The organism is Scytonema millei VB511283, from assembly GCF_000817735.3.
Taxonomy (GTDB): domain Bacteria; phylum Cyanobacteriota; class Cyanobacteriia; order Cyanobacteriales; family Chroococcidiopsidaceae; genus Chroococcidiopsis; species Chroococcidiopsis millei_B.
The window spans coordinates 1-57,671 of record NZ_JTJC03000011.1 but is presented as its reverse complement, the minus strand read 5'-3'; the positions used below and the strand labels follow the sequence as shown (position 1 = coordinate 57,671).

Below are 57,671 nucleotides of genomic sequence, written 5' to 3'. Positions count from 1 at the left end.
TCTCACTTGCCCGATTTGTCAACGTACCGAACAGCTCAAGCCAATCAAAGGTAATCGCGGGCTTTTTACCTGTCCTTATTGTCAAGAAAAACTAGTTGTTAGTTGGAGCGGTCATTACGTTCGCGACCCCCATTGCTTAAAGCAGGTTATGGTAGCACACGCGCTACGTCGTCAAAGCCGACCTTGGGCAAGAATCATCCGCGACCTTGGTTCGCTCAAACGTCCTGTAGCAGTCTTAACTGCGGGTAGTATTTTTTTGTTAGGGATTAGTATCTTCAGTCTAGATAGTCTCAACAAACAACAATCTCCCTGGGACAGATTGGTGGAAGATGTGAAGGAAATGGCGAATTGAGTCAGTTATCAGTTATCAGTGACTAGCGGCTGGTGACTAGTGACTAGATGAAGAATTTTACTACTAGCTGTAATCACACACAAGGTTAGTTCAAGATTATGCTGGTCAAATGCTTTTGGGTAGAGGATCGAGTTCGGCTAACGTCATGTGTCAATACAACTAGCCACCAGCCACTAGCCACTCCCTACTCCCTACTCCCTACTCCCTTGTAACTAGCATCCAGCCAGAGGCTTGACCGAGGGGTTCGATCGCTGGTAGCTTTAAACGTTCTAGGGTAGGGCGATCTAGGAGTAAATATAGATGTGGTTGCTGCCAACGTTGTTGCAGTTGGCTAAAGCTGCTACTAATGACGCGGCGATCGCTGTAAAAATCTAAGGAAGGACGGTTATAGGCAAAGGAAGTATAGATTTCTCGGTTTGGTGGTGTGCGAGCTTGAATGAGAGCAGCTACGGGTTTGACTTGATAGGCTTCTGCTAGTTCCCAAACCCAGTGGTGAGAGGTGACGAAGAGTAGCAGGGCAACATACATTCCCCAAAGGAGTACGGCTAAAAATTGTCTTTCTCCCCTCACAGCTAACCAAGCACTTAAAGTCATCGTGCCTGCTACTGCTGCTAAAATCCACTGTAATTCCCAGTCTGGATCGTTATTCCAAGGACTATAGTAGAAACTGGCTGCCCACGTCACCACCGCTAGTAAAGTTAAAAATGCGATCGCGTAGCGGGGATATTTAGCTGGATAGGTTTGCTGCCAAAACTGAGTTAACTGGACTCCTACAGCCAAAGCGATCGCGGGGTAAATTGGTAAAACATACCAGGGTAGTTTAGTTCCCATCAAGGAGATTGCTAGCAAATAACCTCCACCCCAAACCAAGATCAGTTTTGCCCAACTCCAATTACGATGATTCCAGGTATGAAGCAGACCGCTGGGTAAAAAGATTAACCAAGGGAAGCAGTATTTGAGAATTTCAAGCAAATAAAACCAGGGGGGATGTTGGTGGTTTTCTACTGCTTGCCAAATCCGGCTGAGGGACTGATCGACGACAGCGCGATCGGTAAACTGATGCCCGTATTGCCACCACTGAGCAGCATACCATGCAGCTACAGGCAAGCTCCCGATCGCGATTCCACTCCACAAATACCAACTACCTAACAAGCGGGGCGTATCCCAAAAGAGAAATAAGAGGGCGATCGCTCCGAGTAATAGCCCTACCATACCCTTAGTCAGTCCAATCAATCCTAAACCGATGCCTACGCCCAAGCAGTAGCGCAGATTGCGACGCGATCGCAACAAACACCAAACTGTAAATAGAAAAAAGCTGACGATCGCACCGTCTAACATTGCCAGCCTGCCGTGACGTAGTACGGGTAGCATGACTAGGTAAACTAAAGCAGAGAAAATCGCTGGCGTGCGATAGTGAAAGATTTCTCGTCCAATACTGTATAAAATTGGTACGCCAAGCGCAGTTAGTAATGCCCCTGGTAAACGAGATGTCTGCTCATTCACCCCACCAATTGTATAGGTGAGAGCGATCAGCCAATGCATGAGAGGTGGCTTATTTAAATAAGGTTCGCCGCCTATAGTTTTTGGGTGAAGCCAGTTTGCAGGCGATCGCCATATTTCTCTTGCGACTTGCGCCACCGTACCTTCATCCCAGTCTCGCAGCGGTAAGTCACCCAAGTTTGCAGTATATAGAAGTAGTGCTGCCAAGAGCAGCCCCCAAATCCATAACCAATCGGCTCGGCTATGCAGCTGAGATTTCCAATTCTTAGCATTATCCCCAGTCAATATCCAACGACGCATCTAAGTTTTAATACTCAAGGCTAGGTGTCAATAGAGTAGTGAATTCACGTTCCACTTTGTAGCTGTTTGGCTTGTCTCAGGTGTCAGCAGGGAACGAGTACAATTTACCACTTCTTTCTATTCTTGCCACAATGACGCGATCGCCTAAATTTTGAAAAGATCCTAGATGCTGCGCGGGCTTATCTAACAAGGCGATCGCTTACCATTCTTGATACAGTTTTTGGGCGTAAAACATAATTTCTTCGTTTGGCAGGCGGATTTTTGGTTTTTGCCTGGGATATGAATTCTCGATTGTTTCTGTATCCTGTCGAATCACTTCATCAACTGCTTTGAGTAGCGAATTCTTTAACAAGGTTTTTAAAACTAAATTCTGAATCTTGGCAAATACCAAAACAAATGTTTTAGTACAATTTTCTGTTTCAGGATATAAAGAATGAATCTGAATGAATTGACCGGAAGGAATTGAAGCAACAAATGAAGTTAAACAAGGAAAGGAATATTCAAATTGATTGACAAATGTTTTAGGAACAGTTAGTAAAACTGGATTGCTAGCAAGCTCTCCTAGCGTGTTACTATCTCTAGTAACTTTCTGAAGGAGTTTTGTACTGTAGCCATTCGCCTGGTATTCATCGACCTCAATCGCTTTGATTCTAAATATTTCTCGATGCGTTCCATTTTGATGATTGTAGTCATAATTAATTAAAAGATTGCTCAAGAAGTCGCCTTGAATACTCTTAGAACCAGCTACACCTACAAATTCAAAATCGGGTGTAATTCTTTCAATTAAATCGGGAATGGGAATTTTTGGCTCATATCCTGCATACGTCCAAATATTGTCCCCAATAATCGTTAAATCTAATTTTTCTAACAAAGCTTGAGTTACTGTTTCCTCTCGATACAACCGTCCTTGCGTGTCAAATTCTAGGGCGTGAAACGGACAAGTAATGGTATCTCGCTCTCGACAAATCCAGCCATCAGATAAAGGCGCTTGCATGTGAGGGCAAATGTTATCTAAGCCAAAGACTTCACCTTGTTGATTTTGCCACAGTACGTAATCTCGACCGTTGAGCGTAATTTTATGGGGTTTATTAACTCCTAGCATCGAGCGATGAGCAATCAACCAAGGCGCACCAGGGAGAATAGGATGCATAGATTGACCTCTTAAAGATCTAAAATATATGACGGTTTATTCGTATTTTCTCAAAATATGACGGATCGTTCGTGTTTGTCAAGCACAGGTGGTAAGTCACCTACAAAATCTATGCGTCGCTTGCCCAAACAGCAAAGAGGTAAGCAAAGGGTAGAAAAAATTTTGGATGCTGCGGCTGAGGTATTTGCTGAGGTAGGTTATGAAGCCGCTACAACCCATGCGATCGCAACACGGGCAAATACAGCCGTTGGTTCGCTTTACCAGTTTTTCCCTGATAAAGCAGCTATCTTTCGCGCTCTAGAAATTCGTCATGTCGAACGAGTAAAAGCAATGTGGGCTAAGGTAAACACGCCTAGCATCATTCAGTTACCTCTAAGACAGATGATTCATAAGCTAGTAGAAGCTGTTGTCAATTTGTTCGAGCAACCGACATCTCGCGTTGTTTTCGTGCAATTTTTCACCGCACCAGAAATATTTCAAACAATTGACGAGAGTTTTACCCAAGAGGCGATCGCATTTATGGCTAGTTTATTGAAACAGCGCCATCCTACCTTAAGCGACGAGAGATCTATCTTATTAGCCGAAGTCTGCGTTCATTGCAGCAATACGTTAATTTTGATTGCTCTACGCAGTAGCGAACCTCACAGCCAGCAGTTGATCCAACAGATTGAAGATTTACTCGTATCTTACCTAAACCCTCATGTCGGTGATGAAGTATTGCAGCGCGAGGTAATGAAAGTAATGAAATGCCCGCACTGTCAATCCGAACGACTATCTAAAAATGGGCATCGCCACGGCAAGCAACGCTATCTGTGTAAAGATTGTGGCAAGCAGTTTCCAGCATGGAAGGGAGCATTGCCATGATTCAGTTTTCACCAAAGCTCTAAATTACAAGATCCGCTCACATTTGTAGGCTGCCAAACTAGCGTCAACTTCAGCTACTCTTCGTATTGTGTCATTACTTTTCGATACAGTTGTGCAGTCAGCGCCATCTCCGCTAATATCTCGCGTTGCTCCTGCACAACGCTTTGCGCCTCTTCCGCAGCACGCTGCGCCTCTTCCGCAGCACGCCGTGACTCTTCCGCAGCACGCCGTGACTCTTCCGCAGCACGCCGTGACTCTTCCGCAGCACGCCGCGAGTCTTCCGCAGCACGCCGCGAGTCTTCCGCAGCACGCCGCGAGTCTTCCGCAGCACGCCGCGAGTCTTCAGCCTGCTGCCTTATAGCCTCGTTTGTCTGCCGTATCTCCTCCGCGAATTCTCGGCTCTCTTCAGAAGACTGACGGTCTTTCTCCGACTGGATGCGCTGTTGTTCGGCAGCATATTGGTACAATGCAGCTTGCTTCTGCTGCTCGGCACTTATCTCTCGCTTTATTTCCGATTCCTGCCGATGTTGTTCGGCGTTTTGCCGTTCCCGTTCCGCTTCCTGTCGCTGTCGATCGCTTTCTGGCATTGTTCTCTTCTCCGTCTAGTTAGTAAAGCCGCTGGGTTAAACTAACAATCGAGTTGACATTACGAACAGATGCAAACAACTAGACTATATCTATATTTTTCGTGTAAGGAATCTACCCAAAGCGATCGCCTGTGCTACTTCGATCGCATCTCATCAGCAAAAACTTTCACGGAAAGTATCTTTCAATACAGCAAATAAGTCATTATTCCCATGCTTCCCTTTGTTGTAAATCCTCAGATACAGTAACAGTACAACTCGCGTGGAGAAGATTCAACCATGCTATGTGTAGACGAACTGTTAACGCTGGAGTTGTTTCAACAGCTTTCCCAAGAGCAGATTCATTGGGTTTGCGATCGCGCTCAAGAAATGGAGCTATCTAGCGGCGAAGTCTTCGTCAAACAGGGAGATCCGCCACGCGGCTTTTATGTCATGCTATCAGGTCGGGTGAGCATTACCCGCATCAGCGAAGGGATCGAAATGCCGATCGGACAGCACCAAGCACCTGCTTTTTTTGGCGAGATCCAAGTTTTAACTGATGAACCAGTCCCCGTAACATTACGCGCTCTTTCTGATTGTCGGCTCTACGAAATCTCAGGCGATGACTTTCGTACCCTACTACATAGTTGTCGAGGCTTCGAGCGTTTAATATTTCGAGCCGTACAGAAACGATTGCGCGGTTTAGAGTCTTTTATTCAAAATCGCGAGAAAATGGCAGCTCTAGGTACGCTAGCGGCTGGCTTAGCGCACGAACTTAACAATCCAGCAGCAGCTGTAGTTCGCGCCTTGCAAGATATCACCCCAGCACTGCTCGAACTCCAACGGATGAATTTTGTTTACGGACAGCGCCAAGTAGAGGCAGAACATACAGAAAAATGGCTCAAAGTGCGTGATGATGGTTGGGATGCGGTTGTCAACCGTCGCGTGAATCCAATTGAATTTAGCGATCGCGAGGAAAAAATACTAGAATGGCTAGAGGATTATGGCGTAGAGGATGCTTGGAAACTCGCCGAACCATTAGCAGCTGGGAATGTTGAGGTAGAGACTTTAACCCAGTTGATGGAACGTTGGAAAGACGATCCGACAGAATTAAAAGATATGGGTTTGCGCTGGCTGGCGCTTTCTTTTGAGGTTATGTGTACGGTTTCGAGTGGCTTGCGGGGAGCGCAGCGAATTTCTCAGCTCGTCCAGTCGATGAAATCTTATTCTTACATGGATCGCGGCGCGCAACAAATTGTTGACGTTCACGATGGAATAGAAGATACATTGCAATTATTTGCTTACAAATTCAAGCAAGGAATTGAAATTCAGCGGAATTACGATCGATCTTTGCCTAAAATTCTCGCTTTCGGTAGCGAGTTGAATCAAGTTTGGACGAACTTAATTGATAATGCAGTTGATGCGATTGCGGGGAAAGGAGTAATTGAATTAGCTACTGCTCAAAATGGCGATTATATCCAGGTACAAATTACCGATTCTGGTGCGGGAATTTCCGTAGAAATTCAATCGCGGATTTTCGAGCCTTTCTATACAACAAAGCCTGTAGGTTCGGGTTCGGGGTTGGGTTTAGATGCAGTGCGGCGCATTGTCGAGAACCGCCACCAAGGAACAATTACATTTACCTCGCAGCCTGGGAAGACTTGTTTTACAGTTTGTCTACCGATAGCTACACACAGTTATCAGTGAACAGTTATCAGTTATCAGTGACTAATAACCTATAGTTTCCAGGCTATATCCAAGACTCATTTTAATCATCTAGAGGTTTTGTTTCCGTCCGCTTAGATATCTCATTACTCCAGCAGCCGCCTCACATGCGCTAAAGCTTCATCTCCCGAAATAGATAGAACAGTACCTTTTTGGATTTCGTCTCGCCGCTGTTTCGCTTCGTTAATCCAAGCTGCTTGAACCCTTGGATCTGCATCAAACTCTAAGCTTTCTACTAATTTTTCTGCTAAAAGCGCCCTTGATTCACCTGGTAAGGATAATGCTTCTTCTAAAAGCCTCTCGATAGACAGCATAACTATTAGCCTTAATCTTCATCATTAAAAATATAGTAACTTACATCAATAACTAATATCTTAATTTATGGCAATTCTAAATCATTCACAATATGCCGACGTTTTTCTAATGTAGTGAGCAAAGCTTATTCCTCGATCGCATAGATTGCTGGCAATTGCCGATACTTTTCGTTCATGTCAATACCGTAACCAATAATAAAGCGATCGGGAATTTCAATTCCCAAATAATCGATTTCAACTTGAACTTTACGACGTGAGGGTTTATCGAGTAAAGCGCAAAGTTTGAGCGAGGATGGATTATGAGTTTTCAATATTTCTATTGCTTTTGACGTTGACAACCCAGTATCGACAATATCTTCAACTAAAATAACATTCTTGTTGTTAATAATTCCTTCAGCTAAACCCATTACCATCTTGACTTCACCCGAACTAGTGGTAGAACAACCATAGCTAGATAATCGGATCAGTTCGACATTACAAATTGGAGTTTGCATCTGCCGGATCAAATCGGCAAGAAAGATAAACGATCCTTTCAAAACACCAATAACAATTGGAAAGCTGTTTTGATAATCTCGATCCAACTCCCGCGCTAATCGCTGTACTGCTGTTGCTATTTCTGACTGAGAAATAAGTGGAACGAGTTTTTCATCCATAGTTATTTTACTTCATCATAAACTCATCTAATTCAGCAATTCGAGTCTGCTTCTCTTCTACACTTAAAAATGTTGCTTGAAAGGAATTTTTGACTAATTTATAAATATCTTGTCTGCTCAAATTTAAAGCTGATTCTATTTCCTGTAAATTCTCAGCCACGTAGCCGCCAAAATAAGATGGATCGTCAGAATTTACTGTCACGCACAATCCCATATCTAATAATTGTTTGATGTTGTGCTTTGCCATCGAATCGAAAACACAAAGTTTGATATTAGACAGCGGACAGACAGTCAGGGGAATTTGTTTCTCAATTAAGTATTCTAATAACTTCGGGTCATCAATGCAGCGTACGCCGTGATCGATACGCGATACACCTAAAAGATTTATGGCTTCCCAAATATATTCTGGTGGTCCTTCCTCGCCTGCATGAGCAACGGTACGAAATCCTTTTTCTCGCGCTTTATCGAATACTTTTTGAAACTTTGAAGGTGGATTTCCGACTTCTGAAGAATCCAAGCCTACGGCTGGAATCGTATCTTTATAAGGTAAAGCTTGTTCCAAAGCTTCCATTGCTGATTCAGCGCTTAAATGTCGTAAAAAACAGAGAATCAAATAAGAAGAAATACCAAATTCTTGTTTTGCTTCCTGTAAAGCGCGATAAATTCCTCGATGAATCGTTTCAAACGAAATCCCTCTAGAAGTATGACCTTGAGGATCGAAAAAGATTTCAGCGTGGCGCACGTTTTGAGCAGATGCTTTTTGCATATATGCCCAAGTTAGATCGTAAAAATCTTGTTCTGTCTGCAACACGCTCATTCCCGCATAATAGAGATCCAAAAACGATTGCAGGTTTTGAAAGTTGTAGGCGGCGCGAATCTCTTCTACCGATTTATAGGGTAGTTGAATGTTGTTGCGATCGCCTAGTGCAAACATCATTTCTGGTTCGAGGGAACCTTCAATATGAATGTGTAACTCGGCTTTAGGAATCTGGCAAAAGAATTGATTCTTTGTCATTGGTCATTTGTGAGTAGTCAGTAACTTTTTACTTACGACTTACGACTTACGACTTACGACTTATTCAGATATGCCGAAACGTAATGTCATGAAGACGAATCGAATCACGAAAACTGCGGCTAAAATCCAAGTTGCAATTGTAACTTCATGGGCTTTACCTTGCAGTGCTTTGGCTATTGGGTAGGTAATAAAACCAACTGATAATCCAGTGGCAATTGAGTAGGCAAGGGGCATAAATAGAATTGTCAAAAATGCTGGAACAGCTTCAGCTACGTCACCCCAACGAATATCTGATACACCTGTCATCATTAACACGCCTGTAATGACTAAGGCTGGTGTGGTGGCGTAGGCGGGAATTGCCTCGAATACAGGAACTAAGAAGATCGCCAGAATAAATAATACGCCCACGATCGCAGCTGTGAAGCCCGTGCGCCCACCTTCCGATACGCCTGCGGCTGATTCAGCATAGGTAGTGACTGTAGACGTACCAATTAGCGCCCCGGCTGTTGTTCCCACTGCATCGGCAAATAATGCTTGATTGACTCGCGGTAGTTTTCCATCCTCTTTAATGTATCCTGCCTTCATGCCGACTCCAGACAGAGTACCAACGGTATCGAAAATATCGACAAACAAGAACACCAAAACTACAGCAATAAAGTCGAGAAAGTTGTTAGCAGTTAATCGCGATAAACCGAAAATGCCTTGTCCGATGAGATCTGTCGGTAAAGTAGGGATCTGGAAAATTCCTTTGGGCGGGGGTGTAACACCTACAATCCAACCCAGTAAGGCGGTGGCGAGTACCCCCCAGAGTAATGCCCCCTTAACGCGGCGTACTAAAAAAGCTGTAGTAATAATAATTCCGGCAACAGCTAGCAAAGTATTAGGTTCTCTGAAGCTACCCAGGGTTGTTTTTGTCACTTCGCTGGCAATAATTAGCCCAGCACCTCCAGTTTTCGGATCGCCAGATATCCCAATATAGGCAATAAATAAACCAATCCCTACTGATGTTGCTGTTTTTAGCGACATGGGAATGGCATTGACAATTTGACTGCGAACGTTGGTGAGGGTGAGGGCGATAAAAATCAATCCTTCGGCAAATACAGCCGCCAGTGCCAAACGCCAATCGATTTTTAGGGTTAAAACGACGGAATAGGCAAAAAAGGCGTTTAATCCCATGCCTGGAGCGAGGGCAAAGGGATAGTTGGCAACAAATGCCATTACGAGCGTCCCAATTGCTGCTGAGACTGCGGTAGCAAAGACTTGTTCGGCAAATAAATCTTTTGGCTGCTGTAGAAAAATTGCATCTGACAAAATTAGGGGATTGACGACGAGGATGTATGCCATCGTCATAAAGGTTGTCAATCCTGCCAGAGTCTCGATCCGAAAGTTAGTTCTATACAGGTCAAATTTAAAAAAACGAGCGATCGCTGCTTGCCAACCCGTATACTGTGGCGTAGGTGGTTGTTGTAGTTCTAATCGATCTGTATCGCTGCTCATTCTTTGGCTGTCTCCACCAAGTTATCTTTGCTTATCAATATTGAGGAAGTTCCTAGCAAGCGTCAGTCAGGCTTGTTACTCAACGACATGAAAACTGCCTTTTGCACCTAAATTTAGTGACTACTGGGTGCATACTGTATGTCGTTGTTCGATCGGTTTTTTGTGTCAAAAAACACAAACTCTTAACTTGATAAGAAAAGTTAACTGGCGCTGACTAAAACTGACTGTTGCAGCTAGAGCGCCAGAGACTCGAATGTGGCTCAAATTAACCTTCCACCTCAAATATCATTAACAAATCTCAACGTTCGTTGGGAATACTCCTTAAGAGAGATTGTCTGAAGCGATACAAATCTTTGACAACAGTATTGAATTATTTACCTAAATATGCCTCTAGAACTTGAGGATGTTGTTGCATTTCCTCTGGGCTACCATGAGCTAAGTTGCGCCCCTCTGCCATGACCCAAACGCGATCGCACAGGGACATAATCACATCCATGTTGTGTTCGATAATTAAAAAGGTCATGCCTTCGCGGTTCCAAGTCAGAATGCGATCGCAAATTTGTTCGATCAACTTGGGATTTACCCCCGCCGCAGGTTCATCTAACAAAATTAACTTGGGCTGCGTCATTAACGCCCTTGCCATTTCCAATAACTTGCGCTGTCCTCCCGATAGCGCCCCTGCATACTCGTGTGCCATATGCGCCAACCCCACCGACTCTAGTAGCGTTATCGCCTGTTCTCGTAATATTTGCTGTTCTTTAGCGATCGCCCAAGGTTGAAATTGCAACCGCCAAAAGTTCTCTCCATCTTGCTTTTGCGCCCCCAGCATCATATTTTCTAGTACTGTTAGTCGCGACAGCGTCCGCGCGACTTGAAACGTGCGTACCATCCCCTGTAGGGCAATTTGATAGGTTCTCAATTGCTGCACTGGTGCGCCGTCAAAAATTACCCAGCCGCGATCGGGACGAATAAAATTTGACAGTAAGTTAAATAGAGTTGTCTTACCCGCACCATTGGGACCAATTAATCCTGTAATACTTCCTTTCGCTACTTCTAAATCTGCATTATCCACAGCCTTAATCCCGCCAAAACTTTTGGTAAGACCGCTAGCTGATAATAGTGGCATTGGTTGGGATTGGATGTCTTTTGGTTCCATTGAGGTAATGGGTAGTTGGTAGTTGGTAGTTGGTAGTCGGTAGTTAGTAAGTAGCTGGTGGCTAGAATCTTTATCTAGTCACTAGCCACCAGTCACTAGTCACTGACAACTGATAACTGACTTATTTTCCAAGTGTCAATTCTTCTTTTTTGCCTAATATTCCTTGCGGTCGCCAAATCATCAGTATCATCAGTAGTAAGCCGATAACCATAATCCGAAACGCACTCAGGCGCACGTCATCGAGGGGTACGATTTTGGGTAAGACAAAACGGGTGGCGCTGTCGTAAGCAAAGAAAACAACTGCACCGAGGATCGTACCGAAGTTGTTACCCGCACCACCTAAGATCACCATAATCCAAGCATCGAAAGTTGTCTGCGGCTGAAAATCATTCGGGTAAACTGATGTTTGCTGCCATGCATACAAAGCACCAGATATTCCAGCGATCGCCCCGCCTAACATTAACGCTTGCAATTTATACCAAAAGACGTTTTTTCCTAAAGCGCGGGCAACTTCCTCATCTTCGCGAATTGCTTTTAATACTCTTCCCCAGGGCGATCGCGCTAACACTTCCAAACGCCACACGACAAAAGCTAACACTAACACTGAGATCAGCATCAATCCCGATTTTTCGTAGTCGGTGAAGTTGTATAGTCCAATAGCTCCAGATGCGTAGGGAACAAAAATTAACAACGTTGCGATAATACCGACAACTATTCGCAAAACTAGTGGCAGATAACGAACTATCAACGACTTTTGACTTTTGACTTTTGACTTTTGACTTTTGACTACCCATTTCCAAAGTTTCCAGTAACACGCAGCAACAACTAATGTTAATAGCCCTACCATTATCCATTTCATCACCGTGTCGGGGTTAAAATCTGTTAATGGTAGAGGATATCCCTGCAATCCAAAAGCCCCAGGTGTGGGAGTATTAGGAGTTGGCAAATCTTGATTGTTGACCACTAAGCGAATGAGTTCCGATACCCCAATCGTGACAATTGCTAAGTAGTCTTCTCGCAACCTTAGTGTTGATAAACCAATTAACCATCCTAGTAGAGCCGCTACTAACGCTCCGGCTAGCGTGGCTACTATCAGGGGAACGCCATACATACTTAATAATACAGTCGTGTATGCTCCCAAAGTCATGAAAGCAACCAAACCAAAGTTAATTAACCCCGTTAAACCCCATTGCAAGTTTAACCCCAAGCTGAACAGGGCAAAAATTGCTGTAGAAACTGTCAGAAACAAGATATAGGCAACCCAACCGATAATTGTTGGGTCGTTCATCAGGGCATTTAAATCTAACATAAGCGTTGCTAAACCAATCGCCACCCTAGAGAATGTTTGCTTTTGTGCTAAAAGATTTTAACCCAATGAGGACAGAAGACAGTAGCGATCGCATCTTTATATCAGTTATTCCTAGATAGTTTCCCTGTTAGCACAACTCTATAAAAACTCTGTTTCCGACTCGCGACTCGCGACTCCCGATTCCCGACTCCCGACAACAGTAATCAGAAATCAAACTAAAGGGATACGCGCTCAGCCAGCTATCTAGTCAACACTAAAAACTATATAAGACTGCAAAACGCAAGCAACAGCTTCCTTTAAACTAAGACTTGTTATCAGCGCAAACAGTAAGTAGAGAATTGTTATGGATGCTGCGGCACTTTGGCAACGCTATCAAGACTGGCTCTATTATCACGCCGGACTCGGATTTTATGTAGATATCAGTCGGATGCGATTTGACGATGCATTTGTAGAGGGGTTGCAGCCCAAGTTAGAAAAAGCATTTGCGGATATGGCGGCTTTAGAAGCAGGGGCGATCGCCAATCCTGACGAAAATCGGATGGTAGGACATTACTGGCTGCGCGATCCCGATCTGGCTCCAACTCCAGAAATTAAACAAGAGATTGTTGCATCTGTAGACCAAATTGAAACCTTTGCCCGAAAAATTCATAGCGGAGCAATTCATCCGCCCCAAGCACCCCGCTACACTGATATTATCTCTATTGGGATTGGCGGCTCGGCACTCGGTCCCGAATTTGTCGCTGAAGCTTTGGCTCCTGATTTTCCTCCCCTGGCGATTCACTTTATTGACAACACCGATCCGGCGGGGATCGATCGCGTGTTGACGCGGGTGAGAAATCGCCTCAACAGTACTTTGGTTATTGTCATTTCCAAATCTGGAGGCACGCCAGAACCGCGTAACGGTACGATTGAACTCAAAGCAGCTTATGCCGGACATAATTTGGACTTTACCAAATATGCGATCGCCATCACGACTCCCGATAGCAAACTCGATCGACAGGCAAAATCAGAAGGCTGGCTAGCCACTTTCCCCATGTTTGACTGGGTGGGAGGACGCACTTCAGAACTATCCGCTGTCGGCTTGCTACCAGCCGCTTTGCAGGGCATTGATATCCGCGCTATGCTGGCTGGCGCAAAAGAAATGGATGTCGCGACTCGCATTGCCGATCTCAAAACCAATCCCGCCGCCCTACTTGCCCTCGGGTGGTATTACTCTGGGAACGGACGCGGTGAAAAAGATATGGTGGTGCTGCCCTATAAAGACAGCCTCTTACTATTTTCTCGTTACTTGCAGCAATTAGTGATGGAATCTTTGGGTAAAGAAAAAGACCTCGACGGTAACATCGTCCACCAAGGAATCGCTGTTTATGGTAATAAAGGTTCGACCGACCAACATGCCTACGTGCAACAACTACGTGAAGGTGTACCTAACTTCTTTGCCACCTTTATTGAAGTCTTGGAAGACCGTTCGGGGTCCTCGCCAGAAATCGATCCAGGTGCAACTGCTGGAGATTATCTCTCTGGCTTCCTCCAAGGAACTCGCCAAGCCTTGTATGAAAAACAGCGCGATTCCATTACCATCACCATTCCCCAAGTCAACCCCCACACAGTAGGCGCATTAATTGCCCTTTACGAACGAGCTGTAGGTTTTTATGGTTCGCTAGTGAATATTAACGCCTACCACCAACCAGGCGTAGAAGCAGGGAAAAAAGCCGCCGCCGTGGTGTTAGATTTGCAAAAACAAGTCTTGCAAGTCCTGCAAGAGGCTAAAACTCCTTTACCTCTGGCACAAATTGCCGAGAAAGCCGCAGCCACAGACCAAATTGAGGCAATTTATAAAATTCTGCGCCACCTGCAAGCAAATCGGAGAGGGGTGACAATGCAAGGAGATCCCGCCCACCCTGATAGTTTGACGTTTTCTGCCAATTAAGCGGGAGTCGTAGGGGCGGGTTTAGCAAATAGATTGACAGCCTCAACCGGAAATCTTCATTCAAAACCCGCCCGTACAGGAATCGGGAGTCGGGGGTGGCTAGTGGCTAGTGGCTAGAAATGCTCCCTCTGCCCCTCTGCCCCTCTGCTCCCTTGTCCCCCTTGTCTCCTGATATTTCTTTCAATACCATACTTGGTTACATTCTGTTGCTGGCGCAACACTTTTTTACAGAAAGTTGAGTTAGATTAGGAGCGAACCACTTAGTCTAAACGGGTTTGGTATGGCTGCTCACCGGGGTATTGAGATCTATCCGCTAGCTTCAATTCAAGGGGGAATGGCTCAGTTTTATACTCCCCAGTCGAGCCACGAGACAATGTTGGTACAGATTCCGCCGCACACGATTGACGATCTCTTCGTTCACAAATCTCAGACAGACCAGATTTTAGTTGTTAGAGGGCGTTTAGCCCTCGTAACTTTAGAAAATAAGCAATATCGCTATACTCCATTGAGCGATCGCCTGCCTCAAGTTGTTAAAATTCCCCCAGGCGTGCTACACGGTGCAATAAATCTAGATTCCGAACCCTGCACGATTGTTAATGCCGTTCTGCGCCATCGTCCGACGCAACCGCGAGATTATATTCCTCGTCCCCGTCCTTTTCCCTACAATCTCGCGATCGCGGGAGCTAAACTAGCAGAGATGGAGGCTGTAATTATTCAGCAAGCCGTGGTTAGTAGGGGCGGGTTTATCCAGAATATTTGTCAGTAAAGAAGTTGTTTGGTGAACCCGCCCTTACAGATATGTTTGTATGGGGGATTTTTTGATTGATAAGTCCGGCATTTCTTTTATTCGTGCAGCACGGCTGGGCAGATGATAACCGTGCCATGATGCTACTGGCGCGTCGGTTGGTTACAGATACAATTCCAGTTTTTGCGCCGAGTCTGGGTTACGTTCAAACTTGGGTGAGAATTGAGCCTTTGATTCAGGCAGTGGAAAAGCTGGCTAGCGAACAGATTGCCAAATATTCAGACGTACCGCTGAAGATTGTCGGTCATTCGATGGGTGGTTTGATCTGGTTGGAAGTGTTGCACCGCCATCCCGGGTGGTGGTCTAGAATTCACTCGTTGGTTTTGATTGCATCGCCAGTCGGTGGTGCAGATTTGGCACGGGCGATCGATCCTTTAAATTGGGGAATTGGGATTGCTGGCGATCTGGGAAAAAATCGTAAGCCAATTGCAGCCGCGATCGCCTCTATAATTCCTACATTAGTCATTGCTGGAGATATTGATGGTGGTAGCGATGGCACGGTTCCGGTAGAATCTACCAAGTTTCAAAATGCTCGGTTTATCTGCTTGCCGGGACTTGCCCATGCCGTCTTGCGAAATTATCCTACGGTTGCCGCTGTCATTCAAGACTTTTGGATGGATGCTAATCTCGGTGAGGCGATCGTTTATGACGATATCGTACAACGGTTGCAAGCAGTACCAGGTATGACAGACGGACATCGCCGCGATTTTGCTAAAGCCCAAATTGCGATCGCGCTGCCAAATGGTGCTACTATTCGCACTTGCAAGAACTTATTTGGTATCGATTGTGTCTTTGTTGCCTCTCCTACCGGAGAATGTTTGTATGCAGGCTTTGTTGGTTGGCTGCACGCACCAGATTTACAAAAAGCTCTAGAAGATATTCAGCAAGCATATTAATTGATTAAATGCTGCAATACTCAGTTCACCCAGCTCCTAGATTCATTCGCACTCATTTAAATCGGCTTTTACCGAGTTGGTCGTTGCCCGTTTTATCTGTGGTTGTAGTTTTACAACTATGTCAATTTGCTTTCTTGGAACGGACAGTTGAGACAGAAATCTATAAGAACGAATTTCGGCAACAATTTCTAGAATTTGGCAGCCAAATCATTGCCCAACTGGGAACAATGGGATACTTAGCAGATATGTTTGACCCACGCACTGGTTTCCCTATGACTTCTCCTCCCGGTCAAGTACGGTTGAGCGATGTGAAAGTTGTTGGCGCTACCCTGGGCTATACAATCGATCGTAGCGGTCAGTGTGCCGCGATCGTTCATCCAACGTGGGGAAAAGCGGTTTATCCTTCTACGCTGGTCTCATCTGCCCAACCAGATGTCGTTGCAGCAATCGTGGCTAATATAGCAGCTAATAGCACGCACTGGAATATTCAACCCGTAGCAGGAGCGAGCGATCCAACCGTAGAGGGGCAATCTTTTCCAGATACAAAGCCAGTATAAAAGAGTCAGTATAAGAGCGTGCATCTGCGATCGAGGCTTGAGAAAACATCTATGAAAGCATCCACACAAGGTTCTGGAAGAGGAATTCTACTACCTTTAGCAACGCTACTTGCTATTCTGGCAACTTTGAGCGTTAATGCCCTATCAAATTTCTTTCCAGTTCGAGGATTAAATATTGGTGAAATTGCCAATACCATTCTTCAAGGCGTGCAAATTACTCCTGCAAATTATGCCTTTGCCATTTGGGGATTGATTTATCTCGGACTGATTGCCTATGGTATTTATCAGATGCTTCCGGCACAACGCCAAAATTCAACTCTGCATCAAGTTAATGTCTTACTAATTATTGCTTGTCTAGCTCAAATTGCTTGGGTATATCTCTTCACCCTACAGCTATTTTGGCTTTCAGTCATAGCAATGCTAGCAATTCTAATTCCCTTAATTGGAGCTTACTTGCAATTAGAAATAGGCAAAAGAGTATCGCGCAAATTTAAATGGTTGGTTCACGTACCATTTAGTATTTATTTAGGTTGGATCTCTGTAGCAACGATTGTTAATATTGCCTCTGCTCTTTATATCTCTAATTGGGATGGTTGGGGCGTAAGTCCTGTAGGATGGACTGTTATTATGCTGCTTATCGGTGCAGCGATCGCCTCTGTAGTTGCCCTTCAACGGGCAGATATTGCCTTTACGCTAGTATTTATTTGGGCGTATGTCGCGATCGCAGTTCGTCATTTGTATTTAAATAATTCTGCCATTTCAATCACTGCAGTAGTAGCAGCAATTGTCCTTGCAGTCCTACTAGGATTTAGCAGGGTGAAGAGTAAGGAGCGAGGAGCGAGGAGCGAGGGGTGAGGGAAACCACTGTACAAGTTTACTACCCTTGAGCAGATAAGGCTTTGCGGTAAACGATCTTGTCAGCGCCCTCTGTATAAAAGTCTCGTATCCGCGCTTCCTCGTCATAACCGCACTTACGGTAGAATGCTCGCGTATGCTCGAATTCTGACGTACCAGACGTTTCCACCAGTAGCATACGCCCACCACGCTCTACTAACGTTTGTTCGACATAGCGTAGCAGGGCTGTACCACGTCCTTGTCTTTGGCGATCCGGTCGAATAGCAATCAACTGTAAGTTCCACGTCCTATCGGTCATTCGCTCCGTCTCGCAATAAGCGACCCCAACCAGTCCATTATCGTCATCGACGATCCAGAAGCGATCGCGATCGCTGTTGCCACCCAAGTAATCGGACAGCATTGCGCTAAGCTCCTCAAGTTGGTTCGACTCGAACAGTCCGGTTGCGTCGGCTAAAGCAATCAGTGCGGTTGTGTCATCGGGTGCGATCGGTCGAATCATACAGAATAACTGTCAAAATGGAGTTTCTACTTGTAGAGAAATACTTTTGCCTGAGTATGGATGCTCAAAATAAAGTTCTCTCGCGTGTAAGTGTAGACGCTCTACCTGGGCGCGACAACCGTACAATCGATCGCCCAAGACAGGTATTCCTAACCCTTGGCGATCGGCAGCATGAACCCTAAGCTGATGAGTCCGTCCTGTTAAAGGGAAGAATTGAATTCGTGTAGAATCCTTCGATCTTGCTATGACTTGGAATTGGGTTAAGCTGGGCTTACCCCGTGCATCGACTTTTTGATAAGGGCGATCGCTAGGATCTCCCCAAAGTGGCAGTTGAATCGTACCTCTTTCTGGCGTTATGCATCCGCTAAGTACCGCTTCATAAACTTTACGCACTCGCCGCTGTTGAAATTGCTGGCTCAGATGACGATAAGAGGCGCGATCGCGAGTCAGGAGCAGAATACCCGATGTTTCTAGATCGAGGCGATGTGAAGCTGCGATCGCCATCCCATCAGGTAGCAAATAACGTAAGCGAGACAAAACGCTATCGTAGCGATCGCTACAACGACCGGGAACGGAGAGCAGTCCTGGCGGTTTATTGATAGCAATCAGCCACTCGTCTTCATAAAGAATAGATTTCTTAGTTTGGATGCACAGATTTTGGAGATCCCCCTTAGTCCCCCTTGAAAAGGGGGAAACAAAGCTGCTCTTAGCCCCCCTTCTTAAGGCGGGTTGGGGGGATCTGATTGCCCCCCTTCTTAAGGCGGGTTGGGGGGATCTGATTGCCCCCCTTTGTAAGGCGGGTTGGGGGGATCTAATTCCCTCCTTCGGTAAGGGAAGTTGGGGGGATCGATGCTGTAAACCCGACAACAAAAACCCCATCAACGGCTGACAACGCTCCGCACAGGCTCCATAGAACTCTCCCTGCACTTTCTCGCCCTTAGTTGAAGGCGCTCCCCACCAAAACTCTGCCATTGCCAGTGGCTTCAAATCATGGGTTGCTGCATAATGCAACAACTTTGGCGCACAACAAGCCCCAGTCCCAGTAGGTAGCGAACCCGCCATCAACTGCTGTAGTGGTAAAGACTCCCCTGCAAAATTGCTCAATTTGTAGCTAGCGTGCATCAGTGCTTGCAGCTGCCTAGATAAACTTTTCCGCTGTTGTTTCAACTCGTGCGTTCTCTTATCTGCTTGCTCGATATCCTGTTGGAGTGGTTGTAACAAAGCATCTCGTTGACGCTTAAACAGCTTGCGATCGATCCCATCCTGACGACTTTGTTCATCCAGTTGCGCTAATGCCTCCACCAAAGTATCGCCCGTAAAGGTATTTTGGTATACTTGGCGCTGAGATTGTCGCTGTTGCTTGCGATCGCGATGTAGGATTGTAAGTTGCTGCCAGTGGGTTTCAAACTCCTGCACTAACGCTGCATACTTTTGTCGCTCTGGAATTTGTTGCAAGGCAATTAGCTCTTGCTTCATAGCTGCTAACATATCCAGGGTACGCGCTTCTTCTAAAGCCAGCTCTTTTCCCTCAATCGCCCCCACCCAACCTGCAACCGTGCTACGACCATGCAAAAGCCCAGAAAATGCTTTCAGCACTCGGCGTTCCCCCGCAGCAGTCTCGACAAGCAACACGCCATACATTTTCCCCTCACGGGAATATGCCACATCTGTAGCCAGCTGTTGCATTAACCCATTGGCGATCGCTTCTACTAAAGGAGTGCGAGGTAGTCTCAATAAATTGCCCGTTTGGGGACAATAACCTTCATACCAATAACTAACAGGTGAGTCACCAGCAACGCAGCCCGAGCTAATAAAATCTGTTGGTAGATGAAGGGTCATAATATTTAATGGCTAGTTGGTAGTTGGTAGTTGGTAGTTGGTAGTTGACGGTTGACGGTTGACGGTTGACGGTTAACCGATCGCTGATAACCGATCGCTGATAACCGATCGCTGATAACCGATCGCTGATAACTGATAACTGATAACTGATAACTGACATGAAATCTCTGTCTCGACTTCCCAGGCAAGCTATTGCAGCAAAAATTTTTCATTGGGTAAACATCGTTAGCTTGTTTATCATGCTGACCAGCGGACTGCAAATCTACAATGCTAACCCCGTATTTGGTGGGCGCGCTGGCTGGCATATTCCACCAATTTTTACTCTTGGAGGATGGCTGGCTGGTGGTAGACACTGGCACTTTGCGGCAATGTGGCTGTTTTCGCTTAACTTGGTTTTTTACGGTGTTTACATCCTCGTTACTCGGCGTTGGAAGCATCGATTTGTCAGCGATAAAGACATCAAAGCATTGAAATTGAGTCAAAACCAAAAGCGTCGTGCTTATGCATGGCATCGGATCGCTTATACGGCGATCGTTCCCATTTTATTACTTGCTATATTTAGCGGTCTGGGAATGTACAAACCCGCTCAATTTTCCTGGATTGTCGATTGTTTTGGCGATTGGCAAGCGTTGCGCATCGTTCACTTTACTACAGTACCAATCGTGATTATCTTTGCCACAATTCACGCCTTACTAGGACGAAAAGTCGGTGGCGATCGCCTTTTAGAATCGATGTTTTGGTAAGTCTACCTATAATAATATGAATCAGATTCAAATCCCCCAACAGAAACTACTACGTCGTCACTTTTTAAAACTTTCTGGGCTTTCCAGCGTCAGTTTATTATTAGGTGGATGTGGCACGCCTTTATTTGAAGATATAGTCGGTAAAGTTTCCGAACCATTGAACCAAAAAGTTGAAACTTTAATTTTTAATCCTGAAAAACTCGCACCGGAATTTCCAATTAGCGAGATTGAACCAGAAGCATTAATTGTTAACTCATTTAACTTTACGCCAAAAATCGATTCAACCAAATTTCGTCTGGTTGTCGATGGTACAGTTAATAAATTCCTCAGCCTCAGCATGACAGAAATTCAGCAAATGCCCCTCGCCTCAATGGTGATTCGTCACGTCTGCGTGGAAGGATGGGCAGCGATCGTGCAGTGGGGTGGAGTTCGATTGCGAGATATTATTAATCTTGCCCAACCTAAACCCGAGGCAAAATACGTTTATTTTAAATCCGCTGATGGCTACTACGAAAGCTGGGATTTAGCTTCGTGTATGCACCCACAAACGTTGATGGCATATCAGAAAAACGGGCAACCTTTACCGATAGATAACGGTGCGCCTTTACGTCTCGCCTCGCCAATCAAACTAGGTTACAAGCAAAGTAAATGGGTCACCAATATTATCCTTAGCGATCGCCTCCTACCTGTCAAAGGCTACTGGGAAGACCAAGGCTACGAATGGTACGCCGGATTATAGAGTTGACAGTTAACTGTCAACTGTCAACTGTCAACCAACTACCAAATCTAAGAGTAAAATCTATGGGATGCAATTCAGCACCTTAATGATGAACATTCCTAACTGTACCTGGCAGCGTCCTATCGGTCTGGGCTGGGACAAGCCCTATATTGTCCGTACCGCAAGTAATTTAGATGATGGTCCCTGGCACGGTATGCCTTTAGGAGGCTTTGGTGCGGGTTGTATCGGTCGGTCTTCTAGGGGTGATTTTAACTTGTGGCAGGTGGACGGCGGCGAGCATATTTTTCAGCCGATGCCTGCTTGTCAGTTTAGCGTGTTTGAAAGCGTGTTTGAACAGAGTGCATCTCACTCTCAGGCTTACGCTTTGTGTACGGAAGCACCTGAAGATGGATTGCAGAATTGGCAGTGGTATCCATGTAGGGGCGAACAAAACGCCCACACAGGCACGTATCATGCGTTGTATCCTCGTAGCTGGTTTGTGTATGAGGGTGTGTTTCAATCTCAGTTAACCTGCGAACAGTTGTCGCCAATTTGGGCAAATAACTATCAAGAAAGCAGCTATCCAGTGGGTGTATTTGTCTGGACTGCCCATAATCCTACTAATGCCCCTATAACTCTGAGTATTATGCTGTCCTGGCAGAATATGACGGGGTGGTTTACCAATGCTAGTAAATCTTCTGAAGTAAAAATTAGAGATGATGGTAGCCCAGTGTATGAATATAAATCGCGCTGGGGAGAAAGTCAGGGAAATTTTAATCGGTTGCTGGAAGATTCCGAGTCTGTCGGATGCGTATTAGGGCGAGATAATAGCGAGGATGCAGAAGAAGGGGACGGACAGTGGTGCATTGCTACAGCAAAACAGCCTGGTGTAGAAGTCTTTCATCACACCCGTTGGAATCCCATCGGTACGGGGGAAGACATATGGACAAGTTTTGCCCAATCAGGTGCTTTACCTAACTTACAAGATGAGACACCAGCTATAGAGGGAGAACAAATTGCAGGTGCGATCGCAATTCGTTTTACACTGCAACCAGGAGAAACTCGTACGATTCCCTTTGTCTTAACTTGGGATTTTCCCGTTACAGAATTTGCTGCTGGGGTCAAATATTATCGTCGCTATACAGATTTTTTCGATCGCACGGGTAAAAATGCTTGGGCGATCGCGCGTACAGCTTTACAAGCATATCAAACTTGGCAATCTCAAATTCAAGCTTGGCAGCAACCAATTCTAGACAAAACCGATCTGCCCGATTGGTTCAAAATGGCATTGTTTAACGAACTCTACGATCTTACCAGTGGCGGGACGCTGTGGAGTGCGGCGACTCAACGCGATCCTTTCGGTCAGTTTGCCATCTTAGAATGTATTGATTATCGCTGGTACGAAAGCCTTGACGTGCGGCTTTACGGTTCGTTTGCTCTATTAATATTATTTCCAGAGTTAGAAAAGGCTGTGATGCGTGCTTTTGCACGGGCGATTCCTGCTAGCGACAACAATCGTCGTCTGATTGGATATTACCTGACCATCGGGGCAGAAATGCCCCTCGCACCGCGTAAAGTTGCTGGTGCAACACCTCACGATTTAGGCGCACCCAACGAACACGTCTGGGAAAAAACAAATTACACGGCATATCAAGATTGCAATTTGTGGAAGGATTTACCCAGCGATTTTGTTTTGCAAGTGTACCGAGATTATTTACTGACAGGGGCAGCTGATGTAGAGTTTTTAGCAGAGTGTTGGGAGGCGATCGTTCAAGCTCTCAACTACTTGAAAACTTTCGATATAGATGGCGATGGAATTCCTGAAAATTCTGGTGCGCCAGATCAAACTTTTGATGATTGGAAGTTGCAAGGAGTCAGTGCTTATTGTGGCGGATTGTGGTTGGCGGCTTTAGAAGCGGCGATCGCCATTGGTAAAATTTTACTCAATTCTGTAGAGACATTACATGTAAAGTCTCTACAAGAGACAATAAATACATATCAATCTTGGTTGATGCGATCGCGTCCAATCTACCAAGAAAAACTTTGGAACGGACAATATTATCGCTTAGATAGCGGTAGCGGTTCTGATGTCGTGATGGCAGATCAACTCTGCGGACAATTTTACGCCCGTTTATTAAAATTACCTGACATTGTGCCGCAAGAATGTACTGTGTCTGCACTCAAAACTATATACGATGCTTGCTTCTTGAAATTTCATCAGGGAAAATTTGGGGCAGCGAATGGTTTAACCCTGAATGGTTCTCCTGAAAATCCTAATGCTACCCATCCATTAGAAGTATGGACGGGAATTAATTTCGGATTGGCGGCTTTTCTCTTGCAAATGGGAATGAAAGCTGAGGCACTGCAATTAACAGAAACAGTTGTCAATCAAATCTATGAAAATGGTTTGCAGTTCCGTACTCCAGAAGCAATTACATCTGTTGGTACTTTTCGGGCTAGCTATTATTTGCGGGCAATGGCAATTTGGGCAATTTATGGCGTGTGGTTTGAGTTTTAGTTATCTCGCAATTTACCATTTTTGCTTTTGTCAATTGCTTGAATTTATTTGATGTCTTCTTAGCAAATGCTTTTTATCAGTAGTTGTTGCTGCACGTCTCTGTTGCTTTAACAGTTGAATGGAATACAAGGTAGCAATAACTTGAATTGTTCCCATTGTGATAAATAAAGCATTGAAAGACAACCAATTAACAATAACTCCCCCAAGAACTACAGCAAGACCAGTCATGACTTTTGATTGTCCGTCAGCCATGCCCCAAATTTGCCCTGCATTTCCTCGATCTTCATATTGTGCATACAAAGCATTCCAAGTAGGAGTTGCTAAAGCAGAAGCAATTCCCAACCCTATTTGAACGACAAACAAACTTAGTTGAGAAGATGCGAATAGATAGCAGAATGTGAAAATGGCATTTAAAGCATAGCCAATTATCATGAGTTTGGCTTTGCTTATATTCCGGTCTGATAGCTTTCCAACTAGGATAGTAAAAATTCCTGTAGCAACCAGATATGCAGCCCAAATTCCGCTAATATCAAGAATGTTACCTCCAATTTTTTGAGTAAATAAACCAAAAATTGGAGCAAACATTCCTTCGCCTAAGTACCAAATATTACTACTATAAAGTAGGATTTTGAGATTTTTTTGCAACATAGAAAACAACTTAATAGATTGATGATTTCTATGCAGTTATGAGCTTCTGGTGACGCTGGTAATAGCAATTCAGCATGGAGTCAAGTCTTTCTTTTCCGGCAGCAACCGCATTCACTTTATCGATAAACTTACTTGAAATAAACTGCTTCAATGGCTGTTCAACTTGATTGAAGTAGTTCATTGCATCAGCAACTTTCCTATCCCACTCTGGATACAAAAGCAAGAAATCGTCAGGCATGACTTTGGTTTTAGCAAACCCTGGTTCTGGAAAGCATTCAAAAGGTTCGTCTAAATTAAAACATGCATAGTCGTCGGTTAGTTCTTCATCAGGATAAATGTCTCTAACAGCTATTTCAAAATCATAAGCTGTAGATATACAATTAGCCCGGAAACTGTGATTCATATATCTACCAATATCCCAACACAAGATGTAGTCACCGTTTCTGTCACGAAAAGAGTATTTGAAAATGTGATTTTGCTGAAGTCGATCTAGGGACAATACACAAGCCTCGTCAATTTTTCGATCGAGTTCATCGACTACCCAAGTTATCGTTCCTTGAGGAATAAATCTTGTAGCAAATACACCGTAACCAATAATTTCATTGACAAGACGTAGCTCTGTGTCTGGATGAATCATAAAGGTTTAACGCATAGTAATGCGTAAATTTCTACCATAATTATTTTCGCAGTATACTTAATTAAAGAATTTTTTAATATTTCTACATAGTCACAATATAAATGTTAGTAGTTATACTCCTATTTAGATATAATATATAACTCAGTTCAATAGTAGTTGGGTTTAATTACAGTTATTTCAGAGCGATATTTAAAGTTAAGTATATTATTTTACGGTTATCATAAACAATTCACGAATAGCAAACAGTTTCGTTGCAGTTATAAAGCGATTATTCGGAGAGCGCTTGTTACTAAATATACAGCTAAATCTTGCCCTTCATGAAACTTCCTATAAATGATGTTACTGAGAGCGATCGCCATTTCTGAATCAACATCTCTATCCCTGTAGAAACTTATGTCAAAAATCAAGTAGGCGATCGCTCCCTCGCTCATTTAAGCAATCAGGGTAACTGCACCAGTATCTAAGTCATAACGACCACCTACGATTTTTAATTTCCCCTCTTTGATTAGTTGAGTTAGTATTGAAGAACTCTCCTGCAATAGTCCAACTTGATATCGAACGTTAGCTACAACAGCATCATTAACTGCATCATTTGATTGAGCTTTAATCCCATTTAAAGCTGGTTTAATATCCTCAACAAAAGTGCCAATTCTACCAGGAAGCAGATCGCTTTTGAGTGCTGCTTGTACTGCACCACATCTTTCGTGTCCTAAAACTATAATCAATTGGGAACCTAAAACCGATGTAGCAAATTCTAGGCTGCCTGTAGCTGTAGGGCTGACAACATTGCCAGCAAGCCGAACGACAAACAAATCTCCTAGCCCCTGATCGAAAACAATTTCTGCTGGAACTCGCGAATCAGCACAGCCCAAAATAGAAGCGAAAGGATATTGAGCTGCGGCAACCTCTTGCAAGCGCAATCGTGATTGATTAGGAGTTTGACGCTTCTCTTTCATAAACCGTTGGTTGCCCTCCAGTAATCTTTTGAGAGCATTATCTGGACTGACTGGCTGAGGCTTGTCTTCAATTTTTGCAGGCTGTGCTATAGCAGATTGTGCGCCCCACGAACTACTAACAACACTAGTAGCAGCTATGCTAGCTCCTCCTACACCCACCAATTTGAGCAAATTGCGTCGTCCCACAAACCCATTTTTTCGAGTCATCATCGTACCTCAATCAAAATTATCTGCTGGTTTCTTCCTGAAGAAACAGGAAAAATCAGCATAGTAAACCTCTATGCTTGCTGCGTTTGTAGTCGCACGACCTAATTTCGCTTTGACGTGGAAATCTGCAAAATTAAAATAAAATAACTTGCAAAAAATCTAGCAAACAACAGACCCAACGATTAGGAAATCTATCAAATTATGGGCGCAAAAAATTAATCTTTACTATAGATATATTCTATAGTAATTATAGAAAAGTACTAATAAAAAATACCAAGATTTATTTACAGCGAAGGTTATATAGGCATCTGGTTTTGTTATTGAAAAAAACTCAGTATGCGTAGGGTGCGTTACGCAATCATGCTAACGCACCAAAAACTTAGGGTGATGCGTTACACCAAAGGCTAACGCATACTACGTAGATTTTAAAAGTTAAAGCTGAGTCGTATACTGCGATCGCAGATTTTTTGATTCTCGGCACAAAAAGCTACTTGGCTGCACTCAACACGACTTTATTAAAAAGTACAATTGACTGCAATTGACATAATTTCTAATTATTTTTTACTAGTCATGCTCTCCGGCAAAACAAAATTCACGCTCTTCACCTTACTGGAATTGGCGACCCTGGAGCCAATGGCAACTAGATGCCGCTACGAGAACCAGCAAAGATGACAGTCAGATTCTTGGCGCTGCATGGCAGGGCTGGCAATACAGCTAAGTCAACGCCCCTCCAGCTCGGATTGACTGCCTTTCACCTCTCACCTCTCGCCTTCTGCCTGAAATATAAAATCTTTGAATTCATTCCCATAGCTAGGATTGATTGTTACCATTAGCGATCTAAAATGACACTGATTAGTAGCAGTTACAAGCAATTGATTCTATGTTGCGCCATCGATCGTTCTTATCCCTAATTTTGGTAATTTTGGCAACATTTCTGATCGGCTGTAGCAGTCCCAGCACTGCCACAGTACCCCCAACTTACAGCTCGGCTCAAATTCAGCAGATCCAGCAGTACATTCCCGATATTCAAAGCTTGCGCGATCGCGCCAGCCGAGAAATTCCGTCTTTAGTACAAAGAAAAGATTGGATCGATGTCGGTAATTTCGTCCACGGACCTTTAGGAGAACTGCGATTGACCATGAACTACATGACGCGCAATCTGTTGCCACAAGATCAATCTAAAGCAAAGCAGATTACGCGAAACTTCTTTAACGACCTAGTAGCGGTCGATCAAGCAGCTCAACAAGGCGATGCGAAAAAAGTCTTGCTCAACGCCAGAGAAGCCGTAGCAGACATCGACAGCTTTCTTCAGTTGCTGCCTCAAGCTAGTGAAGGTTGAAGGTTGACAGTTGATAGTTGACGGTTGACGGTTGACGGTTAACTGTCAACTACTAGCAATAAAAATGACTCAAGTAGTAATTATCGGGTGCGGTGTAGTGGGGGCAGCGATCGCCTACGAACTGAGCCAAGTTCCAGGGTTACAGGTTGCTGTCCTCGATCGCCAATTGCCAGCGCAAGCGGCAACAAAAGCGGCTTTGGGCGTTTTGATGGGTGTTATCAGCCATAAAACTAAGGGTAGAGCGTGGCAGTTGCGACAGGCAAGTATCCAACGCTACGACACCCTCATTCCAGAATTAGAGGCACTGACAGGGCATCATATCCCTTTGAATCGGCAGGGAATTTTGATGTTGTGCTTGGCAGCAGAACTCGGATCTTGGGAGAAACTCGTCGCGACGCGCGCCTCTCAAGGCTTGGCTTTAGAAATTTGGGATGAAGTAAAAGTCAAGTCCTATTGTCCGCAAATTAACTGCAATCCCTCGACCTGGGCAATTTACTCGCCCCAAGATCGGCAAGTCGATCCGGTGAGTTTAACTTTGGCTTTAGTTGAAGGGGCAAAACGCAATGGTGTCAAATTTTTCTTTGGAACACAGATAGAGGAATATAATTTCAGTTCGGCTTCCAGCGATGCTGAAAGTGGTATAGGCGATCGCCGCATCAGACAAATAACAATTTCTGGAGAGCGATCCCATTTGAATGTCGATTGGCTAGTGGTATCGGCTGGATTAGGATCTTTGCCATCTCTGCCAACAGAAACTTCACCTCAACTAAAATTTGATATCGTACCCGTACTAGGTCAAGCTATTCACCTCAAGCTCGATCGCCCTTTAGGTAGTCCAGATTTTCAACCCGTCATTACGGGTAACGACGTGCATATCGTTCCCTTAAATGGGGGTCAACCAGCAACGGAATATTGGGTAGGAGCAACGGTAGAATTTCCTGCCATTGGACGAGAAATCGAGGCAGCACCAGCCTTGTTAGAGGCAGTCATGCAACAGGCGATCGCTTTTTGTCCTGCTTTAGCGACAGCGAATATTATCAAAACCTGGTCTGGTTTACGTCCCCGTCCTGAAGGTCGTTCCGCCCCCATAATTGACTATCTATCAGGATTTAGCAATATTCTCTTAGCGACAGGGCACTATCGTAACGGTGTTTTACTCGCGCCCGCCACCGCACAAGCGATCCGCAAAATGATATTATCTTCTGGTTAAGAGTTGTCAGTTGTCAGTTATCAGGGAGCAGAGAGCAGGGAGCAGGGAGCAGTTATCAGTGACCAGTTATCAGTGACCAGTTAACAATCCACTACACCCCACACCCCACACCCCACACCCTATCTACTACTAGCCACCAGCCACCAGCCACTCCCGACTTACGACTTACGACTTACGACTTACCTATTACCAATAAAGTGTCGTGTCCATCGCAGAACATCAAATTAATGTTGGTTCCCTAGAATGGTTTTACCGCGAGGTTGCCCCCATTGGAATGAGCGATCTGCTGCCAGTGGTGCTGTTACATGGTCTACCTTCCCATAGCTACGGTTGGCGACACGTTATGCCTGCTTTGGGGAGTCAGGGAACTAGGGCGATCGCCCCCGATTTGATTGGTTTTGGTTCGTCAGCGAAACCTCAAGCGCGGGATTTTAATTATACTCCCGATGCTTTTGTCAAGGCATTAGATGACTTTATTCAAGCTTTGGAGATCGATCGCTTTTGTTTGGTCGTGCAAGGATTTTTGGGTTCGGTAGGGTTGCAGTATGCTTTACACCATAGCGATCGCGTTGAAAATATTGCCATTCTCAATACTCCTTTGACTACGGCTGCTAAACTACCGTGGCAGATGCAACAGTGGGGACTACCTTTGGCGGGAGATATGGCGACGCAAGATCCTTTGTTGGTGGATCGTACTCTAGAAGGTGGTAGCCGTTATCAGATTTCAGAAGCAGATTTAGACGTATTTCGCAAGCCTTTTTTGAAAAGTTCAAAAGCGGGGCGATCGCTGATGACGACGGTACGTAATCTGAAAATGTCGCCGTCCATGACAGAAATTGCTGATGGTTTTCAAGACTGGAAGAAGCCACTTTTAATTGTCTGGGGTGTAAACGATCCTTGGCTTCCTGTGGAAATCGCCCAGAAATTCGCCAGCAACCTACCCCAAGCCGAGATTGTCAAACTTGAAAAAGCGGGGCATTATCCTCAAGAGCATTTTGCCGAAGATATTCTACAAGACCTTTTACCTTTCGTGCGTCGTGCTTCGTAGAGTGCGGGAAACACCTTACTTTATTCGATCGAACTCCTAAGACAAAAGCACTCAAAACCTTGAATTTACTGGGAATTCATGTTGCGAGTGGTTGCTAGCACGACCGAGTTGATAGCAAATAAGCGGGGCTGGTCGTCCTGTTGATAGATAGTAATACTGCTAGCCTACGATGAGACCAACCGTAATTATCACGGAAAATCTGAGTTAGCGGATCTCTATTGAAGGGATGCATTCAGTATATTTTCGGTTGCAACACAATACATCTCGGAAGCGCGATCGAAGATCTGGGAAGATCCCCCAACCCCCTTAAAAAGTGGGCTTTGAGTTCCCTGATTCCAGTTATTATGAAGTAATGTAAAGAAAAGCTTCTACTTTCATATGTCTGACCAATTCGTAGGTAAGCCCCGTCCTCTTTGGCGTGTTATTTTGCTATCTGTCGCTACTCTAATGCTGTACTACGGCTGGTATAAATGGATTATCCAAGAGGAATTACGCCGCTACAACGGTTATGGCTGGTCTGGGACGCTGTGTTTAGCACCTTTTGTACTTGGGGTTGTCATTCCCCAATTGTTACGGATTTACGATCCTGACGTACCAGATTGGTTCGGCTGGTTTTCACTGCTGGGGGTGGTTTGGATTTATATCGTGCAGTTCAAGCTGTATAAAACTGTGAATGCACTATATCGGGAAGCAGGAATGAAGGAACCGCTAACTGTTTGGTGGATATTTGTACCTGGGTTGAATTTAGTTGTCGGTTTGAGACAAATTCATTTTTTAAGTCAATATTGGGCAAACAAACAAGGAGCGATCGTTAAGGATGCTTTGGCTGAAAATATTCCCTTTCTGTCTGCAAATGCTTAAATAAGTTTTTCATTGTCGTGCTAATATATAGCAATTCTGAATTAATTAAAAATAGGGTGTGTTATTAACGCACCCTATCATATACATTACTTCTTCAGTGGATCGTGTCCCCAATTTTTTAGCGAATAACACCAGCGTGAAGTCTCAATATCGTGTGATGGCTTTTGAGCGCTATGACGGTGAACGTAACTAATGACTTTCTTCATATGAGAAATATCGTCATCAGTATATTCATCTTCTTTTTTTTGCAGTAGTTCGATAATTCGTCGTCCAGATTTATGTCCGGTTGACTCGTCGTCGTCCTTTTTTTGTCCTACCGCTTGTGACTCCTCAGTTTCTAACCAAGAGTCAAGCTCTTTAGGAGTCATATTCACGACTTGATGAAACTCTGCGATCGCAGATTTGACATCTTGACTCATAACTCAATTCTACTCCTCTACTTTTTCTAAAGCATCTGGTTTGTGCGCTGCTTCTTTTCCAGACTTTTCGCTTTTTACCAAATACTCAGGATTATCTTTCGATGCAGCAACGTGGTGTCCTTTGATTTCTGTAGGAGAAGTAAGTTTCTTTTCGACTTCACCAGTAGTTTTACCTTGAGAGGTTTTCCACTCAACTTTATCGCCTTGCTTAAATTCTTCAGACATGAGTAAAAGATTGTGCCTACTTAAATTTTCTTTACCTATTAATGTTTAATTATCTTGACGATTAAGTAAGCAGCCATCAATCTATTTACAGATTACGAATTACGTAAATTTGACTTTAAATCTTACTTTTGTCAGTGGTTGAGATCTAGATAGCGTGGTAGCTGTATTTAGGGAATTTTGGAGATCGCCTAAAGACTCTCAGCAGCACCAAAACCGCCACCACCCGGTGTTTCAATGACAAAAATATCTCCAGGCTGCATCTGGGCGATCGCCGTACTACCTAATTCCTCTACAGTACCATCTTGGCGTTGAATATAATTTCTCCCTACTTTCCCAGGCTTACCACCATGCAAGCCAAAGGGAGGTACAACCCTACGTCCAGAGAGAATTGCAGCTGTCATTGGTTCGCGAAACTGAAGGCAGCGAATTACACCACTCCCACCGCGATGCAAGCCCTCACCGCCACTGTGGGGACGAATGCTAAAACTGTCTAACAAGACGGGAAATCGCCATTCTAAGACTTCAGGATCGGTAAGACGGGAATTTGTCATGTGAGTGTGTACCGCATCCGTACCGTCAAAATCTGCACCCGCACCCGAACCACCGCAGATCGTCTCGTAATATTGATGGCGATCGCTACCAAAAGTAAAATTATTCATCGTACTTTGTGCCGCTGCCATCACACCCAAAGCACCATATAAAGCATCGGTAATCGCTTGGGAAGTCTCGACATTTCCCGCTACCACCGCCGCCGGATAGCGGGGATTCAACATACAACCTTCAGGGATAATAATTTCCAAAGGTTCGAGACAGCCAGCATTCAGCGGAATATCATCATCTACCAGCGTGCGGAAGACATACAACACCGCAGCTTTGCACACCGCAGCCGGAGCATTAAAATTGGTTTCTAATTGGGGCGAAGTGCCAGTAAAATCGATTCGAGCGCTACGGGTAGATTTATCGATCGCGATCGCCACTTGAATGACACTACCGTTGTCCAGTTGGTAAGCGAACTCTCCACTGTTGAGTCCTTCGATCGCTTTTCGCACCGACTCAGCAGCATTATTTTGGACAAAACCCATGTAGGCTTGGACTGTTTCCAAGCTGTAGTGTTCTACCATTTTGTGAAGTTCTTGCACGCCGCGCTCGTTTGCGGCAATTTGGGCTTTGAGATCGGCAAGATTTTGCACTGGGTTGCGAACGGGATACGCGCCACCGCACAGGAGTTGCATTAACTCCGGTTCGCAAAATTCTCCTTGAGATACCAGCAGAAAATTATCAATTAATACCCCTTCCTGTTCCACAGTCGTGCTGTTGGGTGGCATCGAACCAGGAGTAATCCCGCCAATATCGGCATGGTGTCCTCTGGAAGCAACGTAGAAGATGGGTGTAGGGGCGGGTTTAGCCAATAAATTGTCAGCCTCAACCGAAAATCCTCGTGCAAAACCCGCCCGTACGGGGGAGTCGGGAGTCGTAGGGGCGGGTTTAGCCAATAAATTGTCAGCCTCAACCGAAAATCCTCGTGCAAAACCCGCCCAGACGGGAGTAATGACAGTAATATCGGGTAGGTGAGTCCCGCCATTGTAGGGATTATTCGATACGTAGACATCACCAGGTTGCAAGCTACTACCCTTTTGGGCAATCAACGCCGTCACGCTTTCACTCATGGAACCCAAATGAACCGGAATGTGAGGTGCGTTTGCCACCAACTGTCCGCGAGAATCGAAAATGGCGCAGGAAAAATCCAACCTTTCTTTGATATTGACCGAAGAACTTGTATTTTGCAGCGTTATACCCATCTGTTCCGCGATCGCCCGAAATAAATTATTGAAAATTTCCAACATGACCGGATCGGGAGAATTCGGAATACGGAATACGGAATTCGGAATTAAATCTCCTTTGTCCTGCTTCCCGACTCCCGACTCCCCTGTACGGGCGGGTTTTGCACGAGGATTTGCGGTTGAGCCTGACAATCTATCTGCTAAACCCGCCCCTACGACTTGCGACTCCTGCTTTCTCAACACCAAATGATTTCTCTCGGTCACTTCGGCTTGCCAGCCAGGTTCGACGATATTCGTCCCCGTGGCTTCCGCAACGATCGCCGGACTGAAAATACAATCTCCTGGTTGTAAGTCTTCTCTTCTATATACAGGTGTGTCGTGCCACGCTTCAGCCGTATACATTTTTACTGTCTTTACTGGTACGGGAGGTGCATCGTCACGCCGTGCTAACACTGGTTCTGTAGCTACCTCTGTTGTTAAGATTGCCTCCACCGCCACCGCCTCGACAATTAACCGTCGATCCGCAGCAATAAACCCGTACAGTTGACGGTGCGTTGCCTCAAACTGCTGCCGCATTCCTGCTATATCTTCATATCGGACTACTAAAGGCGAATCTGTCCCCTCGTAACGCAAATGCGCTCGCTGCATCACTTCAACCCGATCTGCAACGCGGATATCCCTATCTGTAAGGTCTAGTTCTGCTTTTGTTTCTAACTCTAACTGGGTTAAAATTTCCTCTAATTCAGCCACCAAATCCACAGCTAAAACCTGCTCTACAGCTCGTTCTCGCAACGCCCGTTCGTCTGCCAAACCCATACCGTAAGCCGACAGCACCCCAGCATAGGGATGGATAAAAATCTGCTGCATTCCTAAAGCATCGGCAATTAAACAAGCATGTTGTCCGCCTGCGCCGCCAAAACAGCAGAGAGTGTATTCCGACACGTCATAACCGCGCTGAAGAGAGATCTTCTTAATCGCATTCGCCATTTTTTCCACAGCGATCGCTAAAAATCCGGTTGCGACTCGTTCGGGCGATCGCCCATCCCCAATTGCTGCTGCTAATTCTGTAAACTTACGCTGCACCACTTCTGCATCTAAAGGTAAATCTCCACTTGCTCCAAATACCTTGGGAAACAAGTCTGGCTGCAACTTGCCTACCATAATGTTGCAGTCCGTTACCGTCAGCGGTCCTCCTTGACGATAACAAGCGGGTCCTGGGGTTGCCCCTGCTGATTCGGGTCCGACGCGATAGCGCGCCCCGTCAAATTGGGCGATCGAACCGCCACCTGCTGCCACCGTATGAATTGCCATCATCGGCGTTCGCAGTCGCACTCCTGCCACTTCTGTTTCTAACGTCCGTTCGTATTCGCCTGCGTAGTGGGCAACATCCGTAGAAGTTCCACCCATATCGAAGCTGATAATCTTATCGAACCCCGCCATCAAACTTGTCTGCACTGCCCCGACAATCCCTCCCGCAGGTCCCGAGAGAATGCTATCTTTCCCCTGAAACCTTTGAGCATCTGCTAACCCACCATTGGATTGCATGAACATTAACTTGGGGAAATCGGGTCTCGGGTGTCGGGTGTCGAGGGTGAGTTGTTGGTTGTTAGTTGACAGTTGTTGGTTGAGTGTGCGAAATTGCGACTTGCGACTTGCGACTTGCAACTTGTCCCCCTTGTCTCCCTTGTCCCCTTCTTCCCGACTCCCGACTCCTGACTCCCAACTCCCGATTCCTCCCAACTGACTCGCCACCCGATCCACGTACCTACGCAAAATGGGAGATAAATAGGCATCAACTACGGTAGTGTCGCCTCGACTGACGAGTTTCATCAAGGGGCTGACTTCGTGGGAAACTGAAATCTGAGTGAAACCGATTTTTCGGGCTACGGCTGCAACTTGTTGTTCGTGTTGAGGATAGCGGTAGCCATGCATGAAAACGATCGCGCAGGAACGAATCCCGGCATCGTAAGCTGCTTGCAATTCTAAAGTGTAGGCTGGATTAACAGAAATGAGTTCTTCGCCTTGGGCGCTGTAGCGCTCTTCTACTTCAACGACTCTTTCGTACAGCATTTCTGGTAAAACGATTTGCCGTGCGAAGATGTTGGGGCGATTTTGGTAGCCGATGCGTAAGGCATCCCGAAAGCCTTTTGTCACAACTAAGACAGTGCGATCGCCTTTACTTTCTAGCAGTGCATTTGTGGCGACAGTAGTTCCCATCTTCACCACGCCAATTTGTGCCGCTGGTAGGGGTGCGTCGGCAGGAACGCCCAGAATTTCCCGTATACCCTGAATTGCTGCATCGGTATAGCGTTCGGGATTTTCCGATAGCAGTTTGTGAACGATCGTCCGTCCGTCAGGATGCTGCGCCACGATATCGGTAAACGTACCACCGCGATCGATCCAAAATTGCCAACGTCCTATCGCACGATCGGCTACCGTCATCACTCATTCCTCAATGCATGGGCTATTTGTAAGTTAGCAGCAGCTTGGGTATGGTTGCATGGCGCGATCGTCCTATCGTAGTTGGTGAATTCCTTGAATTAATCCCTGACAAACACCCGTGAGAAAATCTAAATTTAAGGTCTCAATGCGATCGCTCGGTTTGTGATAGTGAGGGTTGCGTAACATTGCCGTATCCGTCACCATCATCGCTCGATATCCCCGATCCCAAAAGGGCGCGTGATCGCTTAATCGTGTTTGGGGGACAATCCTACCTCGGTTGGGAACTGGTAGCCACTCGCTAGGAACTCCTACTTGGCGTATATTTCGGCTGAGATGAATTAAGTCAGGAACAATCGATAAATTACCGATTAAAGCAATGAAATCACCGCGATTGGGATAGAACCGTTCTAGCGGACTCGGATAGCGTTGCGATCCAGGTGTAGGATCGCAATAACCCAGCATTTCCAAAGAAATCATTAGGCGTAGCGGTTGCTGCTGCTGGCGTAATAAATCGGCATAGGCAGACGCACCCGAACCTACAGCAATACCGTCTTTTCCGGTAAATCCGTATTCTTCTAAGTCGAATGCTACGAGTTGAATGGGATATTTAGCTGGTTGCGTAGCAAAAGCTTTTGCCAATTCGAGTAGTACCGCTACACCTGTAGCGTTATCATCTGCCCCAGGCGTACCGGGAACGGTGTCGTAATGCGCGCCAATTAATATTGGTGGAGATTTTCTCTTACTACTTTGTTCCAAGCAAGGAAGATTGAGAATTAAGTTTTGAAAAGTTTGTCCTCTAATTTGAAATTCGTGAATCTCTACTTTTCCCCATTGGCTGAGTTGTGCATGAAGGTATTGGCGGACGAAAAAATGTCCTGCTGTTGAGAGGAAAGGATCGCGATCGCGGACTATTTCCGTTAAGTGATTCTGCAAGCGTTGTTTGAGATCCACAGTCCGGTTTGATTTTTGACTCAGATAGTTTACACCTTCATTGTCGTACAAACCGAATATATCTTGCGATTCTCAAATTTCTTCCGTGCGATAGATCGCTTTTTTAGTATATATCAATACCATAAAAGTATTGAAATAAATTATTCAAAGGAGTTTGAGCAGTGAATATTCTAGCTTGGATAGTCTTAGGTTTAATTGCTGGTGCGATCGCCAAAGCTATCTATCCCGGTCGTCAAGGTGGCGGCATTCTAGGTACGATTTTACTAGGTATTATTGGTGCATTTGTAGGTGGTACTTTGGGAACTTTCCTCAGTACGGGAACCTTACAGTTGGCAGCTACAGCCTTTAGTATTCCTGGTATAGCTTTAGCAGTTCTGGGTGCAATTATCGCTATATTCATTTGGAATGCAATCAACCGTCGTAGCGCTGTATGAGTTGTTAGTAAAGGCATGGCAAAAGTATAATATCTAAACTAAATCGGGATAGTATAGAAATAAACTATCCCGATTTTATGCTATTCATTATTTGATATAGCATTTCCCATGTAGATGTAATACATTCGTAGGGGGCGCACAGCTGTGCGCCCCCTACAGAGCTGTGTACTTTATTTAACTGAGAATAGCTATAAATAGCTCTGAATACAAGCAAGCAAAAACTTCTCTCTAATCTTCTGCTTGAGTGTAGAGCTTCAAAGAATAATCATATAAGATTGTCCGTTAAAATTAATCCGAACTCACTTCTCTAATTTGTAAAGAATTACCCATCCAATCAGCACCGTGAAGCTGGAATTTTGCTATTTCTTCTTGAGGTTTTGCGGTCATTTGGATGAAGGCAAATCCTAACCCTTCACCTGTACTCCAATGGGTGGGATAGAAAATATGTTTGATAGAACCATAATTGCCAAAGAGGTCTAAAATATCTGCCTGTGCTACTTGGTGCGGTAAGTTATTAACAAACAGGGTCATAAAACACTCCTCTATCGATTCATGACAATACCTGTACTCTAGTATTCCCAATATTTAATTAAGAATTGCGCTTGACAGATTGGCTTCGATCGGCGATCCCAAAATCTCCTTTTTCAAGCAGCTGAGAAAAATTTGTACGTGAGGTAATGTCTAATTTGTAACTTTCACTAATTGTGGCTGTGACAGTTTTGATTGTTACCGCTTGCAAGTCAGTAGTATTTATTTTTTTTGTATATTTAATAACAATTAACTGAAAATCAATAATTGTCAGCACATATACCACGTTAGATTCATGACTTCGGGCAACGTGTTACGAGAAAATAAGACGAATTTAGCTTTTTCATAAAATTTATTAAGATTGCTAAATGAACCTCAAACGCTTATCTCAGTTTGGCTCTCCGATTTTAGGTTTACTCTTATTTGGAGTATCGTTGTGGGCGATCGCAACTCAATTGCGAGAGTTCGACTATCGAGATATTTTTCGCAGCTTGGCAGAAATTCCCAAAAGTTACATAGTACTTGCACTGATTTGCACTGCGCTGAACTACTTGATGCTGACGGGGTATGATGCTTTAGCAATGCGATATATTCGCCGTTCTCTACCTTTTCGGAAAGTTGCGCTGACGGCGATTATTAGTCAAGCAATTACCAATACTGCCGGATTAGAACTCTTAACTGGCAGCGCGATCCGCTACCGATTTTATTCGGCTTGGGGGCTATCGACTCTAGAAATTGCGAAAGTGATTACTTTCTGTCACGTTAGCTTTTGGTTAGGTTTTTTTGCGGTAGCTGGCTTGGTGTTGATCGGCGAACCTGTATCTGTCCCCTCTTTACTCCGCATTCCCTCAAACTCTTTATTTCCGCTTGGTACGATATTTTTATTTTTAGTTGCAGGATATATATTGTGGAATACTTGGAGTCACAAGCCGATGAAACTCGGCAAGTGGGGAATTCCGCGCCTTCCTGGTAAGCTTTCACTATTTCAAACAGCGATCGCAATCCTCGATTGGGCAATTGCAGGCGGCGTTCTTTACGTTTTGCTATTAGCTAACGCTCCCCTATCGTATCCTAGTTTTTTCGGGATCTACATCTTAGGACAGTTGGCAGGAGTTATTAGCAATGTCCCTGGTGGATTAGGCGTGTTTGAAACGGTACTTTTGCTGTCGCTATCAGCGCAAATTCCATCAGCCGAACTATTTGGGGCGTTATTAGCATATAGAGGCATTTACTACTTTTTACCTTTAATCGTGGCGATCGTACTGCTGGGGATTTATGAATTGCGGCAGCGATTCGAGAAAACAGAGTTTTCTCCGCGCAATCGTACCTGAAATTTCTCAACTCATGCTCGTTCGTTTAATATGAGTAGCAAGCCGCTAGAGTTGTATCCAGGCGATCGCGTCAATTGGCGATCGCGCAAACTTCCAATTAAAATACAAGCACAGCCACAGATAGTGTTGTATTTGCTGCCTGAGTTCGTGCAAATTATCTTTTAGCTAAGAAGTTTTGAGTGTGGGGTAGGCTGCTACCAACTTCGTAACTATGAACTATGAGTAAACAAGAATCTGGAGCGATCGCGCGGGAAATTCAAACCCAAATTTTCGTGTTGGGTGGACTCGTTGCCCTCATGTGGATTAGCGAATTTATAGATATCTTCTTTTTTAGAGGTAGATTAGACGCTTTTGGTATTCGTCCCCACAGTTTTATCGGCTTGCGGGGCATTTTCTTTGCCCCTTTTTTACACGGTGGATTGGGGCATTTGATTGCGAATACAATCCCTTTTCTCACTTTAGGCTGGTTAGTGATGTTACGAGAAACCAGCGATTTTTTTGTCGTCAGCATCGTTACAATGCTCGTCAGCGGATTGGGTGTATGGCTGACTGGTTCGCCTTATTCAATTCATGTCGGTGCGAGTGGAGTTATTTTTGGTTATTTTGGGTTTTTACTCCTACGCGGCTATTTTGAACGTAGTTTCGCTGCCATCTTATTTTCTCTTGTTGTGGGCTTCCTTTACGGCGGGATGATTTGGGGAGTTTTACCGATCCAATACGGTATTTCCTGGCAAGGGCATTTATTCGGATTTATTGGAGGTGCGATCGCGGCTCGTTTATTGGCTAAACCAAAAAAGAGATATTAGTAGTAGGGGCGCATAAATGTGCGCCTTCATAATATTGAGCGTATTGAATACCTTATACTTCAAGCTTTCGACCTACACAATCTATTGATACATATTTCTAAGTTGTCTCACATTTAATTTGCTTATAGGTAGCAGCCAAAAGCCTTACCAGAGATATATTTTCCCTTTTTGACTTTTAACTTTTCACTTTTGACTTGCTTAATTGCGATCGCCCATATTTTCAGGTACACCTACAGGTGGTACTAACTCTGCATCGCCTGAACTTTCAGTTTCGGGAATCGGTTGTTCGCTTGGTGCGGTAATTTCTGGTAATGCAGGAGACACGTTAGGAGATGGCGTGACTTGAGGACGACGAAAACGATTGAAATAACCACCAAATTTTTGACCAATTGGATTTTGAGTCTTTGGTGTTTCTGGCGCAATTGGTTGAGTTGGTTCTACTGGTGTTGTTAACTCTGGTGCAATTTCTTGAGTAGTAGTTTCCTCTTCAGGAGTAGTTAACTCGGATGCGGGTGATTCTTCCACTTCAGGCAAAGTAGGCGTTGGTGTAGCCGTTGGTGGACGACGAAAACGATTAAAATAGCCGCCAAAACGTTGGGAGTCGGGAGTCGGTAGGGGCGGGTTTCTAAACCCGCCCGTACGGGAGTCGGGAGTCGGTAGGGGCGCACTGCTGTGCGCCCGTACTGGGGAGTCGGGAGTTGCTGGAGTCGGTGCGACTGGTGGCGTAATTTCTACTGCTGGTACTTCTGGGGCAATTTCTGGTAATGGTTCCGTTGCTTCAGGAGTAGTTAATTCTGGTGCAGGTGCTTCTACTTCTGGTGTTGGCGATGGTGCAACAACTGGCGAACGGCGGAAGCGATTGAAAAATCCTTTCGGTTGTTCTTCCTCTAGTTTTTTTGGTGCTGCTTCGGGTTTCTCTTCTGGTTCTACAGCAGATTCCACTTCCGGCGAAATTTCTGGCTGTGGTTCTACAGCAGGTGGAGTTAACTCCGGTGCGGGAGATTCTTTGACTTCCGGTAGCGCCGGAGATGGAGTAGCAGCAGGACGACGGAAGCGATTGAAAAATCCTTTCGGTTCTTCTGCCTTGGCTGGAGGTACCGGGGTTGGTTCTTTAGTTTCAATTTCTGGGGTTTCAATTTCTGTTTCGGCAGGCTTTTCTTCCGGTTCGGCTTGTCTCTCTTCTGGTTGCGATGGAGTAGTCTCTTCTACTGCTGGTGGTACGGGTGTAGGCGCTGCTTCTACTTCGCCCTTGTAGTCAGGATCGATAATACCACGGGCTGCGGCGGCGGATAATTCACCCCTTACCAGTTTTGAAAGAGTATCTTGACTATTCGGATCGTAAGAAATGACGCGGACGGTGTTATTGAAAACATTCTTGACTGGGTTGCCTTGTTCGTCGAGAAATTCGAGTTGTACCCAGTTTTTCCCCGTGTTAAAGCCTTTAAGGTAAATCGGTTCCCAGCGATCGATGATAAAACTCTTGCCGTTAATCGTACAACGGATACGCCAGTCGGGAACTTCGTCTTGAGGATCGGCTTGGGCAGCGAGGTGTAGAGGGGCGTTGGTGAGGTAAAAGTCGAGTAGGATTGGTTCTGCCCCATAGCTACCCTTAGGACGACTGTAGGTTAATAATGGCTGGCTAGAGTTAGGGTTGTTATCGTCGGTTTTAGTAAAAACGTGAAATGTAGTTTGGGCGTATGCACCCTCATTCTTAAAACTTTCGTGCCAAGGGCGGGAAGCGAAGACGCGCAGCGTGTGAGTACCTGGAGAGAGGTTGGATAGGACAAAAGGCTTTTGCACGTCGTAGACGGCTTCGTAGGGCTGGTTATCGAGAATAACGTGAAGATGGGGACCTAAGCCTAAATCTGAATTTTGAAAGACAGGTAGGTCTTGGACTTGAAAGCGGGCTGATACCGTATCGTCTTGCAGCACCTCATCAGGCTGAGGAGACAAGATTTTGACTTGCGGCTGGCGAGATTCTAAGGCTTGACGCAGTTGTAGAATAGCTTCCGGTGGGGCGACTTCGGTAATGTTGCCTGCAAGTTGGACTGTGCTACGGGCGTTTGGGGGAGTAGCAGCGCGTAAAGTATCCGAACTGCCACAACTTACTAAACCTAAGCTCAAACATGCTGAGACTAAAACTGCGATCGCAGCCTTAGCCATTTTTTGTAGTTTTGCGATCGCCACCACCTCAAATGCTCCTCATGCTCGAAATTTACTGTCACCCTCAATCTAAATTTTAAGGGTTGTAGGTAAATCGCCTGAAATGATTTACAGATTGTGCCAGACGACAGCTCAGCTTTCGCGGTCTGAGTATCTACTAATACAAGTGACTTGCGGTTCTACAAATCTATTGACTAAAAAACTTCGCTCTCCAGACATAACTTCTGTCTCCTGTCTCCTGATTTCTGACTCCTTTCTTCATAAGTGTTGCAAATTATTTAGCTTTGTAAATTATATAAATAACCCCTTGACTTTTTTCACAGTCATGGAAACTTGGACACCTGAACCTGCTTAATGTTGAGCAATTTTGAATTATTGTTAACAAACGCCTAAGATGAAGACAAGCGAGATTTTATAATTCATCAGAAAGCAGTTTCACGATCGGTCTTCTTGTCTACCTGATGGATGTCATAAAGCAGACAAAATGGTTGGCTTCTTCAAAGAAAATCGATTTGTGAATTAAACCACTCCTGTTTCCTTGTCAAGAGAGGAGAGTCTAAATGACGATCAGTCCTCCGGAGCGAGAGGAAAAGAAAGCAAGAGTTGTGGTCGATAACGATCCAGTCCCAACTTCATTTGAGTTGTGGTCAAAACCAGGACATTTCGATCGCACCTTGTCTAGAGGTCCCAAAACCACAACCTGGATTTGGAACCTGCACGCCCTCGCACACGATTTCGATACGCATACCAGCGACCTAGAAGATATTTCCCGTAAAATCTTCGCCGCTCACTTCGGTCACTTAGCGGTGATCTTCATCTGGTTGAGCGGGATGTATTTTCATGGCGCTCGTTTTTCAAACTATGAAGCTTGGCTAGCCGATCCGCTGGGCGTGAAGCCTAGCGCTCAGGTCGTCTGGTCTGTTGTTGGTCAAGACATTTTAAATGCTGATGTCGGTGGTGGCTTCCACGGCATTCAGATTACATCTGGATTTTTCCAAATTTGGCGTGGTGCTGGCATCACGAACACGTTCCAACTCTACTGCACAGCCATTGGCGGTTTAGTCATGGCAGCGCTGATGCTCTTTGCTGGTTGGTTCCACTACCACAAACGCGCTCCTAAGTTGGAATGGTTCCAGAATGTCGAGTCGATGCTAAACCACCACCTAGCAGGATTGTTAGGTCTAGGTAGCTTGGCATGGGCAGGACACCAGATCCACGTATCTTTGCCAATTAACAAGCTGTTGGATGCGGGGGTAGCACCAAAGGATATTCCTTTGCCGCAAGAATTTATCCTCAACTCCAACTTGATGACTGAGTTATATCCCAGTTTTGCTCAAGGCTTAACGCCCTTCTGGACGTTGAACTGGGGCGCATACGCTGACTTCCTCACCTTCAAGGGCGGACTTAATCCCGTTACTGGTGGACTGTGGTTGACAGATCAAGCGCACCACCACTTGGCGATCGCCGTACTGTTCATCATTGCCGGACACATGTACCGGACGAACTGGGGCATCGGTCACAGCTTGAAGGAAATTCTGGAAAATCACAAAGGACCCTTCACCGGAGACGGTCATAAAGGTCTGTTTGAAAACATGACTACTTCCTGGCACGCTCAGTTGGGAACCAACTTAGCAATGCTGGGTTCGCTGACGATTATCGTGGCGCATCACATGTACGCGATGCCTCCGTATCCGTACTTGGCAACCGACTACGCAACTCAGCTGTCCATTTTCACTCACCACATGTGGATTGGCGCTTTCTGTATCGTCGGTGGTGCAGCTCACGCCACCATCTTTATGGTGCGGGATTACGATCCAGCCACGAACATGAACAACGTTCTGGATCGGGTACTTCGTCACCGCGACGCTATCATTTCTCACCTCAACTGGGTGTGCATGTTCCTCGGCTTCCATAGCTTCGGCTTGTACATCCATAACGACACGATGCAAGCGCTCGGTCGTCCCCAGGATATGTTCTCGGATACGGCGATTCAACTTCAGCCCGTATTCGCGCAGTGGGTACAAAACCTACACACCTTGGCTCCTGGTTCTACCGCTCCTAACGCCCTCGAACCCGTCAGCTATGCTTTCGGTGGCGGCGTGCTGGCTGTAGGTGGAAAAGTCGCCATGATGCCGATCGCGTTGGGTACGGCGGATTTCATGATCCACCACATCCACGCTTTCCAAATCCACGTTACCGTACTAATCCTGCTTAAGGGCTTCTTGTTTGCCCGTAACTCTCGCTTGATCCCAGACAAGGCTAACTTGGGCTTCCGCTTCCCTTGCGACGGTCCAGGACGCGGCGGTACTTGCCAGGTTTCTGGTTGGGATCACGTATTCTTAGGTTTGTTCTGGATGTTCAACACGATCGCGATCGCCGTCTACCACTTCAGCTGGAAGATGCAATCGGACGTGTGGGGCACGGTAGACCCAGACGGTACGATCAATCACATTACGGCAGGCAACTTTGCCCTCAGCGCCACTACCATCAACGGCTGGTTGCGCGACTATCAGTGGGCGCAAGCCGCTCAGGTGATTCAGTCCTACGGTTCGGCGTTGTCCGCTTACGGACTGCTGTTCTTAGGCGCTCACTTTGTCTGGGCATTTAGCTTAATGTTCTTGTTCAGCGGTCGCGGCTACTGGCAAGAACTGATCGAATCGATCGTTTGGGCGCACAACAAGTTAAAAGTCGCTCCTACCGTACAGCCTCGCGCTTTGAGCATCATTCAAGGTCGAGCTGTGGGAGTAGCCCACTACCTCTTGGGGGCGATCGTCACGATCTGGGCGTTCTTCGAGGCGCGAATACTTTCAGTAGGTTAGCATTCAGTCATCAGCAATTCTTATGGATTGCTGATGGCAATAGGTCAGAGGATTCACGTAACCTATGGCAACAAAATTCCCTAAATTTAGCCAAGACCTAGCCCAGGACCCGACGACACGTCGGATTTGGTACGGCATCGCCACCGCTCACGACTTTGAAAGCCACGACGGGATGACCGAAGAGAATCTGTATCAGAAACTCTTCGCCACTCACTTCGGTCACTTGGCAATCATCTTCCTGTGGGCATCTAGCCTGCTGTTCCACGTCGCTTGGCAAGGCAACTTCGAGCAGTGGATTAAAGACCCATTGCACGTCCGTCCGATCGCTCATGCGATCTGGGACCCACAATTCGGTAAAGCCGCAGTTGATGCTTTCACCCAAGCTGGTGCTAGCTATCCGGTTAACATTGCTTACTCTGGTGTTTACCACTGGTGGTACACCATTGGGATGCGGACAAATAACGACCTCTACATGGGTTCTGTTTTCCTGCTGCTACTAGCGTCTCTCTTCCTGTTCGCTGGCTGGCTGCACCTGCAACCCAAGTTCCGCCCCAGTCTTTCCTGGTTCAAGAGCGCCGAGCCACGCCTCAACCATCACTTAGCTGGTCTGTTTGGCGTTAGCTCCTTAGCTTGGACCGGACACCTAGTTCACGTTGCAATCCCCGAATCTCGCGGACAGCACGTTGGTTGGAGTAACTTCCTCACCACCCCACCTCATCCAGATGGGCTACAACCCTTCTTTTCTGGAAACTGGGGCGCGTATGCTGCTAACCCCGACACTGCCAATCACGTATTTGGTACGAGTCAGGGCGCAGGAACCGCAATTCTAACTTTCTTAGGTGGTTTCCATCCCCAAACCCAGTCTTTGTGGCTGACGGACATGGCACACCACCACCTGGCGATCGCGGTATTATTCATCGTCGCCGGACACATGTACCGTACCAACTTTGGGATCGGTCATAGCATCAAAGAAATGCTCAACGCCAAGAAATTCTTCGGCGCTAGCACTGAAGGTCAGTTCAACCTGCCTCACCAAGGCTTGTACGACACGATCAACAACTCCCTGCACTTCCAACTGTCTTTGGCATTGGCTGCACTGGGAACGATCACATCCTTGGTCGCGCAGCACATGTACGCGATGCCTCCCTACGCCTTCATCGGGCAAGACTTCACGACACAAGCAGCGCTGTATACCCATCACCAGTACATTGCTTGTGCGTTGATGTTGGGTGCGTTTGCCCACGCTGCAATCTTCTGGGTACGCGACTACGACCCAGAGCAAAACAAAGGCAACGTTCTCGATCGCGTCTTGAAGCACAAAGAAGCGATTATCTCCCACTTGTCTTGGGTGTCTCTCTTCTTGGGCTTCCACACCTTGGGTCTATACGTTCATAACGACGTAGTGGTTGCTTTCGGTACTCCTGAAAAGCAAATCCTGATCGAACCAGTCTTCGCGCAGTTCATTCAGGGCGCTCACGGTAAAGTACTGTACGGCTTCGATACCCTGCTATCGAATCCCGATAGCGTTGCTTCCACCGCTGGCGCTGCATGGCTGCCTAACTGGTTGGATGCAATCAATAACGGCACGAACTCTCTATTCTTGACCATCGGTCCTGGCGACTTCTTGGTACACCACGCTTTTGCCTTGGCGATCCACACAACCGTGTTGGTACTCGTGAAAGGCGCGTTGGATGCCCGTGGTTCCAAGCTGATGCCCGATAAGAAAGACTTCGGTTATGCCTTCCCTTGCGACGGTCCTGGTCGTGGTGGTACTTGCGACATCTCCGCTTGGGACTCCTTCTACCTAGCTGCTTTCTGGGTACTAAACACTGCTGGTTGGGTCACGTTCTACTGGCACTGGAAGCACTTAGGTATTTGGCAAGGCAACGTAGCTCAATTCAACGAGTCTTCGACATACTTGATGGGCTGGCTGCGCGATTACCTGTGGCTGTATTCAGCTCAGCTAATTAACGGCTACAACCCCTATGGCATGAACAACCTGTCTGTCTGGGCTTGGATGTTCCTCCTCGGACACTTGATCTGGGCAACTGGTTTCATGTTCCTGATCTCTTGGCGCGGTTACTGGCAAGAATTGATCGAAACTTTGGTCTGGGCGCACGAGCGGACTCCACTAGCGAACCTAATTCGTTGGAAAGACAAGCCCGTGGCTCTATCCATCGTTCAAGCTCGGATTGTCGGCTTAGGTCACTTCGCTGCTGGATACATCCTCACGTATGCTGCGTTCCTCATTGCCTCCACGGCTGGTAAGTTTGGTTAACGCCTCTACCTAGTTGTGTAGTTAAATGAGAAAATCCCTCACCTACGGGTGGGGGATTTTTAATGTTTAGACTTTTAGTAGATGTTTTTAGCGTGTTTGTAAAGCTAAGGTTTATATTGCGCTCTGAGTTTTTGTCACGCATCAGCCGTAGGCGTTAGCGATAGCGAAGGCGAAGCCGTTAGCGTAGCGTTAGGCGCAAAGAAGAGCGCAAACAAGATCTCAATAAACCCGTCCTCGCCCAATGATTTACCTGTGAGGATCGATATAGGAGAAAAACATGAGTCGCAAGAAGCAAACCCAAAAATCGATTAATGTAGATGGTAATCGTCCAGTCGATCCGAGTGAAATTAAAGTCAAAGAGACGGTGAATATTGACGGTCAACGTCCTATTGCTGCTGATAAGAATGAAGTGCGCGATACCCTGGATGTGGACGGTCAGCGTCCAATCACTGCCAGTAATTTACAATCTCAAGAGACATTGAATGTAGACGGTAGCCGTCCCATCGATCCCAGCGATCTAGAAATCAAAGAAACGGTAAATATTGACGGTCAACGCCCTATCGCTGCAAATGATTTTAAAGTTGACAGGACATTGAATGTGGATGGTCAGCGTCCAATTTCTTCAAATGACAAGGCACAACCTGATATGCCCTCAGACTTCGTAGATTAGTATGTGAGATACATAAATTTTTAGGGAAGCACGCCTGTACGCCCCTAAAAACGGATTGCAATTGAAAGAGAAGGCGATCGAATTGAAAATTGTGTCACATTTATGTCACATTAGCCTTCTATTCTATCTTTCAGTAGACCAAACAGTCTGCTTCCTCATGCAAAGATTCAAACCCTCCTCAAGCCACAGCAGGAGGGTATTTTTTTTCAGTGACCAGTGACGAGTTAATTCCAATTCCTAACTCCTGACTCCTAACTTCTTGCTTGCTGATAACTGATAACTGATAACTGATAACTGTTTACTGTGCTTGGAGTTCTTGAAACTGCGCTCGAATTGTCTCTATTCTTTTGCGATTCACGCCCAGATCGGATTTACCCAATCGAGAAGCCGAACGGACGTGGAAGACTTGTGCGTCGCGGTCTAAATAAAACTCGACATCATCGACAAAACCCATTATCGCACTCGTGAATTCAGCGTAGATGTAGCTGTCAGTTTCCGTCACAATATTCGTTTTCGGTAAACTTGAGATAACTTGTTTGAGTTGGGTCAATGCCACCTCGGGAGCAGATGTATAGTTTAGCGGCTCCACCTTATGGCTGGCATCTGCACTTTGACTAGAGACGCAGTTAGGCGTATTCGGACATGGAGCTAGCTTACCATCGCGCACGCCCAAGTTATTTGGTCTATTTCCTGTAAATATACCCACGCTCTTTATCGGCGAGACATCTATCTATGAATTTTAATATTGTATTGCATTGTATTGCTCATGTTAGTGGCGATCGCGCGCAATTCATATTTTCTCGCGATAGTTGTGTTGTTACACTACTCAAAACTGGAAAAGATGAAACATCAGTAAGATAGGATTCATATTTGATTTTTGCAATATTACGTAGGCTGCGTTAGCCTTTGGCGTAACGCACTACTCTAAGTCTGTGGTGTATTACTGTGTGACAAAAACGATCGGTGTAAAAAATTTTTAATTTTTTCTTAGTTTTTCGAGATATTGTTGTAAGGCGAAGTTTAAATTTTACAAAAAACTTTAATTAACCTCCAGTACTCGCGCTACGATTAATTTTGTTAAATAAAGGCTGTACACCAGCACGAAATCATAAAATATTGAAGCAAAATTTTAGATACGGTCTCGTCTAAACTAGAAAAGATGAGTCAATTTCGGACTGCGATCGCAAACAACAGCGCAAGAATGAAAATGTAAATCAACCATTTTCAGAATAAAGATAAGGAGCTAATAATGAGTGCATCTACAGACGATAATATCAACTATATTGATGGAGAATCTTCCAAAAACGAACCGATTTCAACTGTAGCGAATGGCTCTCAATATTCTCAAGTAGAAAACTTGAGTAGTGGAAGTTTAGATAAAATTCGGGAAATTCTCTTTGGAACGCAAGTTCGAGAAAATAATAAAAGATTTAACCGTATTGAAGAACGACTGCTGAAAGAGTTTACAGAACTACGGGAAGATACAAGAAAGCGCATGGATGGGTTGGAAGCCTACATCAGACAAGAAATTGAATCTCTCACAGAAGTCGTTAAAAAACAGCAAGTTAGTAGAGATGAAACTTTAAAAGAACTGACTCAAGAACACAAAAACCAAGTTGGAAATCTAGAGAGAAAGCTTTTTGATTTGGACGAGCAAACAAATAAAATTGCCCGAGATTTACGCCAGCAGATTTTAGACCAATCTAAAAATATGAACGAGGATATAGGAAAGAAATATGCGGAAATTTTAGCAACAGTCGAGCGAGAAACTCAGGAAATTCGGAGCGACAAAGCTAATCGAATTACGTTATCGGCTTTATTTGCAGAACTAGCAATGCGCCTGAGAAGCGAAACCTAATATTGCAGTGAAGTCTAATATTAAAAAACAAAAACTAAGCGCACCTGCCAAGTCGTATCTTGCCGCACAATCTGAATTTGGTTGATGAATTCGCGAAAGTAGAAGCGACGCTCCGATTCAGATAAATCCCGCCAAAATTGGGGAATGGATACAGCCTGAGCTACGGAACGTAAATTGACTGGTGGTAAAGTCGCAAATTTAGCTTGTAACTGGGAAATTTCCGCACGGAGTTTGTAGGCACGTAGACTAGCAGTCTCTTCATCCAAAACACCTGTACTAGTAAGCTGAGAGAGTTGAGCTAAAATCTCTTCCCGATTGGCAATCTCGCTGAGTAAAGACTGCTTTGCTGCATCCAATTGGGGAAAATTCATTTGAGCCACAGCATCAGGTAAATCACGGCAAATGGCGACGATTGTTTGTTCTAATACCTGTTCGTAGGCAATAGCACCACACTTAGGGCGTTGAGGACATTGCAAGGCGCGTAAGTAGAGATATTCGCGCTTTTGACGACGAGCAGTAACGCTCACAACCGTCATTGGCGCTTGGCACTCGCTACAAACCGCTAATCCGACGAGGGAACGAGGAGCGCTAGCAGTTCTCGGCGGGAGCTGGCGGTTACGCCGCAACAAGCGATCGATCTGAGCCGCCTCTTCCCGAGAAATAATTGGTACGTGGGTATTGGCGATCGTTTCACCGTTTTGATAAGCCGTATCGCCTCGATAAACAGGATTCGTCAGCCAGCGTCGTCCAGTAGTCACGGAAATCTTTTTGCCATATTTTTGTGCTAAATGCCGTACTGCTCCGCGCAAAGAACCAAACAGGAGAAAATTTTCAAAAAAATCTTTCACAACTGGGGCAGTAGTACGGTCGATCGCGTATTTTTCTTTACCGCGCCGATAACCATAGGGAGCTTTACCAGGAGGAGGCAAGGCATTGAGACGATTGCGAGCGTGTCCCTGACGCAGGCGACGGCTACGCTGCTGTTGTCCTACAGCGTGTAGAAGTTGAATTAAATCTGTCTGTAGCGTTAATTCACTCGCTAAATCTGTTGCTAAAGACGATTCACCAATCGCTACCTTTACACTCAAAGCCTGCAATTGAGCCAAGCGATCGCCAATTTCTGCCATAGAATCGCCTAGATCTTCCAAGCAACGGACAAATAAACAGTCTGGTGGTGCTGTCTGACAGTCACTCAACAACTGCTGCAACTGCGATCGCTGCCCCAAGTCTTGATAAACTCGATCCACACCCTGCCACCGACCGAGGTCGGGTGTCGGATCGAGGAGAGGATCGGTATAGCAGTAGGCAAAGGTTGTCATTAAGTCGTAAGTCGGGAGTCGGGAGTCGGAAAGCGGGTGGAGGGCGAGGGGACAAGGAAAAGTCACAAGTCCCAATTAGATCGCGCACTACGCACCACTGATAACTGTTAACTGATAACTGTTAACTGACTCAGTTCGATGATATTACCGTCGGGATCTTGAGTAAAAAGAGCAGCACGACCAGAAGCACTCATTTGTATAGAACAGTTGTGAGTCAAAAGTCTTTGCTTAGCAGCATTTAGATCGGATACAGCAAAAGCAATATGAGGATTGCGACCCAATTTTTCAGGGTTTTGAGTTGTAAAAGGTACGCTGGGTGCAACAATGAGGTGAATTTGATACGTGCCGACTTGATACCAAGTACCAGAAAATTTGAGCGATCGCTCGACTTGGGCTAATCCCAAAATTTCCCCATAGAAGCGATCGGCTTGCTCTAAATTGGAGACTAGTATAGCGGTATGAAGACATTGCTCGATTTGCATAAATTGCTCCACCTTCCCCAACATCAGTATCTAATCTTACTTTTCTCGCTTTTTATATTTGCAAAACTTATCCGAGTAAGCACTCTGGCGAGTGTAAATCACGACTACACAGGCAAAGCCTGCTTTTGCAGGCTATAGAGTCCGTGCAGGCGAACCTAGTACGTGTCTGCGAATTCTATTCGCACAAGCTTGATGCTTACTACCAATCCTACTGTGAGAATCGATGGCGAAGATGAACCTTTCAGAACTAATCGAGCGCTATCAAGCCGGAGCGAAACAGTGAGCAGTTGTCAGTTATCAGTTATCAGTTATCAGTTATCAGTGAAGAAAGGGAACAGCGAGAATGACTTTTGACTTTTGACTTTTGACTTTTGACTTACGACTTACTCTCGGCGGCTTGGAGCGATCGCACCACATTTGTATAACCGTTAAACTCGGCGATCGTCAGTGCTGTATGTCCGCCTCGATTTTTTAAATTAACATTTGCCCCTGCATTTAATAGTAATTCTACAGCTTCGCTGTAACCTCGATGGGCTGCCCACATCAGGGCTGTAGCTCCGGCTGCATCTTGGCGATTCACATCTGCCCCTTTTTTTAATAGCTGTTGCATCACACCGATCTGGTTGCGGTCTGCTGCTTTCATCAGTGGGGTTTTGCAGTCTGCTGTTTGGATATTTGGGTCTGCGCCATAGTTTAACAATACTCTGACTGTCTCAGTGCGACCGAGGCTAGCGGCAAGGTTGAGGGGAGTTTCGTCTAAATTTCTGACATTGGGGTCTGCACCCCGTCGTAGCAATACTTCGGCAATTTGGCTGTGTCCTTGCAAAGCTGCTACCAACAGCGGAGTATCGCCAAGCTGATTTTTGACATTGACATCAGCACCGCATTCGAGTAGGCTCTCTACTACATCAGCGTAGCCTTCAACGGTAGCCAAATGTAAGGGGGTCTCTCCATCTTTGTCCTTAGCATTGATGTCAGCGCCGTATAGAAGCAAAGCAGAGGCGATCGCTCCCTGTCCGCTAGCTGCCGCGATCGCGACTACCGTACTACCATCTTCCGTCCTTGCCTTCACGTCAGCACCGGCTTCCAACAAGGCTTTGACAATCTCTAGGTTTCCTCCGTCTACTGCCAATGTGAGAGCTGTTTCGCCTGCATCGTCTTTTGAATTCAGCTCAGCACCTTTAGCTAGCAACAATTGAGTCACGGCAACATCACCTCTTTGCGCAGCTTGCATGAGTGCCGTTCTACCTTCCCAATTTTTGCCATTAACTGCTGCGCCATGTGTCAGCAAAACTTTGACTATCTGAGTATTAGCTGTTGCTGCTGCTAGAGTTAAAGCTGTTTCCCCTGCTGTGGTTTGGTTTGGATCTGCCCCTGCAACGAGTAAAGCTTGGACGATGCGATCGTATCCGTGCTGGATAGCTAGGAGCAGTGCTGTATCCTCATCTTTGTCTCTAGTATTGGCATCTGCACCTGCTTGCAACAAGATTTGTACGACTTCAAGATCTCCTTTGGCAGCAGCTACCATCAAGGCTGTGCTGTTGTCGTCATTACCAGCATTAACATCTGCTCCCCTCGCAATCAGGAGTTCGATCGCGTCGAGACGGTGGGACGCAGCTGCTAACATCAAAGCCGTAATCCCAAAAAGTTGTCGGTGAATATTGGGATTGGCATTGCGATCGAGCAACACGCGAACGATTTCCGTATAGCCAAGTTGAGCGGCAAACATCAAAGCTGTCGTCCCCTCGCGATCGCACTCGTTAGGGTCAGCACCGCGATCGAGTAGCGCTGTTACCTGCCCAACGTCGCCACTTTTTACCGCTCGAATTAAGGAGACACCACGACTATCCATGCTCATAATCATCTCATAGAGCGCGATCGGTCAGGCACAAGACAATTGAGTGGTGTGGGGTGTGGGGTGTGTAGGGTGTGGGAAGTGTGGGAGGTGTGGGGTGTGGGGTGTGGGGTGTGGGGTGTGGGGTGTGGGGTGTGGGGTGTGGGGTGTAGTGGAGCTAACTGGTCACTGGTCACTGGTCACTGATAACTACTCCCTGCTCCCTATTATAATTTTTATAAAGATTCTTAAAGCCAGGTGAACGCACGATGAATGCTCTACTCTCCCCAGAAGTCAAGTTTTGGCTCAATTTTTTCCATCCAGTATTGATGTGGATATTACTAGGAGTGTCAATTTATGCGCTCTATTTGGGCATCCAGTGGCGACGGGCAAGAACTGCTGAAGGCGAGAAAAAGAAAGAGCTGCTCAAAGGTAGATATAACGTCAAACACTACCAAGTTGGCTCGCTGATTCTGGCGCTGATGGTGCTGGGTGCGATTGGTGCGATGGCTGTGACTTACATTAATAATGGCAAGCTATTTGTTGGACCCCACCTTTTAGCGGGACTAGGTATGACAGGAATGATCGCTATCTCTGCTAGCTTGTCTCCTTTCATGCAAAAAGGACAAGATTGGGCGAGATACACCCATATTGTCCTAAATGCTACGATTTTAGCTCTATTTAGTTGGCAAGCCGTAAGCGGAGTACAAATTGTCCAGAGGATTATTACTAAACAGTAATCGAATTTGGTGTGAGAGCGCGATCGCGCTTTCACATTAGCTACGGCGGCGCTTCGATTTTTTGGGAAAAGTTAAATTGAAGGACGTGTGAAAATCTTCCTGTACTTTGTGAGTTAGACGGCGGGAAACTTGACGCACGATTTGATTCAAGAGGCGATCGCCTGTAGCTTGAATGACAGATTGCGGCAAGCGCTGAATGAACTTGGGAAAATGCAAATAAACCGATAGATCGAGTTCCCACTCGACTCCAGTAACGACACCGTGGTCATGAGTGTTAGTACTAGCATCCACTAAATTCATTACTGCTTTGAAGTCTACGTCGTAGCCAGGAGCAACGTAATTTGGAATGGCGATCGTTCTAATTCGATAAGCGCCTGACTCTGGAGGTAGAAGTTCCAAACCGACTTTAGGTTCTACTTCGTAATTGAAGGCACCAAAGCGACCGACTGTCAAGGCATAACCGTTAGCGCCAAGCGGCTCTACTGTCATTGGCTGAGCGCAGCGGCAAAACCAACCCTGATGGGCGTTAAGATATTCGGCAACAGTATGCACGTCAGCATACATTTCCATACAGTCGGTAAACTGACCGTGAAAGCGAGTTAGTTTCTCGGCTGGTATTTCTACCTCTGGCACGGCTGCTGCATCCCAAACCGTTTCTGAAGCCTCCATGTATTGGTATTCGCGATTGCTTGACAGCATAAAAGCCCTTGTGTCTAATCTGGTCTCTATATTCAGGATGCCCACGATAAGTTAGAGGTTGCTGTTCCCAACTCGATCTTTACTAAAACAAAACGTCAATCTGGGAGAGTTCATCAAATGTTTATCAAATTTAAAATTTAGAGATAGCAAGACAAATAACTGTCGTTTATTTAACATAATCACTATGAAAGCATTTGTAGCAGGCGCAACAGGTGAGACAGGTCGCAGGATCGTCCAGCAACTTGTGGCACGAAATATTCCCGTGCGGGCGCTGGTACGGGACTTGGAATCGGCTAGAGCAATTCTACCTAATACTGCCGAATTGGTGCAGGGTGACGTGCTACAGCCAAGTACCTTAGAAACTGCGATCGCGGATAGTACGGTCGTTTTGTGTGCGACAGGAGCAAAACCAGGCTTCGACCCCACAGCACCTTACAAAGTAGACTACGAAGGCACGAAAAATCTAGTCGATGTCTCTAAAGCCAAAGGCATCGAGCATTTTGTTTTGGTGTCTTCGGTTGGTGCGTCGCAATTGTTCCATCCACTCAACTTGTTTTGGTTAATTTTGGTTTGGAAGAAGCAAGCGGAAGAGTACATTCAAAAAAGTGGTTTGACTTATACGATCGTCCGTCCTGGGGGGTTAAAGAATGAAGATAACGCAGATAAGATCGTGTTATATTCCCCCGATACGCTGTCTTTAAGCGGTAGCATTCCGCGTACCAAGGTAGCCGAAGTCTGTGTGGAAGCTTTATTTCAACCAGCAGCCCGAAATAAAATTGTCGAGGCGATCGCCAAACCAGAAGCCCCAGAGAAGAATTTGGCAGATTTGTTTGCAGGCGTTGCTTAATGAGGGAGCAGGGAGTAGGGAAGCGGGCGGCTGGCGAGGTGTCCTCGCCAGTAAAGCCGCGTAGCAGGGAGCAGGGAAGATCGCAGGCGGCTAAAAGGATCGGTAGAAGGCGCTTAGTTGCCGCTGGTATTGCTGTGTTTGTCTTGCTATCCTTTCTGCGGCATTTACCTCAAGCGAAATCGCCTGCCGATCCTACTTTTGAGAGTAATTTTCCTCCTCTGGTGATGCAGGGGGGAGATCCTTACATTCGGGCTTTAATGCGGACGATCTCTGCTAGCGAGGCAAACGGTTCTCGACCCTATTCTCTAATCTATGGTGGTCAGCGTGTTAGCGACTTGAGCCGTCATCCAGAACGCTGTATCACAATTGTCAACGGTCCCAACAAGGGAAATTGCTCTACCGCAGCGGGGCGATATCAAATGATAAATACAACTTGGTATGCTCTCGCCCCTCGATACCACCCTCAGCCTTCTGGCTTTCTCTTGTGGAAGTCTTATAGTTTTGAGGCAAGATATCAGGATAAGGTGGTTTACGCTTGGCTCAACGACTCGCAAGAGTGGGGAACGGACATAGCTGAATTATTACGTCAAGGAAAGCTAGACCGAGTGTTAAGGCTGCTTTCCGGTACTTGGACGAGTCTCGGTTACGGAATTGAAGATAACGCGATGACCAGTTCTCTGCCACGAATCTACCAAAAAGTCTTGCAACAGGAATTACAAAATCAGTTAACAGTTAACAGTTAACAGTTAAAACCGATCTTTCATACCTCGCAGACGGGCAAATGTTTGCACGGGATCTTGACTTTTAGTAACTGCTTGAAGTTCGGGTTGCTGCCAGCGTAGAAATGGGTTGGTTTGCTTTTCTATTCCCAGTAATGATGGCACAGTTGCTTGGGCGCGATCGCGGGCGGATTTTACCTGAGCAAAGCGCGATCGCAGTTCTGCATTATTTCCATCTACGGTTAACGCAAATTGCAGATTTTTCAGCGTATATTCGTGAGCGCACCAAACGCGGGTATTATCGGGTAAATTGCGTAATTTGCTCAAAGAGTCTAGCATTTGAGTCGGCGTACCCTCAAATAATCTTCCGCAGCCGCCAGCAAATAAAGTATCGCCGCAGAATAATTCTCCTGGTTCGTCGGCTGTGGTAGGAGGAAAATAGTAAGCGATATGGGCGCGGGTGTGTCCTGGGACGAAGAAAACTTCGCCAGTGCGATGGTCGCTTCGCGAACCGCCGAAGGCATCGCCAAATGAAACGCGATCGCCTTCTTGTAAAAACACCTTTTGTCCTGGTATTCTGCCTTTATCTTCAATGCCACCGTAAACTGTCAGTTGTGGAAATTTTTGCATCAGCTTTTGATTTCCACCCACATGATCGTGATGGTGGTGGGTGTTAAAAATTGCTACTAATTCTGCACCCAGCTGTTGCAGTTGTTTTAAAACTGGTTCAGCCTCAGCCGGATCGACGACAGCAGCTATATTCTGCTGTGGTTCGTAAAGTAAAAAAATGTAGTTATCAGAGAGTGCGTTAAGACGAAGAACCTGCATTTCACCTGACTCTATACAGTGCCATTTCTAATGTAGCGAGGAATCAGTTATCAGTTATCAGTGAAGAATGGCGTTTGGCGCGACAGGGCTTAGAATCGATCCAATCGCAAGGGCATAAATACAGATGTTGATGGAACGGTAATTACGAGTGGAGTAAAAAAAAGAGGTGCATAGAGCTGCACCCTTGGTAAAGCAACTAATCTTGCAGCACTAACTTTACATTTGCAGTTTGTAATCCGCGTTGCTTGACTTGTGCCAATGCCTGATTAATCGCATATTTTTGATTGAGAGCATTGGTCAATTCAGCTACATTATTTTTCCTACCAACACCGGGTAAGTCAGCAATCATGTCAAACGAACCATTGGCGTTTCGCGACCAACCAATGTCCTGTTCGCCTTCAAGCACAGCAACAATTTCAGCGCGAACTCGTTGACCGTTATAGCCGCGAACATAAGTATCTGTCTGAACGAAAATACCTAAATCTTTCAAAGAAGCCTTTAAAATTTCGACATTAGTAAGCTTAGTACGAAGGGTGCGAAAGTGAGACATTTCTATTTCCTCCAGTTCGGGTTTGAGAATAATATTTGAGAAAAACGTGAGATTTGAGTTGGTAGAAAAAAATTAATTACTGAAATTCCCTACTCGATACCTATCAGACTGCGCGATCGCTTGACTGTTTTTACTAGAACAATGATTTTGAAGACAAAAATCAGAACAGCCGATCGCCTTTTCACTTAGAGGATGTTTGAAAAGTTTTGAAGGGTGAGATTTTATGCCAGCCGCCTAACCATGATACGGATCATGGCAAGGTAGATAAAAGTCTCGGAGGTTTG

At 45.6% G+C, this 57,671-nt stretch carries 55 protein-coding genes (1 of these 55 running past the window's edge); 26 read left to right on the top strand and 29 right to left on the bottom strand.

Going from position 1 to position 57,671, the window contains the following annotated elements; genetic code table 11:
- Positions 1-352, top strand: partial view of a hypothetical protein gene (locus tag QH73_RS24635; protein WP_165587779.1) — the 3' portion only. Its footprint begins 26 nt before the window's first position; only the last 352 of its 378 coding nucleotides appear in the window; its start codon lies off the left edge, out of view; it ends in the stop codon at positions 350-352.
- 198 nt (positions 353-550) lie between these two features.
- On the opposite strand, the gene QH73_RS24630 is transcribed toward QH73_RS24635, so the two are convergent.
- The gene (locus tag QH73_RS24630; RefSeq protein WP_039713120.1) at positions 551-2,152 is read right to left on the bottom strand and encodes an ArnT family glycosyltransferase; all 1,602 of its coding nucleotides are present in this window, start codon (positions 2,150-2,152) and stop codon (positions 551-553) included.
- Between the two features lie 199 nt (positions 2,153-2,351).
- Positions 2,352-3,302, bottom strand: a complete 951-nt coding sequence (locus tag QH73_RS24625; protein ID WP_039713121.1) for a Rieske (2Fe-2S) protein — start codon at positions 3,300-3,302, stop codon at positions 2,352-2,354.
- A gap of 57 nt (positions 3,303-3,359) precedes the next feature.
- Between QH73_RS24625 and QH73_RS28475 the strand changes: the two genes are divergently transcribed.
- The gene (locus QH73_RS28475; protein ID WP_052289715.1) at positions 3,360-4,166 is read left to right on the top strand and encodes a TetR family transcriptional regulator; all 807 of its coding nucleotides are present in this window, start codon (positions 3,360-3,362) and stop codon (positions 4,164-4,166) included.
- Between the two features lie 74 nt (positions 4,167-4,240).
- Here the strand turns inward: QH73_RS28475 and QH73_RS24615 are convergent, their stop codons facing one another.
- Positions 4,241-4,753 carry a hypothetical protein gene (locus QH73_RS24615; RefSeq protein WP_132867523.1) on the bottom strand — a complete coding sequence of 171 codons (513 nt, stop codon included), beginning with the start codon at positions 4,751-4,753 and terminating at the stop codon, positions 4,241-4,243.
- 276 nt (positions 4,754-5,029) lie between these two features.
- On the opposite strand from QH73_RS24615, the gene QH73_RS24610 reads away from it, so the two are divergent.
- Positions 5,030-6,436, top strand: a complete 1,407-nt coding sequence (locus tag QH73_RS24610) for a sensor histidine kinase (protein ID WP_039713123.1) — start codon at positions 5,030-5,032, stop codon at positions 6,434-6,436.
- A 104-nt stretch (positions 6,437-6,540) separates the two neighbouring features.
- Here QH73_RS24610 and QH73_RS24605 read toward each other — a convergent pair whose 3' ends face one another.
- The 6 genes from QH73_RS24605 to QH73_RS24580 all read right to left on the bottom strand — a co-directional run bounded on the left by QH73_RS24605 (position 6,541) and on the right by QH73_RS24580 (position 12,398).
- Positions 6,541-6,768 carry an addiction module protein gene (locus QH73_RS24605; RefSeq protein WP_039713124.1) on the bottom strand — a complete coding sequence of 76 codons (228 nt, stop codon included), beginning with the start codon at positions 6,766-6,768 and terminating at the stop codon, positions 6,541-6,543.
- Positions 6,769-6,893: 125 nt separating this feature from the next.
- A complete protein-coding gene (hpt, locus tag QH73_RS24600; protein WP_039713125.1) occupies positions 6,894-7,421 on the bottom strand; it encodes a hypoxanthine phosphoribosyltransferase in 528 nt (175 codons plus the stop codon).
- Positions 7,422-7,428: 7 nt separating this feature from the next.
- On the bottom strand, positions 7,429-8,436 hold the full coding sequence (locus QH73_RS24595) for an adenosine deaminase (RefSeq protein ID WP_039713126.1): 1,008 nt from the start codon (positions 8,434-8,436) through the stop codon (positions 7,429-7,431).
- 60 nt (positions 8,437-8,496) lie between these two features.
- Positions 8,497-9,933 (bottom strand): NCS2 family permease, encoded by a 1,437-nt coding sequence (locus QH73_RS24590; protein ID WP_039713127.1) that lies wholly within the window; start codon positions 9,931-9,933, stop codon positions 8,497-8,499.
- A 370-nt stretch (positions 9,934-10,303) separates the two neighbouring features.
- A complete protein-coding gene (locus tag QH73_RS24585) occupies positions 10,304-11,059 on the bottom strand; it encodes an ABC transporter ATP-binding protein (protein WP_236147166.1) in 756 nt (251 codons plus the stop codon).
- A gap of 151 nt (positions 11,060-11,210) precedes the next feature.
- Entirely contained in the window at positions 11,211-12,398 is a 1,188-nt protein-coding gene (locus QH73_RS24580) for a branched-chain amino acid ABC transporter permease (RefSeq protein WP_236147165.1), read from the bottom strand.
- A gap of 343 nt (positions 12,399-12,741) precedes the next feature.
- Between QH73_RS24580 and QH73_RS24575 the strand changes: the two genes are divergently transcribed.
- The 5 genes from QH73_RS24575 (at position 12,742) to QH73_RS24555 (ending at position 17,441) form a co-directional block, all read left to right on the top strand.
- Complete coding sequence (locus tag QH73_RS24575; RefSeq protein WP_039713129.1) at positions 12,742-14,328, top strand: glucose-6-phosphate isomerase; 1,587 nt, start codon at positions 12,742-12,744, stop codon at positions 14,326-14,328.
- A 280-nt stretch (positions 14,329-14,608) separates the two neighbouring features.
- On the top strand, positions 14,609-15,094 hold the full coding sequence (locus QH73_RS24570; protein WP_039713130.1) for a cupin domain-containing protein: 486 nt from the start codon (positions 14,609-14,611) through the stop codon (positions 15,092-15,094).
- Positions 15,095-15,150: 56 nt separating this feature from the next.
- Positions 15,151-16,029: an alpha/beta hydrolase gene (locus QH73_RS24565; protein WP_039713131.1), complete on the top strand. Its 879-nt coding sequence runs from the start codon at positions 15,151-15,153 to the stop codon at positions 16,027-16,029.
- Between the two features lie 8 nt (positions 16,030-16,037).
- Entirely contained in the window at positions 16,038-16,586 is a 549-nt protein-coding gene (locus QH73_RS24560) for a methylmalonic aciduria and homocystinuria type D protein (protein WP_132867522.1), read from the top strand.
- 51 nt (positions 16,587-16,637) lie between these two features.
- Positions 16,638-17,441 carry a TspO-related membrane protein gene (locus QH73_RS24555; protein WP_039713132.1) on the top strand — a complete coding sequence of 268 codons (804 nt, stop codon included), beginning with the start codon at positions 16,638-16,640 and terminating at the stop codon, positions 17,439-17,441.
- A gap of 22 nt (positions 17,442-17,463) precedes the next feature.
- On the opposite strand, the gene QH73_RS24550 is transcribed toward QH73_RS24555, so the two are convergent.
- The 3 genes from QH73_RS24550 to QH73_RS24540 are packed head-to-tail and all read right to left on the bottom strand — an operon-like array spanning position 17,464 to position 19,939.
- Positions 17,464-17,940 (bottom strand): GNAT family N-acetyltransferase, encoded by a 477-nt coding sequence (locus tag QH73_RS24550; RefSeq protein WP_039713133.1) that lies wholly within the window; start codon positions 17,938-17,940, stop codon positions 17,464-17,466.
- A gap of 12 nt (positions 17,941-17,952) precedes the next feature.
- The gene (locus QH73_RS24545; protein ID WP_236147164.1) at positions 17,953-19,779 is read right to left on the bottom strand and encodes an RluA family pseudouridine synthase; all 1,827 of its coding nucleotides are present in this window, start codon (positions 19,777-19,779) and stop codon (positions 17,953-17,955) included.
- A complete protein-coding gene (locus QH73_RS24540) occupies positions 19,748-19,939 on the bottom strand; it encodes a hypothetical protein (protein ID WP_165587777.1) in 192 nt (63 codons plus the stop codon). Before QH73_RS24540 ends, QH73_RS24545 begins: the two co-directional genes overlap by 32 nt.
- Here QH73_RS24540 and QH73_RS24535 point away from each other — a divergent pair.
- The 3 genes from QH73_RS24535 (at position 19,938) to QH73_RS24525 (ending at position 23,758) form a co-directional block, all read left to right on the top strand.
- A complete protein-coding gene (locus QH73_RS24535; protein WP_039713135.1) occupies positions 19,938-20,522 on the top strand; it encodes a cytochrome b/b6 domain-containing protein in 585 nt (194 codons plus the stop codon). The genes QH73_RS24540 and QH73_RS24535 overlap by 2 nt on opposite strands.
- A gap of 16 nt (positions 20,523-20,538) precedes the next feature.
- On the top strand, positions 20,539-21,261 hold the full coding sequence (locus QH73_RS24530) for a molybdopterin-dependent oxidoreductase (protein ID WP_039713136.1): 723 nt from the start codon (positions 20,539-20,541) through the stop codon (positions 21,259-21,261).
- Between the two features lie 85 nt (positions 21,262-21,346).
- A complete protein-coding gene (locus QH73_RS24525; protein WP_039714429.1) occupies positions 21,347-23,758 on the top strand; it encodes a GH116 family glycosyl hydrolase in 2,412 nt (803 codons plus the stop codon).
- 30 nt (positions 23,759-23,788) lie between these two features.
- Here QH73_RS24525 and QH73_RS24520 read toward each other — a convergent pair whose 3' ends face one another.
- From QH73_RS24520 to QH73_RS24510, 3 genes are all read right to left on the bottom strand, one after another.
- Complete coding sequence (locus QH73_RS24520) at positions 23,789-24,406, bottom strand: MFS transporter (protein WP_039713137.1); 618 nt, start codon at positions 24,404-24,406, stop codon at positions 23,789-23,791.
- Positions 24,407-24,434: 28 nt separating this feature from the next.
- On the bottom strand, positions 24,435-25,043 hold the full coding sequence (locus tag QH73_RS24515; protein WP_039713138.1) for an SET domain-containing protein: 609 nt from the start codon (positions 25,041-25,043) through the stop codon (positions 24,435-24,437).
- A 431-nt stretch (positions 25,044-25,474) separates the two neighbouring features.
- The gene (locus QH73_RS24510; protein WP_039714430.1) at positions 25,475-26,206 is read right to left on the bottom strand and encodes a carbonic anhydrase; all 732 of its coding nucleotides are present in this window, start codon (positions 26,204-26,206) and stop codon (positions 25,475-25,477) included.
- Positions 26,207-27,086: 880 nt separating this feature from the next.
- Here QH73_RS24510 and psbQ point away from each other — a divergent pair.
- The 4 genes from psbQ (at position 27,087) to QH73_RS24490 (ending at position 30,664) form a co-directional block, all read left to right on the top strand.
- Positions 27,087-27,545 (top strand): photosystem II protein PsbQ, encoded by a 459-nt coding sequence (psbQ, locus tag QH73_RS24505; RefSeq protein ID WP_039713139.1) that lies wholly within the window; start codon positions 27,087-27,089, stop codon positions 27,543-27,545.
- 64 nt (positions 27,546-27,609) lie between these two features.
- Positions 27,610-28,755: an NAD(P)/FAD-dependent oxidoreductase gene (locus QH73_RS24500; protein ID WP_039713140.1), complete on the top strand. Its 1,146-nt coding sequence runs from the start codon at positions 27,610-27,612 to the stop codon at positions 28,753-28,755.
- A 202-nt stretch (positions 28,756-28,957) separates the two neighbouring features.
- Complete coding sequence (locus tag QH73_RS24495) at positions 28,958-29,803, top strand: alpha/beta fold hydrolase (protein ID WP_039713141.1); 846 nt, start codon at positions 28,958-28,960, stop codon at positions 29,801-29,803.
- A gap of 378 nt (positions 29,804-30,181) precedes the next feature.
- The gene (locus QH73_RS24490) at positions 30,182-30,664 is read left to right on the top strand and encodes a hypothetical protein (RefSeq protein WP_039713142.1); all 483 of its coding nucleotides are present in this window, start codon (positions 30,182-30,184) and stop codon (positions 30,662-30,664) included.
- A gap of 86 nt (positions 30,665-30,750) precedes the next feature.
- Here QH73_RS24490 and QH73_RS24485 read toward each other — a convergent pair whose 3' ends face one another.
- The 4 genes from QH73_RS24485 to QH73_RS24470 all read right to left on the bottom strand — a co-directional run bounded on the left by QH73_RS24485 (position 30,751) and on the right by QH73_RS24470 (position 36,482).
- On the bottom strand, positions 30,751-31,083 hold the full coding sequence (locus QH73_RS24485) for a DUF3140 domain-containing protein (RefSeq protein ID WP_039713143.1): 333 nt from the start codon (positions 31,081-31,083) through the stop codon (positions 30,751-30,753).
- A gap of 9 nt (positions 31,084-31,092) precedes the next feature.
- Positions 31,093-31,308, bottom strand: a complete 216-nt coding sequence (locus QH73_RS24480) for a hypervirulence associated TUDOR domain-containing protein (protein ID WP_039713144.1) — start codon at positions 31,306-31,308, stop codon at positions 31,093-31,095.
- Between the two features lie 188 nt (positions 31,309-31,496).
- Positions 31,497-35,531: a hydantoinase B/oxoprolinase family protein gene (locus tag QH73_RS24475; RefSeq protein WP_039713145.1), complete on the bottom strand. Its 4,035-nt coding sequence runs from the start codon at positions 35,529-35,531 to the stop codon at positions 31,497-31,499.
- A 72-nt stretch (positions 35,532-35,603) separates the two neighbouring features.
- Positions 35,604-36,482, bottom strand: coding sequence for a M28 family peptidase (locus tag QH73_RS24470; RefSeq protein ID WP_039714431.1), 879 nt, complete (start codon positions 36,480-36,482; stop codon positions 35,604-35,606).
- 161 nt (positions 36,483-36,643) lie between these two features.
- On the opposite strand from QH73_RS24470, the gene QH73_RS24465 reads away from it, so the two are divergent.
- Entirely contained in the window at positions 36,644-36,916 is a 273-nt protein-coding gene (locus QH73_RS24465) for a GlsB/YeaQ/YmgE family stress response membrane protein (protein ID WP_039713146.1), read from the top strand.
- Positions 36,917-37,204: 288 nt separating this feature from the next.
- Here the strand turns inward: QH73_RS24465 and QH73_RS24460 are convergent, their stop codons facing one another.
- Positions 37,205-37,447 carry an RNA recognition motif domain-containing protein gene (locus QH73_RS24460; protein WP_039713147.1) on the bottom strand — a complete coding sequence of 81 codons (243 nt, stop codon included), beginning with the start codon at positions 37,445-37,447 and terminating at the stop codon, positions 37,205-37,207.
- A gap of 365 nt (positions 37,448-37,812) precedes the next feature.
- On the opposite strand from QH73_RS24460, the gene QH73_RS24455 reads away from it, so the two are divergent.
- Genes QH73_RS24455 through QH73_RS24450 form a run of 3 tightly spaced genes read left to right on the top strand, consistent with a single transcriptional unit; the run spans position 37,813 to position 39,581 of the window.
- Positions 37,813-38,775, top strand: a complete 963-nt coding sequence (locus QH73_RS24455; RefSeq protein WP_039713149.1) for a lysylphosphatidylglycerol synthase domain-containing protein — start codon at positions 37,813-37,815, stop codon at positions 38,773-38,775.
- Positions 38,776-38,805: 30 nt separating this feature from the next.
- Positions 38,806-38,940, top strand: coding sequence for a hypothetical protein (locus tag QH73_RS29010; RefSeq protein ID WP_286194180.1), 135 nt, complete (start codon positions 38,806-38,808; stop codon positions 38,938-38,940).
- A gap of 53 nt (positions 38,941-38,993) precedes the next feature.
- On the top strand, positions 38,994-39,581 hold the full coding sequence (locus tag QH73_RS24450) for a rhomboid family intramembrane serine protease (RefSeq protein ID WP_039713150.1): 588 nt from the start codon (positions 38,994-38,996) through the stop codon (positions 39,579-39,581).
- Positions 39,582-39,779: 198 nt separating this feature from the next.
- Here the strand turns inward: QH73_RS24450 and QH73_RS24445 are convergent, their stop codons facing one another.
- Positions 39,780-41,768 (bottom strand): hypothetical protein, encoded by a 1,989-nt coding sequence (locus tag QH73_RS24445; protein WP_201278334.1) that lies wholly within the window; start codon positions 41,766-41,768, stop codon positions 39,780-39,782.
- Between the two features lie 536 nt (positions 41,769-42,304).
- On the opposite strand from QH73_RS24445, the gene psaA reads away from it, so the two are divergent.
- The 3 genes from psaA (at position 42,305) to QH73_RS24430 (ending at position 47,511) form a co-directional block, all read left to right on the top strand.
- On the top strand, positions 42,305-44,563 hold the full coding sequence (gene psaA, locus QH73_RS24440) for a photosystem I core protein PsaA (protein ID WP_039713152.1): 2,259 nt from the start codon (positions 42,305-42,307) through the stop codon (positions 44,561-44,563).
- Between the two features lie 64 nt (positions 44,564-44,627).
- Entirely contained in the window at positions 44,628-46,841 is a 2,214-nt protein-coding gene (gene psaB / locus QH73_RS24435; RefSeq protein ID WP_039713153.1) for a photosystem I core protein PsaB, read from the top strand.
- Between the two features lie 277 nt (positions 46,842-47,118).
- Complete coding sequence (locus tag QH73_RS24430; RefSeq protein WP_039713154.1) at positions 47,119-47,511, top strand: hypothetical protein; 393 nt, start codon at positions 47,119-47,121, stop codon at positions 47,509-47,511.
- A 298-nt stretch (positions 47,512-47,809) separates the two neighbouring features.
- Here QH73_RS24430 and QH73_RS24425 read toward each other — a convergent pair whose 3' ends face one another.
- Entirely contained in the window at positions 47,810-48,217 is a 408-nt protein-coding gene (locus QH73_RS24425; protein WP_039713155.1) for a DUF1499 domain-containing protein, read from the bottom strand.
- A 543-nt stretch (positions 48,218-48,760) separates the two neighbouring features.
- Between QH73_RS24425 and QH73_RS24420 the strand changes: the two genes are divergently transcribed.
- Complete coding sequence (locus tag QH73_RS24420; protein ID WP_039713156.1) at positions 48,761-49,369, top strand: hypothetical protein; 609 nt, start codon at positions 48,761-48,763, stop codon at positions 49,367-49,369.
- A 20-nt stretch (positions 49,370-49,389) separates the two neighbouring features.
- On the opposite strand, the gene QH73_RS24415 is transcribed toward QH73_RS24420, so the two are convergent.
- The 4 genes from QH73_RS24415 to QH73_RS24400 all read right to left on the bottom strand — a co-directional run bounded on the left by QH73_RS24415 (position 49,390) and on the right by QH73_RS24400 (position 53,201).
- Positions 49,390-50,688, bottom strand: a complete 1,299-nt coding sequence (locus tag QH73_RS24415) for a recombinase family protein (RefSeq protein WP_039713157.1) — start codon at positions 50,686-50,688, stop codon at positions 49,390-49,392.
- Positions 50,689-50,795: 107 nt separating this feature from the next.
- The gene (locus QH73_RS24410; protein ID WP_039714432.1) at positions 50,796-51,170 is read right to left on the bottom strand and encodes a VOC family protein; all 375 of its coding nucleotides are present in this window, start codon (positions 51,168-51,170) and stop codon (positions 50,796-50,798) included.
- 376 nt (positions 51,171-51,546) lie between these two features.
- The gene (locus QH73_RS24405; RefSeq protein ID WP_039714433.1) at positions 51,547-53,028 is read right to left on the bottom strand and encodes an ankyrin repeat domain-containing protein; all 1,482 of its coding nucleotides are present in this window, start codon (positions 53,026-53,028) and stop codon (positions 51,547-51,549) included.
- A gap of 2 nt (positions 53,029-53,030) precedes the next feature.
- A complete protein-coding gene (locus tag QH73_RS24400; protein WP_165587776.1) occupies positions 53,031-53,201 on the bottom strand; it encodes a hypothetical protein in 171 nt (56 codons plus the stop codon).
- 72 nt (positions 53,202-53,273) lie between these two features.
- Here QH73_RS24400 and QH73_RS24395 point away from each other — a divergent pair, with 72 nt between their 5' ends.
- The gene (locus QH73_RS24395; protein ID WP_132867520.1) at positions 53,274-53,744 is read left to right on the top strand and encodes a DUF4079 domain-containing protein; all 471 of its coding nucleotides are present in this window, start codon (positions 53,274-53,276) and stop codon (positions 53,742-53,744) included.
- Positions 53,745-53,780: 36 nt separating this feature from the next.
- Here the strand turns inward: QH73_RS24395 and QH73_RS24390 are convergent, their stop codons facing one another.
- Positions 53,781-54,443, bottom strand: coding sequence for a DUF1997 domain-containing protein (locus tag QH73_RS24390; RefSeq protein ID WP_039713159.1), 663 nt, complete (start codon positions 54,441-54,443; stop codon positions 53,781-53,783).
- Positions 54,444-54,627: 184 nt separating this feature from the next.
- On the opposite strand from QH73_RS24390, the gene QH73_RS24385 reads away from it, so the two are divergent.
- Positions 54,628-55,290, top strand: coding sequence for an NAD(P)H-binding protein (locus QH73_RS24385; RefSeq protein WP_039713160.1), 663 nt, complete (start codon positions 54,628-54,630; stop codon positions 55,288-55,290).
- Positions 55,290-56,033: a glycoside hydrolase family 24 protein gene (locus QH73_RS24380; protein WP_236147163.1), complete on the top strand. Its 744-nt coding sequence runs from the start codon at positions 55,290-55,292 to the stop codon at positions 56,031-56,033. Before QH73_RS24385 ends, QH73_RS24380 begins: the two co-directional genes overlap by 1 nt.
- A gap of 3 nt (positions 56,034-56,036) precedes the next feature.
- On the opposite strand, the gene gloB is transcribed toward QH73_RS24380, so the two are convergent.
- Together gloB and QH73_RS24370 are read right to left on the bottom strand one after the other, a co-directional pair.
- A complete protein-coding gene (gene gloB, locus QH73_RS24375; RefSeq protein ID WP_039713161.1) occupies positions 56,037-56,837 on the bottom strand; it encodes a hydroxyacylglutathione hydrolase in 801 nt (266 codons plus the stop codon).
- Positions 56,838-57,033: 196 nt separating this feature from the next.
- Positions 57,034-57,387, bottom strand: coding sequence for a DUF1257 domain-containing protein (locus tag QH73_RS24370; protein WP_039713162.1), 354 nt, complete (start codon positions 57,385-57,387; stop codon positions 57,034-57,036).
- Positions 57,388-57,671 lie beyond the last annotated feature (284 nt).

Excerpts from the sequence above, each read along its gene's own strand:
- QH73_RS24630 (WP_039713120.1), bottom strand. The coding sequence starts at position 2,152 with ATGCGTCGTTGGATATTGACTGGGGATAATGCTAAGAATTGGAAATCT.
- QH73_RS24625 (WP_039713121.1), bottom strand. The coding sequence starts at position 3,302 with ATGCATCCTATTCTCCCTGGTGCGCCTTGGTTGATTGCTCATCGCTCG.
- QH73_RS28475 (WP_052289715.1), top strand. The coding sequence starts at position 3,360 with ATGACGGATCGTTCGTGTTTGTCAAGCACAGGTGGTAAGTCACCTACA.
- QH73_RS24615 (WP_132867523.1), bottom strand. The coding sequence starts at position 4,753 with ATGCCAGAAAGCGATCGACAGCGACAGGAAGCGGAACGGGAACGGCAA.
- QH73_RS24610 (WP_039713123.1), top strand. The coding sequence starts at position 5,030 with ATGCTATGTGTAGACGAACTGTTAACGCTGGAGTTGTTTCAACAGCTT.
- QH73_RS24605 (WP_039713124.1), bottom strand. The coding sequence starts at position 6,768 with ATGCTGTCTATCGAGAGGCTTTTAGAAGAAGCATTATCCTTACCAGGT.
- hpt (WP_039713125.1), bottom strand. The coding sequence starts at position 7,421 with ATGGATGAAAAACTCGTTCCACTTATTTCTCAGTCAGAAATAGCAACA.
- QH73_RS24595 (WP_039713126.1), bottom strand. The coding sequence starts at position 8,436 with ATGACAAAGAATCAATTCTTTTGCCAGATTCCTAAAGCCGAGTTACAC.
- QH73_RS24590 (WP_039713127.1), bottom strand. The coding sequence starts at position 9,933 with ATGAGCAGCGATACAGATCGATTAGAACTACAACAACCACCTACGCCA.
- QH73_RS24585 (WP_236147166.1), bottom strand. The coding sequence starts at position 11,059 with ATGCCACTATTATCAGCTAGCGGTCTTACCAAAAGTTTTGGCGGGATT.
- QH73_RS24580 (WP_236147165.1), bottom strand. The coding sequence starts at position 12,398 with ATGTTAGATTTAAATGCCCTGATGAACGACCCAACAATTATCGGTTGG.
- QH73_RS24575 (WP_039713129.1), top strand. The coding sequence starts at position 12,742 with ATGGATGCTGCGGCACTTTGGCAACGCTATCAAGACTGGCTCTATTAT.
- QH73_RS24570 (WP_039713130.1), top strand. The coding sequence starts at position 14,609 with ATGGCTGCTCACCGGGGTATTGAGATCTATCCGCTAGCTTCAATTCAA.
- QH73_RS24560 (WP_132867522.1), top strand. The coding sequence starts at position 16,038 with ATGCTGCAATACTCAGTTCACCCAGCTCCTAGATTCATTCGCACTCAT.
- QH73_RS24555 (WP_039713132.1), top strand. The coding sequence starts at position 16,638 with ATGAAAGCATCCACACAAGGTTCTGGAAGAGGAATTCTACTACCTTTA.
- QH73_RS24550 (WP_039713133.1), bottom strand. The coding sequence starts at position 17,940 with ATGATTCGACCGATCGCACCCGATGACACAACCGCACTGATTGCTTTA.
- QH73_RS24545 (WP_236147164.1), bottom strand. The coding sequence starts at position 19,779 with ATGACCCTTCATCTACCAACAGATTTTATTAGCTCGGGCTGCGTTGCT.
- QH73_RS24535 (WP_039713135.1), top strand. The coding sequence starts at position 19,938 with ATGAAATCTCTGTCTCGACTTCCCAGGCAAGCTATTGCAGCAAAAATT.
- QH73_RS24540 (WP_165587777.1), bottom strand. The coding sequence starts at position 19,939 with ATGTCAGTTATCAGTTATCAGTTATCAGTTATCAGCGATCGGTTATCA.
- QH73_RS24530 (WP_039713136.1), top strand. The coding sequence starts at position 20,539 with ATGAATCAGATTCAAATCCCCCAACAGAAACTACTACGTCGTCACTTT.
- QH73_RS24525 (WP_039714429.1), top strand. The coding sequence starts at position 21,347 with ATGATGAACATTCCTAACTGTACCTGGCAGCGTCCTATCGGTCTGGGC.
- QH73_RS24520 (WP_039713137.1), bottom strand. The coding sequence starts at position 24,406 with ATGTTGCAAAAAAATCTCAAAATCCTACTTTATAGTAGTAATATTTGG.
- QH73_RS24515 (WP_039713138.1), bottom strand. The coding sequence starts at position 25,043 with ATGATTCATCCAGACACAGAGCTACGTCTTGTCAATGAAATTATTGGT.
- QH73_RS24510 (WP_039714430.1), bottom strand. The coding sequence starts at position 26,206 with ATGACTCGAAAAAATGGGTTTGTGGGACGACGCAATTTGCTCAAATTG.
- psbQ (WP_039713139.1), top strand. The coding sequence starts at position 27,087 with ATGTTGCGCCATCGATCGTTCTTATCCCTAATTTTGGTAATTTTGGCA.
- QH73_RS24500 (WP_039713140.1), top strand. The coding sequence starts at position 27,610 with ATGACTCAAGTAGTAATTATCGGGTGCGGTGTAGTGGGGGCAGCGATC.
- QH73_RS24490 (WP_039713142.1), top strand. The coding sequence starts at position 30,182 with ATGTCTGACCAATTCGTAGGTAAGCCCCGTCCTCTTTGGCGTGTTATT.
- QH73_RS24485 (WP_039713143.1), bottom strand. The coding sequence starts at position 31,083 with ATGAGTCAAGATGTCAAATCTGCGATCGCAGAGTTTCATCAAGTCGTG.
- QH73_RS24480 (WP_039713144.1), bottom strand. The coding sequence starts at position 31,308 with ATGTCTGAAGAATTTAAGCAAGGCGATAAAGTTGAGTGGAAAACCTCT.
- QH73_RS24475 (WP_039713145.1), bottom strand. The coding sequence starts at position 35,531 with ATGACGGTAGCCGATCGTGCGATAGGACGTTGGCAATTTTGGATCGAT.
- QH73_RS24460 (WP_039713147.1), bottom strand. The coding sequence starts at position 37,447 with ATGACCCTGTTTGTTAATAACTTACCGCACCAAGTAGCACAGGCAGAT.
- QH73_RS24455 (WP_039713149.1), top strand. The coding sequence starts at position 37,813 with ATGAACCTCAAACGCTTATCTCAGTTTGGCTCTCCGATTTTAGGTTTA.
- QH73_RS29010 (WP_286194180.1), top strand. The coding sequence starts at position 38,806 with ATGAGTAGCAAGCCGCTAGAGTTGTATCCAGGCGATCGCGTCAATTGG.
- QH73_RS24450 (WP_039713150.1), top strand. The coding sequence starts at position 38,994 with ATGAGTAAACAAGAATCTGGAGCGATCGCGCGGGAAATTCAAACCCAA.
- psaA (WP_039713152.1), top strand. The coding sequence starts at position 42,305 with ATGACGATCAGTCCTCCGGAGCGAGAGGAAAAGAAAGCAAGAGTTGTG.
- psaB (WP_039713153.1), top strand. The coding sequence starts at position 44,628 with ATGGCAACAAAATTCCCTAAATTTAGCCAAGACCTAGCCCAGGACCCG.
- QH73_RS24430 (WP_039713154.1), top strand. The coding sequence starts at position 47,119 with ATGAGTCGCAAGAAGCAAACCCAAAAATCGATTAATGTAGATGGTAAT.
- QH73_RS24420 (WP_039713156.1), top strand. The coding sequence starts at position 48,761 with ATGAGTGCATCTACAGACGATAATATCAACTATATTGATGGAGAATCT.
- QH73_RS24415 (WP_039713157.1), bottom strand. The coding sequence starts at position 50,688 with ATGACAACCTTTGCCTACTGCTATACCGATCCTCTCCTCGATCCGACA.
- QH73_RS24410 (WP_039714432.1), bottom strand. The coding sequence starts at position 51,170 with ATGCAAATCGAGCAATGTCTTCATACCGCTATACTAGTCTCCAATTTA.
- QH73_RS24405 (WP_039714433.1), bottom strand. The coding sequence starts at position 53,028 with ATGAGCATGGATAGTCGTGGTGTCTCCTTAATTCGAGCGGTAAAAAGT.
- QH73_RS24395 (WP_132867520.1), top strand. The coding sequence starts at position 53,274 with ATGAATGCTCTACTCTCCCCAGAAGTCAAGTTTTGGCTCAATTTTTTC.
- QH73_RS24390 (WP_039713159.1), bottom strand. The coding sequence starts at position 54,443 with ATGCTGTCAAGCAATCGCGAATACCAATACATGGAGGCTTCAGAAACG.
- QH73_RS24385 (WP_039713160.1), top strand. The coding sequence starts at position 54,628 with ATGAAAGCATTTGTAGCAGGCGCAACAGGTGAGACAGGTCGCAGGATC.
- QH73_RS24380 (WP_236147163.1), top strand. The coding sequence starts at position 55,290 with ATGAGGGAGCAGGGAGTAGGGAAGCGGGCGGCTGGCGAGGTGTCCTCG.
- gloB (WP_039713161.1), bottom strand. The coding sequence starts at position 56,837 with ATGCAGGTTCTTCGTCTTAACGCACTCTCTGATAACTACATTTTTTTA.
- QH73_RS24370 (WP_039713162.1), bottom strand. The coding sequence starts at position 57,387 with ATGTCTCACTTTCGCACCCTTCGTACTAAGCTTACTAATGTCGAAATT.